At 33.4% G+C, this 57,671-nt stretch carries 52 protein-coding genes (2 of these 52 cut by a window edge); 20 read left to right on the forward strand and 32 right to left on the reverse strand.

Features of this window, described 5'->3' with window-relative positions; genetic code table 11:
- From EZS29_RS03880 to flgM, 9 genes are all read right to left on the reverse strand, one after another.
- Nucleotides 1–944, reverse strand: the 5' portion of a protein-coding gene (locus tag EZS29_RS03880; RefSeq protein WP_130606762.1) for a chemotaxis protein CheA. It extends 781 nt beyond the left edge of the window; 944 of the gene's 1,725 nt are visible here — the first part of the coding sequence; it begins with the start codon at nt 942–944; the stop codon falls past the left edge of the window.
- Between the two features lie 35 nt (nt 945–979).
- The gene (locus EZS29_RS03885; protein ID WP_130606764.1) at nt 980–1,357 is read right to left on the reverse strand and encodes a methyl-accepting chemotaxis protein; all 378 of its coding nucleotides are present in this window, start codon (nt 1,355–1,357) and stop codon (nt 980–982) included.
- 14 nt (nt 1,358–1,371) lie between these two features.
- On the reverse strand, nt 1,372–2,106 hold the full coding sequence (locus EZS29_RS03890) for an oxygen-binding di-iron domain-containing protein (RefSeq protein WP_130606766.1): 735 nt from the start codon (nt 2,104–2,106) through the stop codon (nt 1,372–1,374).
- A gap of 15 nt (nt 2,107–2,121) precedes the next feature.
- Nucleotides 2,122–2,754: a hypothetical protein gene (locus tag EZS29_RS03895; protein ID WP_130606768.1), complete on the reverse strand. Its 633-nt coding sequence runs from the start codon at nt 2,752–2,754 to the stop codon at nt 2,122–2,124.
- Between the two features lie 97 nt (nt 2,755–2,851).
- Nucleotides 2,852–3,463 (reverse strand): NADPH-dependent FMN reductase, encoded by a 612-nt coding sequence (locus EZS29_RS03900; RefSeq protein WP_130606770.1) that lies wholly within the window; start codon nt 3,461–3,463, stop codon nt 2,852–2,854.
- 93 nt (nt 3,464–3,556) lie between these two features.
- Nucleotides 3,557–4,465 (reverse strand): flagellar hook-associated protein FlgL, encoded by a 909-nt coding sequence (gene flgL, locus EZS29_RS03905; protein WP_130606772.1) that lies wholly within the window; start codon nt 4,463–4,465, stop codon nt 3,557–3,559.
- Between the two features lie 24 nt (nt 4,466–4,489).
- Entirely contained in the window at nt 4,490–5,917 is a 1,428-nt protein-coding gene (flgK, locus tag EZS29_RS03910) for a flagellar hook-associated protein FlgK (RefSeq protein WP_130606774.1), read from the reverse strand.
- Nucleotide 5,918: 1 nt separating this feature from the next.
- Nucleotides 5,919–6,497, reverse strand: coding sequence for a hypothetical protein (locus tag EZS29_RS03915; protein WP_130606776.1), 579 nt, complete (start codon nt 6,495–6,497; stop codon nt 5,919–5,921).
- Nucleotides 6,498–6,527: 30 nt separating this feature from the next.
- Entirely contained in the window at nt 6,528–6,896 is a 369-nt protein-coding gene (gene flgM, locus EZS29_RS03920; RefSeq protein WP_130606778.1) for a flagellar biosynthesis anti-sigma factor FlgM, read from the reverse strand.
- 435 nt (nt 6,897–7,331) lie between these two features.
- On the opposite strand from flgM, the gene EZS29_RS03925 reads away from it, so the two are divergent.
- Together EZS29_RS03925 and EZS29_RS03930 are read left to right on the forward strand one after the other, a co-directional pair.
- The gene (locus tag EZS29_RS03925) at nt 7,332–9,074 is read left to right on the forward strand and encodes an AMP-binding protein (RefSeq protein WP_130606780.1); all 1,743 of its coding nucleotides are present in this window, start codon (nt 7,332–7,334) and stop codon (nt 9,072–9,074) included.
- Between the two features lie 7 nt (nt 9,075–9,081).
- The gene (locus tag EZS29_RS03930; RefSeq protein WP_130606782.1) at nt 9,082–10,053 is read left to right on the forward strand and encodes an SGNH/GDSL hydrolase family protein; all 972 of its coding nucleotides are present in this window, start codon (nt 9,082–9,084) and stop codon (nt 10,051–10,053) included.
- On the opposite strand, the gene EZS29_RS03935 is transcribed toward EZS29_RS03930, so the two are convergent.
- Genes EZS29_RS03935 through fni form a run of 6 tightly spaced genes read right to left on the reverse strand, consistent with a single transcriptional unit; the run spans nt 10,046 to nt 16,794 of the window.
- A complete protein-coding gene (locus EZS29_RS03935; RefSeq protein WP_130606784.1) occupies nt 10,046–11,131 on the reverse strand; it encodes a tyrosine-type recombinase/integrase in 1,086 nt (361 codons plus the stop codon). The genes EZS29_RS03930 and EZS29_RS03935 overlap by 8 nt on opposite strands.
- The gene (gene mvk, locus EZS29_RS03940) at nt 11,109–12,116 is read right to left on the reverse strand and encodes a mevalonate kinase (protein WP_130606786.1); all 1,008 of its coding nucleotides are present in this window, start codon (nt 12,114–12,116) and stop codon (nt 11,109–11,111) included. Before mvk ends, EZS29_RS03935 begins: the two co-directional genes overlap by 23 nt.
- Nucleotides 12,117–12,143: 27 nt before the next feature.
- Complete coding sequence (mvaD, locus tag EZS29_RS03945) at nt 12,144–13,349, reverse strand: diphosphomevalonate decarboxylase (protein ID WP_130606788.1); 1,206 nt, start codon at nt 13,347–13,349, stop codon at nt 12,144–12,146.
- Entirely contained in the window at nt 13,346–14,350 is a 1,005-nt protein-coding gene (locus EZS29_RS03950) for a hypothetical protein (protein WP_130606790.1), read from the reverse strand. The genes mvaD and EZS29_RS03950 overlap by 4 nt, the downstream gene beginning before the upstream one ends.
- Before the next feature lie 14 nt (nt 14,351–14,364).
- Nucleotides 14,365–15,675, reverse strand: coding sequence for a hydroxymethylglutaryl-CoA reductase, degradative (locus EZS29_RS03955; RefSeq protein WP_130606792.1), 1,311 nt, complete (start codon nt 15,673–15,675; stop codon nt 14,365–14,367).
- A 15-nt stretch (nt 15,676–15,690) separates the two neighbouring features.
- The gene (gene fni / locus EZS29_RS03960) at nt 15,691–16,794 is read right to left on the reverse strand and encodes a type 2 isopentenyl-diphosphate Delta-isomerase (protein WP_172603760.1); all 1,104 of its coding nucleotides are present in this window, start codon (nt 16,792–16,794) and stop codon (nt 15,691–15,693) included.
- Nucleotides 16,795–17,022: 228 nt separating this feature from the next.
- Here fni and EZS29_RS03965 point away from each other — a divergent pair, with 228 nt between their 5' ends.
- From EZS29_RS03965 to EZS29_RS03995, 8 genes are all read left to right on the forward strand, one after another.
- A complete protein-coding gene (locus tag EZS29_RS03965; RefSeq protein ID WP_130606796.1) occupies nt 17,023–17,640 on the forward strand; it encodes a hypothetical protein in 618 nt (205 codons plus the stop codon).
- 2 nt (nt 17,641–17,642) lie between these two features.
- Nucleotides 17,643–18,287 (forward strand): hypothetical protein, encoded by a 645-nt coding sequence (locus EZS29_RS03970; RefSeq protein WP_130606798.1) that lies wholly within the window; start codon nt 17,643–17,645, stop codon nt 18,285–18,287.
- A 432-nt stretch (nt 18,288–18,719) separates the two neighbouring features.
- Complete coding sequence (locus EZS29_RS15850; RefSeq protein WP_172603761.1) at nt 18,720–18,875, forward strand: HAD family hydrolase; 156 nt, start codon at nt 18,720–18,722, stop codon at nt 18,873–18,875.
- A 488-nt stretch (nt 18,876–19,363) separates the two neighbouring features.
- A complete protein-coding gene (locus tag EZS29_RS03975; RefSeq protein ID WP_130606800.1) occupies nt 19,364–19,798 on the forward strand; it encodes a hypothetical protein in 435 nt (144 codons plus the stop codon).
- 140 nt (nt 19,799–19,938) lie between these two features.
- Nucleotides 19,939–20,586 carry a hypothetical protein gene (locus EZS29_RS03980; protein WP_130606802.1) on the forward strand — a complete coding sequence of 216 codons (648 nt, stop codon included), beginning with the start codon at nt 19,939–19,941 and terminating at the stop codon, nt 20,584–20,586.
- Nucleotides 20,587–20,727: 141 nt separating this feature from the next.
- Entirely contained in the window at nt 20,728–21,366 is a 639-nt protein-coding gene (locus EZS29_RS03985; protein WP_130606804.1) for a hypothetical protein, read from the forward strand.
- 381 nt (nt 21,367–21,747) lie between these two features.
- Nucleotides 21,748–21,984 carry a hypothetical protein gene (locus EZS29_RS03990; RefSeq protein WP_130606806.1) on the forward strand — a complete coding sequence of 79 codons (237 nt, stop codon included), beginning with the start codon at nt 21,748–21,750 and terminating at the stop codon, nt 21,982–21,984.
- A 408-nt stretch (nt 21,985–22,392) separates the two neighbouring features.
- The gene (locus tag EZS29_RS03995) at nt 22,393–23,001 is read left to right on the forward strand and encodes a hypothetical protein (protein WP_130606808.1); all 609 of its coding nucleotides are present in this window, start codon (nt 22,393–22,395) and stop codon (nt 22,999–23,001) included.
- Nucleotides 23,002–23,036: 35 nt separating this feature from the next.
- On the opposite strand, the gene EZS29_RS04000 is transcribed toward EZS29_RS03995, so the two are convergent.
- Nucleotides 23,037–23,294 carry a hypothetical protein gene (locus tag EZS29_RS04000; RefSeq protein WP_130606810.1) on the reverse strand — a complete coding sequence of 86 codons (258 nt, stop codon included), beginning with the start codon at nt 23,292–23,294 and terminating at the stop codon, nt 23,037–23,039.
- A 173-nt stretch (nt 23,295–23,467) separates the two neighbouring features.
- On the opposite strand from EZS29_RS04000, the gene EZS29_RS04005 reads away from it, so the two are divergent.
- Nucleotides 23,468–24,166 (forward strand): LbetaH domain-containing protein, encoded by a 699-nt coding sequence (locus tag EZS29_RS04005; protein ID WP_130606812.1) that lies wholly within the window; start codon nt 23,468–23,470, stop codon nt 24,164–24,166.
- On the opposite strand, the gene EZS29_RS04010 is transcribed toward EZS29_RS04005, so the two are convergent.
- Genes EZS29_RS04010 through ptsP form a run of 3 tightly spaced genes read right to left on the reverse strand, consistent with a single transcriptional unit; the run spans nt 24,167 to nt 29,399 of the window.
- Nucleotides 24,167–25,900, reverse strand: a complete 1,734-nt coding sequence (locus EZS29_RS04010) for a PTS fructose transporter subunit IIC (RefSeq protein ID WP_130606814.1) — start codon at nt 25,898–25,900, stop codon at nt 24,167–24,169.
- Between the two features lie 23 nt (nt 25,901–25,923).
- Nucleotides 25,924–26,877: a 1-phosphofructokinase gene (pfkB, locus tag EZS29_RS04015; protein WP_130606816.1), complete on the reverse strand. Its 954-nt coding sequence runs from the start codon at nt 26,875–26,877 to the stop codon at nt 25,924–25,926.
- The gene (ptsP, locus tag EZS29_RS04020; RefSeq protein ID WP_130606818.1) at nt 26,874–29,399 is read right to left on the reverse strand and encodes a phosphoenolpyruvate--protein phosphotransferase; all 2,526 of its coding nucleotides are present in this window, start codon (nt 29,397–29,399) and stop codon (nt 26,874–26,876) included. Before ptsP ends, pfkB begins: the two co-directional genes overlap by 4 nt.
- Before the next feature lie 517 nt (nt 29,400–29,916).
- Here ptsP and EZS29_RS04025 point away from each other — a divergent pair.
- Nucleotides 29,917–31,605, forward strand: coding sequence for a hypothetical protein (locus EZS29_RS04025; RefSeq protein ID WP_130606820.1), 1,689 nt, complete (start codon nt 29,917–29,919; stop codon nt 31,603–31,605).
- A 72-nt stretch (nt 31,606–31,677) separates the two neighbouring features.
- On the opposite strand, the gene rpmF is transcribed toward EZS29_RS04025, so the two are convergent.
- Together rpmF and EZS29_RS04035 are read right to left on the reverse strand one after the other, a co-directional pair.
- Nucleotides 31,678–31,884: a 50S ribosomal protein L32 gene (gene rpmF, locus EZS29_RS04030; protein ID WP_130606822.1), complete on the reverse strand. Its 207-nt coding sequence runs from the start codon at nt 31,882–31,884 to the stop codon at nt 31,678–31,680.
- Between the two features lie 163 nt (nt 31,885–32,047).
- On the reverse strand, nt 32,048–36,364 hold the full coding sequence (locus EZS29_RS04035) for a protein kinase family protein (protein WP_130606824.1): 4,317 nt from the start codon (nt 36,362–36,364) through the stop codon (nt 32,048–32,050).
- 154 nt (nt 36,365–36,518) lie between these two features.
- Between EZS29_RS04035 and alr the strand changes: the two genes are divergently transcribed.
- The 6 genes from alr to EZS29_RS04065 are packed head-to-tail and all read left to right on the forward strand — an operon-like array spanning nt 36,519 to nt 42,197.
- Nucleotides 36,519–37,730: an alanine racemase gene (gene alr / locus EZS29_RS04040; protein WP_130606826.1), complete on the forward strand. Its 1,212-nt coding sequence runs from the start codon at nt 36,519–36,521 to the stop codon at nt 37,728–37,730.
- Nucleotides 37,730–38,902 (forward strand): tRNA preQ1(34) S-adenosylmethionine ribosyltransferase-isomerase QueA, encoded by a 1,173-nt coding sequence (gene queA / locus EZS29_RS04045; protein ID WP_130606828.1) that lies wholly within the window; start codon nt 37,730–37,732, stop codon nt 38,900–38,902. The genes alr and queA overlap by 1 nt, the downstream gene beginning before the upstream one ends.
- A gap of 2 nt (nt 38,903–38,904) precedes the next feature.
- A complete protein-coding gene (gene tgt, locus EZS29_RS04050; RefSeq protein WP_130606831.1) occupies nt 38,905–40,179 on the forward strand; it encodes a tRNA guanosine(34) transglycosylase Tgt in 1,275 nt (424 codons plus the stop codon).
- A 2-nt stretch (nt 40,180–40,181) separates the two neighbouring features.
- Complete coding sequence (locus EZS29_RS04055) at nt 40,182–40,487, forward strand: hypothetical protein (RefSeq protein WP_130606833.1); 306 nt, start codon at nt 40,182–40,184, stop codon at nt 40,485–40,487.
- Between the two features lie 50 nt (nt 40,488–40,537).
- Entirely contained in the window at nt 40,538–41,179 is a 642-nt protein-coding gene (locus tag EZS29_RS04060) for a hypothetical protein (protein ID WP_130606836.1), read from the forward strand.
- A 43-nt stretch (nt 41,180–41,222) separates the two neighbouring features.
- A complete protein-coding gene (locus tag EZS29_RS04065; RefSeq protein WP_130606838.1) occupies nt 41,223–42,197 on the forward strand; it encodes an LPP20 family lipoprotein in 975 nt (324 codons plus the stop codon).
- A gap of 1 nt (nt 42,198) precedes the next feature.
- Here EZS29_RS04065 and EZS29_RS04070 read toward each other — a convergent pair whose 3' ends face one another.
- The gene (locus EZS29_RS04070) at nt 42,199–44,439 is read right to left on the reverse strand and encodes a heavy metal translocating P-type ATPase (protein WP_172603762.1); all 2,241 of its coding nucleotides are present in this window, start codon (nt 44,437–44,439) and stop codon (nt 42,199–42,201) included.
- A gap of 96 nt (nt 44,440–44,535) precedes the next feature.
- Here EZS29_RS04070 and EZS29_RS04075 point away from each other — a divergent pair, with 96 nt between their 5' ends.
- Complete coding sequence (locus tag EZS29_RS04075; protein WP_130606842.1) at nt 44,536–44,844, forward strand: metal/formaldehyde-sensitive transcriptional repressor; 309 nt, start codon at nt 44,536–44,538, stop codon at nt 44,842–44,844.
- 117 nt (nt 44,845–44,961) lie between these two features.
- On the forward strand, nt 44,962–45,495 hold the full coding sequence (locus tag EZS29_RS04080) for a gamma carbonic anhydrase family protein (RefSeq protein WP_130606844.1): 534 nt from the start codon (nt 44,962–44,964) through the stop codon (nt 45,493–45,495).
- Between the two features lie 22 nt (nt 45,496–45,517).
- Here the strand turns inward: EZS29_RS04080 and EZS29_RS04085 are convergent, their stop codons facing one another.
- The 10 genes from EZS29_RS04085 to EZS29_RS04130 form a co-directional block, all read right to left on the reverse strand.
- Complete coding sequence (locus EZS29_RS04085) at nt 45,518–47,206, reverse strand: hypothetical protein (protein ID WP_130606846.1); 1,689 nt, start codon at nt 47,204–47,206, stop codon at nt 45,518–45,520.
- Nucleotides 47,207–47,395: 189 nt separating this feature from the next.
- Complete coding sequence (locus tag EZS29_RS04090; protein ID WP_130606848.1) at nt 47,396–48,439, reverse strand: rod shape-determining protein; 1,044 nt, start codon at nt 48,437–48,439, stop codon at nt 47,396–47,398.
- A gap of 205 nt (nt 48,440–48,644) precedes the next feature.
- Nucleotides 48,645–51,326 (reverse strand): 1-acyl-sn-glycerol-3-phosphate acyltransferase, encoded by a 2,682-nt coding sequence (locus EZS29_RS04095; RefSeq protein ID WP_130606850.1) that lies wholly within the window; start codon nt 51,324–51,326, stop codon nt 48,645–48,647.
- A 20-nt stretch (nt 51,327–51,346) separates the two neighbouring features.
- Nucleotides 51,347–52,264 (reverse strand): pantoate--beta-alanine ligase, encoded by a 918-nt coding sequence (gene panC, locus EZS29_RS04100; RefSeq protein WP_130606852.1) that lies wholly within the window; start codon nt 52,262–52,264, stop codon nt 51,347–51,349.
- 5 nt (nt 52,265–52,269) lie between these two features.
- Nucleotides 52,270–52,977 carry an ABC transporter ATP-binding protein gene (locus tag EZS29_RS04105; protein WP_130606854.1) on the reverse strand — a complete coding sequence of 236 codons (708 nt, stop codon included), beginning with the start codon at nt 52,975–52,977 and terminating at the stop codon, nt 52,270–52,272.
- On the reverse strand, nt 52,964–53,773 hold the full coding sequence (locus EZS29_RS04110; protein WP_130606856.1) for an ABC transporter ATP-binding protein: 810 nt from the start codon (nt 53,771–53,773) through the stop codon (nt 52,964–52,966). Before EZS29_RS04110 ends, EZS29_RS04105 begins: the two co-directional genes overlap by 14 nt.
- Complete coding sequence (locus tag EZS29_RS04115) at nt 53,766–54,725, reverse strand: branched-chain amino acid ABC transporter permease (RefSeq protein WP_130606858.1); 960 nt, start codon at nt 54,723–54,725, stop codon at nt 53,766–53,768. Before EZS29_RS04115 ends, EZS29_RS04110 begins: the two co-directional genes overlap by 8 nt.
- 5 nt (nt 54,726–54,730) lie before the next feature.
- Nucleotides 54,731–55,606, reverse strand: a complete 876-nt coding sequence (locus EZS29_RS04120; RefSeq protein ID WP_130606860.1) for a branched-chain amino acid ABC transporter permease — start codon at nt 55,604–55,606, stop codon at nt 54,731–54,733.
- A gap of 42 nt (nt 55,607–55,648) precedes the next feature.
- Nucleotides 55,649–56,821 (reverse strand): ABC transporter substrate-binding protein, encoded by a 1,173-nt coding sequence (locus EZS29_RS04125; RefSeq protein ID WP_130606862.1) that lies wholly within the window; start codon nt 56,819–56,821, stop codon nt 55,649–55,651.
- A 373-nt stretch (nt 56,822–57,194) separates the two neighbouring features.
- On the reverse strand, nt 57,195–57,671 hold the 3' portion of the coding sequence (locus EZS29_RS04130; RefSeq protein WP_130606864.1) for an ABC transporter substrate-binding protein. It continues 687 nt past the right edge of the window; 477 of the gene's 1,164 nt are visible here — the last part of the coding sequence; its start codon lies beyond the right edge, outside the window — the gene reads right to left on this strand; the stop codon is at nt 57,195–57,197.

The following is a 57,671-nucleotide window of genomic DNA, read 5'->3' on the forward strand; positions in this document are numbered from 1 at the left end:
AGCCTTATAATTGCTTTGGGTGGTTTTTCTAAGGATTTACGTTCTAAGATTGTTTCAATACCGTGATCCATCGCATTTCTTGTCAAGTGAATAAGGGGTTCAGCTAAGGAATCAAGTATTTTCTTATCAATCTCGATATCTTCTCCATCGATTTGTACGACAATATCTTTATCATTATGCTCATCTAAATAGCTTCTAACTGCTTTTTCCATTCGCCTTAACAGTGACTTAATCGGCATCATACGCATTGACAAAGCAATCTGTTCAAGCTCGCCAATGCATTTGCGTAGAGAGTTATCTAAAAAATCCCAATTTTGAAAAAAGGAATCATTCTCAATTTTTTTCAAATAGTGTAAGTCTACAAGATATTTCATTTGATTTCTGATTAAAAATATTTCTGATATGATATCAAAATTTTGTTGAACTTTTTCAGCAGTGACTCTTATGATTTCATTTGATGAATTTGTTGATTTATTTTCGAATTTTTCTTTTGCGATTTTCTCTTTAGAAAAATCATTACTTTTCTCAGTATTTAAATTTTCTTGTATATTGAGATGGGGAACTTCTTCTTGAGAAAAAATATGAAAAGTTTCATTTGAAGTGCTAACTATTGCATTATTTTTTTCAAGATTATTATTTATTATTTCATTTTCTAGGTAATCAGTGTACTTAAAAATATTATCAAGTATTTTTTTAGGTATTTCCTCTTCTTTTGTTTTATAAACAAGGAGATTGCTTTCAAGTTCATGGGTGATTGATTTGATTTCAAAAAAATTGAGTGTACCGGAATTACCTTTAATAGTATGAATAGCTCTTAATATATCTTGAAATCTTTCTTGTTTATTTGATGATTCTTGAAAATTTTCAAGTTTTTTTCGTATTCTTTCAATTATATCAGTTGATTCTTCTATATAAGTTTGAAGCAATTCATCTTTAAAATCCATTCCAAATCCTTATTTGGTTTGAATGTTTTTCAAACTCAACTTGCACTTGATTGTTCAGATATTTCTTTAATGATTTCTTTGGTGCTGTTAAAAAAGGACTTTAACTCTTCAAATCCATCTTTAAAAGAATCAACCGCACTTTCAATATCCGAAATAGACTCCTGAGTTTTTTCAGCTAATCTTGCAACTTCATCTGCTACGACCGCAAAGCCTTTACCTGTTTGCCCAGCACGAACTGCTTCAATGGAAGCATTTAATGATAAAAGATCAGTTTTAGTAGATATATCTCTTATCATAAAAATTATTTTTTCTATTTTTTCGAGTGAAATAGATAATTCATTGACATTGTTTGCTGAAGCACTAAAGCTTGTTGAGATTTTATCCATTTTGGCTTTTAATAATTCATAATTCATTCTATTTACCTCATTTATTTTGCAATTCCTACTTCGAGTCCCTCAATCCAATCTAAAAAATTTTTTACATTTTCACCCATAAATACTGAGCCATGTTGCGGACAAAGTATTTTTGGATTTAATTTGCGGACGCGATTTACCCACTTATTTTTTGCTTTATTAGATGGCATCCAGCGTTGATGAAATTTTTCCATATATTTTATATGTTCTTTAAAATCCTCAACAATAATTGGGTAATTGACTGGTACCAAAGCTGCTCCCATATCGCCGGTAAAGAGAATTTTTGCAGTAGGATCGTAAAAGTGAAAGTTACCTGAAGAATGGCAATAGTGAGCAGGTATAAATTCGTATTTATTGCTACCTAATTCAATAGTAGCACCCTCATCTGCTAAATGTTCAAAGTTTTTAAAATATTCACAACCAAAGTGTGAAATAAATCCTGACCACAACCAAGAAAGATATATTTTTGCATCTGGTGTTATACCTAGCCATAATGGTAAGGATGACATAATATCTGGATCTTGATGACTGCATAAATAAGCTTTGATATTTTTTATATCTACGGTTTCAGATACTGAAGTTAAAACAGATGGGAAGATTTCAATTCCACCTGGATCAAGTAAAATTGACTCATTTCCAGAACTCACAAGATACTCATTTGTATCAATTACATGACTATTTTTTTCTGGATCTCGCCCAAACATAATCCACTTACTATTATTTTCATCATGTAATACCGTTCTTAGCATTGCTACTCCGCCATACTAAAGTGATTTAATAAGTCTACATATTTTCTTTAAAATGAAAAATAATTTTTCGATACAATAAATACAATTTTCAAATGAGTTATTTAAATTATCTGATAATGCTGATATTGCAGTTTTTTGATTACCATCTAAATGAATGGATTCAATAATTAAACTATTATATGCTCCAAATAGCTTATATTGAACCTGTAAAATACATTTTAAAATTGCTTTAGCAGGATAAATGTGATTGGAGATTTTTTTAATATCACTCTTCCAGTTTAATTCAATGGCTTTAGATTTCTTCTGTAAATAGTTTAAATTCGATTTATTTTTTATAATGCTAATAGCACTAGATAATTTATAATCAAGGGAGTTAGATGACAAAACTTTTAAGGTAAAATTAAAAATTGAATTAATTTCAAATCTACTTTTTTCGATAAAGTTTTTCATTTTTTTTGAAGAATATGCGATTTGGTTTGAAATTTCGGTATAGATCCTAATAGACTTTCCAGTTTGTGCTGCAGTAACTGCAGCATTCATTGCAATTTCATTTAAATTTTCAGCTTCTTTATCAAGTTGATTGAATTCTTGTCTGAGCTCTCCGAGAATATTAAATAATTTTTTTAGCTGCTCTTGATTATTATTCATTGTTTTCATCCATAAATTTATAAATCCATTGATATTATAAATTTATGGAAATATTCTGGAGTGAATATTGATTCCTATCAGTCAAAAAAATGTATTTTTACATACCATTTGGATAGTTTTTTAAATCTATCACTCCACTCTCTCGCACATGTTTTAACGCTACAGAATATGCTAAAAATAATTTTGTTGTGTGCTCAATTCTTTTCCTTAAGACAGTTTCTGCTGGATTTTCTGCTTCCGAATTGTTTAAGACATTTTGACAATCGCGTACGATCAGGTGTTCAGGAATATAGCATATTCTTGAATTCTTAGATGTATTCATCCGCAGTTCTGCTATGGGATAGCTTCCCCCCATACCAGCAGAAACGGAGACTATCAAACCCGCTTTGTGACCAATTTCATGTGCTGAGCAAAGTAATAGGAAATTTTTAACTCCAGAAGGCGACATTCCGTGCCATTCAGGTGTTACGATAACAATCCCATCTGCCTCTGTTAACTTATTTGAAATCGGTTGCCAAATTCCCTTCCATTTTTCATCACTCCCACTTAGATATTGATCATCTAAGAGAGGTATGGGATTATTTGCAAGCGATATAATATCGACCTGTAAAACTTTGTGTTGATTGATAAAAACAGACTGTAAATATTTAGACACTTTTTCAGATTGTGATTTTTCACGATGGCTACCCGATAAAATTATAATTTTCATTTTTTACTCGCATAAAATGGAGATGTAATTATCTCAGAAGATTAAAGTTATAATATCTTGCTTATGAGATAAAGAATAATTTTTTTAAAAAATTTATTTTAAAAATTCAAGCAACGATGGTGTGAGCATTTTTGAACTAGCTTGTAAAGTAAAGTTCACTGCACTTTCCACTCTTTTTAAATCAAGTGCCGATTTCACCATATCAGCACCTTCGATGTTATTTGTATCATTGTGCAATTGTGACTCTCCTCGATCGAGTCGTTCTCCAACATCTTCTAAAGCAACTCTTCTAGCTCCTAAGGAGGCTGTAGTTGTTATGACTGAATTCATCACACTATCAAGGTCGACCATAGATTGGTGGAGTTTTTCTCTGTCCCAATAGAACAAGGATTCATACATATTTTGCAAAATATTTACTAAAGGGGGGCGTTTTCCTTCAAGTTCTGCAGGTACATCAAAGACATCTCTCCCATTTACATTGATAGGGCGAAAACTATCCTCATCCACTTGCACAAAAATAAATCCATCATCTCCAAGATAATGTCCATCTGGCGAAATTGGGGGTTGAGTTGTTTGAAATCCTCCAAAAACATATTTATCGCTATAAGAAGTGTTACCTAAAATAATAACATGATTTAATATTTGCTTTATTTCTGCAGCAACTGCTTTACGGGATGGATCATCGTAAGTGCTGTTCGATTGTTGAATGGCGAGTTCTTTGGCACGAATAAGTGAATTGTATATAGAAGAAAGAGCATCTTCCGTTTTTGATAAATATCCTCTACCAAAGTCCAAAGTTTTTCTAAATTGATCTAGATTTGTAATTCTACTTCTATTTCTTAAAACACGAATTGTTCCAACAGGATCATCGCTTATTCTTTTTAATTTTCTTCCAGATGCAGCTGTTTCATTTACATCATCGGCAATAGCTTTTACATTCCCAATTCTGTCATTTGTCACACCATACCGATACATTTCTGAAATTCTAGGTTGAAGTGCCATAACACCTCCTCAAAAAATTATCTGTTACCTCTTTAGATCAAGCACAGTCTTAAACATTTCATCTGCAGTCGTTATGACTCGTGAACTAGCTGTAAATAAATGTTGGTACTTTAATAAATTGGCAGCTTCATCATCTAAGGAAACACCAGAAACACTTTCTCGTTGCGACTTGAGTCGATCATAAACAATTTGCGATGACGTAGCTTCTTCTTTTGTGCGCAAAGCAGCAATACCTATTTTACTGATCATTTTGTCATATATGCCTGTAATTGTTGTAGTATTGTTATCAAAAAGCGGTTCATAAAATAACTTAATGAGTTGATTTGCGACAACGTTGTCTCCAGGCGTGTCTGCCGACATTGCAATTCCAACTGCGTTGGGATTAAAAACTATACCTAGATCCACTTCGAGATCTTGAGCGGGTTCTCCAGGGCCACTCAAACCAGCAAAAAAATCTCTCCCATTTAAATTATGCATATCATTTATGCCAAATCCTTTTCGATGGACTTCGTTAAAATTATCAGCAAAACCTTTAGCAAGTTCATTGAGGTCGTCTCTTACGCGTTGAGCATAGCGATCACGAATATCTAGCAAAGCTCCCATTTTTCCTTTTGAAATATAATCTGTCATTTCAAAGAATCGTTCTTTTTCAAATTCAGAAATTAAAATAGCTGGCATATGGGTTGGTGTATATACATCTTCAATTTTAAAGCGTGAAGCTAAATTTCCTTCAACAAGTAAACACTCAGCGGGGCCACGGACAGTTATTTGATCATTTTTATCATGATAAGCGTTGATATCAACAATGCTGCCAATTTCTTTTATAAGTTTATCTCGGCGATCCTCTAAGTCATTTACATCTGTTAAGTTACCAGCGCCCATTTCTCTTATCTGGCCATTGAGCTTGGCAACTTCAGCAATTTTTTGATTCACCACAGAAATCGTTTGTTTTAATTCTTCGTTTGCATCAGTTTGAACCTGCACAATATTTGCGTGCGCGGCATTAAATGCTTGCGCAAGAGATTTTCCATTTTCAATCATATTGATTCTGACAGAGGGTTCTTCTGGGAAATTTGCAAGTTCTCGGATTGAACTCATAAAACTCACAAAGCGATCGCGAACGGTTGAGGTCAAATCAGGGTTAAAAAAACTTTCAATTTTCTTTAAACCTTCAGCGAGGACTTCTGTTTTACTTTGAATTTGTACTTCTCTGCGTAATTGTCCTTCAATAAATTTATCATGTGCGCGTTGAATAGATTGGATTCGAGCACCATCACCAAAGACGTGGAGTCCGTATTCAATAGGCCATTTTGTTTCTAGGTTAACAAGCTGTCTACTGTATCCAGGAGTTTGAGCATTGGAAATATTATGCCCTGTTACATCAACTCCTGTGCGTGAGTTTTGTAAGGATTCACTGCCTAAATTAAGGATGTGGTTTAGTGTTGCTACCATATTATGCTTTCACACGCACAGATGAGAAATTATTACTTTGATGTTTGAGTGATTGTGCTTTGCCTAATGAATCATAGTTCATACCAACTTCAGCCTCTGATTGAAACAGACTCAATGAAAGAGATACATTTCTCTGCAATTTTTTTAAAACAACCTGATTGCGATATATTCTTGGATAAATAACTTCGAATTGATTTTCAAATTCTTCTTTAATTTTAAAAAATTGTATTTCAAGATCTCTTAGTTTCTCATAAGTTTCTGGACTGATAAGCGATTGAATATTTTTTGTGTAAGTTGAAAATGCCTGTGCAAAAAGATTCAGAGATAAATTGTGACCTCTACTGTCAAAAGCAATCATATAACATATTTTTTTTAATGTTATAACACGTTTTTCTTCGAGCGATTGAGAAATTCTCGAGTTTTGATCTTTTATTATTATAATTTTTTCTAATTCAGCTAAATCGTATTTACTGATAGCTGATTCTTCTTCATCTAAAATAGGTACAATTTCGCTAAATATTAATATTTGCTTTTTTAATATATCGTTAAATTGAGCTATCAAAGATAATAGTTCTTCCATTTTTATGTCACTTTATTAATTTGAGTGAAATTATCCTAAAATTATGCTGGGATCTTTTGCTATTTCATCACGAATAGCTTCCCTTAAAATTCCATCAGCAATTTTTCCTGAATCAGGTTTGTACTCACCTTTATTAATCTGCTCTTTGAATTGAGCTACTTTATCTTCCCGAACATCCGGAGTATCTTCTGCAATTTTCTTAGCCATGCTCAATTCTTTAGCGCGTGGGGAAATTTGCACATTTGCTGCATCTTTAACACTTGGAGCATCTTTCACCTTTGCATAGATTGCTTGTGCAGAACTTTTAGGCGCTGCTTTTTCAGCTTTGGCTGCTTCTGGAGCAGCAACTGCATTGGGGTTTGTGATCACTCCGGATCCTTTAACTGTATTCACACTCATGACGCTCTCCTTTTTTCAGTGGTTTGCTTTGAGTTTAGCTGCATTTTTAAAAACTTTAGCTGCAAGTTTGACTTTTTGTGTCAAATTCTTTTTGTCTCTAGGGAAGGATGTGCACTGTGAATAAAAAATGCATTCACTCTTAAGAATAACATAAAATGAGAACAACAATTATTCTGTGAATATGAAATTAAAATATTATTTACTTACTCAAAAATAGATTTTATCCATGTTCACTTTTTTTAATTTCTCAATAATAAAGATTGTTCGATAAAGTAATTGACAAAAAGATAAAGTTGAAAAATAACATGTAAGATAATTTACTTCATTAAAGATGTTATGACATGCTACATGTTTGAAACAATTTCGTATGATTGAATTTGACGTTTCTTCATGTTTCGCTACAATTCGAGTTAAGTGCATTAGAGGAGAACTGTGATGTCGGGTAGTAATTTTGAGTGTGTAGATCGTCCTTGGCAAAATCATTATGGGCAAGGGACAAATTGTGAATTAGAAAATTTTGAATATAATAATTTAGCAGAAATGGTTGCAAAAAACTCAGATCGTTGGAAAGACAGAACTGCTTATCATATGATTCTCCCCAATGGCATGGATAAAATGATAACTTTTGCAGAGACAGAAGCACTTTCAAATTATTTTGCAGTTTATTTAAGAGAGGAATTGAAATTAAAAGTAGGAGATAGAGTTGCTATCCAATTGCCAAATTGCCTTGCCTATCCAATTGTTGTGTTTGGGTGTTATAAAGCTGGTCTAGCAATAGTAAATGCAAATCCTCTTTACACAGCGCATGAAATGCAGCATCAGTTTTTAGACAGTGGGGCAAAAGTTCTTGTCATAATTGATATGTTTTCAGATAAACTCAAACAAGTTATTCCAAATACAAAAATTGAGAAAGTTGTATTAGTGAGTGTTGCAGATCTTTTCTCACTGCATAAAAAGATATTGATAAAATCAGTATTAAAATATGTTAGAAAACAAATTCCTACCTGTGAAGTTCATTCTGTTCCTTTTGAAGAAACTCTTAAAACTGGCAAGAGAATTTTAAATGAAAATAATATAGATGTTATTAATTATTGGATAACTGTTACTTTAGATGATATTTGCGCTTTGCAGTATACGGGAGGAACAACTGGGATCAGTAAAGGGGCTATGTTAACTCATAGAAATATTATTGCAAATATGTATCAGATAATAGAAATGGGGAAATCAAAAATAACAAATGGTCAAGAAGTATTACTGACAGTTCTACCTCTCTATCATATATTTGCTTTTACTGTTAATTTAATCACATTTTTTAAAGTGGGTGGTATCAGTGTTTTAATTCCCAATCCACGTCCACTCACAAATATAAAAAAAGCATTCGAAAAAGCAGATATCACTTGGATTTCTGGTGTGAATACTCTTTTTAATGGTCTATTAAATGAAAAATGGTTCTCTGAAAACCCTCCTATTCATTTAAAAGCATCTATTGCTGGTGGGGCGGCATTGCACAAAGCAGTTTCGGAAAGATGGTTAAAAGTAACAAATACTTCAGTTGTCGAAGGTTATGGCTTAACCGAAACATCACCCGTTGTCTGTTTTAATCCTATCAATGGAGTGGTTAAATCAGATACAGTAGGTGTGCCTGTACCGAGTACAGATATTCTTTTAATCAATGAAGAAGGTAAATCTGTGCCGATCGGTGAAGAGGGAGAAATTGCTGTCAAAGGTCCTCAGGTCATGCTCGGATATTGGCAACGGCCTGAAGAAACATCGAAAGTATTGAAAGATGGCTGGATGTTGACTGGCGATATTGCTGTTATGGATCAAGATGGGTATATTAAAATTGTTGATCGTAAAAAAGATATGATTCTCGTAAGTGGTTTTAACGTATATCCAAATGAAGTAGAAGACTGTATCGCAAAATTACCGGGTGTGGGTGAAGTCGCTGTTATCGGTATACCAAATGAACGCACGAGTGAAGCCGTAAAAGCTTTTATCGTAAAAAAAGATTCAGATTTATCTGAAAAACAAGTTATTGAGCACTGCAAAAAGTTTATCACAGCTTATAAAGTTCCTAAATTTGTTGAATTTAGAATAGAGCTGCCCAAATCTCCTATAGGTAAGATATTACGTAAGAATCTGCGCGCGGAAGAATTGAGTAAACCTCATAATGAGTGAGTGATATATGCTTAAAAAAGGAATTGCTTTTGTCGTGATGACTTTTTTGTATTCCATTTCATTTGCCCAAGAAAGCAAAAATGAAATTAAAAATGTCATAATATTTGGTGACAGTCTTTCGGATAATGGCAATTACTTTCAAGCATCAGCCACTTCTTCTAACCGTATGCCGTTGCCCCCTTATTATAAAGGTCGCGCTACGAATGGGTTTGTATGGTCAGAATATTTTGCAAATTCAATACAGGCAAAACTAATAAACTTTGCGTATTTAGGTGCAATGACCTCAGGAATAAATGCACGTTATCCATTTGCTATCCCACTTTTGACGCAAGTCGAAAATTTTATTCCGAAATTAAAAAGTGGAGAACTAAAACCTGCAAACACTCTATTTGTCGTTTGGGCGGGGTCAAATAATATTTTTACATTGGATTTCAATAAACCCGTTGATTCTTTAATGTCACTTTGGAATTTATCATTTGATATCGCCAATTCAATTCTCCTGCTTAAAGAGAATGGCGCATTAAACATTCTTGTTGCGAACCTGCCAGATTTAGGTAAAATTGCCTTAAATAATGAAGTTGAAGTCTACAGAAAATTAAGTTTTATGCTATCCTATATTTCTCGTGCAGAGAACTTAGCCGTTAAAACGCGTGTCCGAATAATGAATGAAACTAAGAAAAATAAAGATTTTAAACTTTTGTATTTCGATGCTAAAGAATTATTAGAAAAAATTAGGGTAAATCCAAATCAATATAACATTAAAAATTCGGAAAAAGCATGTTATTTAGGCGTGCCGAGCACTCCGGCAAATCCAAATGTTGCTTGTCAAAATCCACGCGATTATTTGTTTTGGGATTTGGTTCATCCTACAACTCGGGTGCATTGCATAGCTGCCTATGAGATCCAAATGTTATTGGCAAAAGAAGCTCTTGTAAAAATGCCAGATGAAAATGATTTAAAAAAATGCACATCTATTTAGGGATAAAATTTGGTATATCGATTTTAGTCGCAGCAGATTCCTGCAATTCATCGGCTTTTTTTATATAAATAGCTGTTGTTGATATACTGTTGTGATTGAGTATTTTTTGAATATTTGCGATGGGCACTCCTTTTTTATGTAAAACTGTAGCGAGGGTCGCTCGGCAACTGTGAGGACTGACCTTTTTTTCAATTCCAATTTTTTGGGCAATAGAATTTATCATATAATAAATAGCAGTTTGACTCAATTTAGTTTCTTTTTTCACCCCTTGAGTTCTAATAAATAAAAAATCATTTTCTTTTGCATAGGCACGTATATCTTTGATATAATTTTGAATAATTTCTGATATTTTTTCATGAAGAAATACGAAGTGATCTTTGTTCCCTTTTGTTTTTAAATGAACTCGGCTGAATTCATTGTTAAATTCAAGGTCACCCATTTTAATTTCGCAAAGTTCATTCACTCGCATACCGATTGCAAACAGAGTACTGATGACAGCATATTTTAAATAAGCTGCTTTATATTGCCTTATCTTCGATATTTTATCGGGTAATATTTTTTGTAGCTCATCTCTTAATTGTACAATTATTTTTTTTGATTCCTCTTCAGTAAAAGCATTTGTTTTACTTTCATCTTTTATTTTAGGTAAATTTATGAACCTCATTGGATTTTCTGTTATTAAATTTCGTTTAATATTAAATTCAAAGAATGAAGAGATTGTGACAAGCTTTCTTCGAATACTTTTTTGCGATAATTTCTTTTGTGTATTTAAATATTCATGCCACAGGATAAGTAAATTCTCTGAAATATCATTCAGATTTTCACATTTGTAATTTAAGTATTCTGTAAATGAAATAAAATTTTTTAAATCATTTAAGTAACTTTTTTGGGTGTGTGGACTGTGAAAACTCATTATAAAATGTAAAATTGCATCTTGAATATTTTGCGTTAAAGGTGTTTGTGCCCAAAGGCTCAAAGCATTTTTTGTATTAATGTGCAATTCATGTTGTAATGATTCTTTTGCAACAGAACTAATAGGGACAATGGATAATGAATTATCTTGGCGATCTTTCGTCATTTTGAGGGACTCGCGTGATAAAAAGAGAATCTTTCTCAAAGCAAGAGTATAAATTTTCCGGATAATTTTCAAATAAACCCAGAACCATTCCACCGCCGCCCGCACCCGTCAATTTCGCTGCGATAGCACCGACAGATTTGAATTTTTTAATAATATTTTCAATCTTTTCAGTCGAGACACCCATTTCGCATAAATATTCTTGAGCTAAATTTAAACAATCAGCTAATTGATTTAGCTTTCCTGTATTTAATGCAACTATTGATTTTTCTGCTAATGAGCCGAGTTGATTGAGTGCATTCTCTGTTTGGACAGGTTGGGAATTGAGTTTTTCAGCAACATTTTTGACCATATTTGCAGTTTCCCCTCGTTCTTTTGTGTCGACGAGGGCAAGCCAAAATTCTTTTTTATTATGAATATATTTAGGCAATTCACCCTTTGTGAATTCAATCATGCCATTGCTTGCAACTGTCGAAGCATCGAGACCACTTGCTTTGCCAAAATGAAATAGACAATCTATTTCATTTGCATATTGAATTTGTTGTTGAAAACTCATCTCTAATTTTGTTTTATTTGTTAAGTTAAATATTTGATTCGCAATTTTTAACAAACAAGTGCTTATTGCTGCACTTCCTCCCATCCCTCCACCAAGCGGAATGTCAGACTCTATGAGTATTTTCTGTGGTGAATGTAATTGGAGTGAATCAGTCACACCACAGAGCATAAGAGCTTTGGCAAAAGCTTTATTCAGGAGTTTTGTAACTCTCTCTTCAGGTATAAATGCATTCCCTCTTACATTTGTATACCATGCATTGTCCCACTCTGTGACTTCAAGTGATTTTTCGGGGCTGTATAAAGTGATATTGAGCTTTACGTCGGGCAGAGCGAGAGCTATGGCTTTGTGACCATACACAACAGAATGCTCTCCAATTAGAATTGCTTTCCCAGATGCAGTTGCAGTCAAATCGATTTGAGTTAAAAAAATCATAAGTATCCCTAAAACAAAAAAATAAAATCAATTTAAACTGCTTTTAAGAAGTTCTTTATCTATAATATTATAATATTCATTTTTACCAATGAGAAGTCCTCCTCGATATGCATTTTTGAATATTTTAATATCTCTATCCAATAATTCTTGTAATTTAACATGATATTCTGTCAAAATTTGTTTTGCATCTTTATAATATAATATATGTAAATTTGGCCCAGCATCTAATGTCCAAAACGCCAAAACTTCATTTGAGTCACGCATTTGAATAAACAGGGCAAGAGCTTTGCTGACATCTTCATCAAGGTAACAAGCGGATGGATTTCCTGTTTGCATAACTGCATGCATCGCAAAAGCATCTTCTTCGCTGATTTGTTGAACAAGGTCAAAATCAAACTCTTTTAAAGCCTTGGTCATCATTGCGATTTTTTTAGAAACTCCAGCTACTCTCACATTGTGTAACGGGGAAGTCGAAGCCGATTTATGGCCATCCGAACTTGAAGTCTTTTTTTCGTTTGCATTTAGGACAAAAACACAGTGTTCAAGCTGTTTCCATTTGGGATGAAAAGTCAATTCGCTAGTTTTTGTAAAACTTTCTTTGCAGCTATCCTCCAACTCCCATTTAATGAAAGAATCTTCAGAACTTTGGATGACGCTGCGCGTTGCCGATCCGCTTCCTAAGCGCGCCCATTCCGTAAGCCAAGTATGCAATTCTATTGCTGACAGATGTTTTTTCAGTTGGAGAAGATCGGCTATGGCACCAACGAGAGCTGCATAACCCGATGCACTTGAAGCTATTCCGCATGCTGTGGGAAAATTATTGTAACTTTCAATTTTTAACGTGATTTCGTCAGCAAAATTATAAAAAATTGATTGAATGAGAATATCCATTTTTTCAGGAATAGGAAATTCAATATCTTTGCTATTTAAATATAATTTATTTCTAATTGGAATTGTTTTTTCATATGTTTCAGGGAGGAATCGCCCTTGTGTCGTTACTTTAGTAAAGGAGCGAAATCCACCTAAGGTATAGCTTAAACTTGAATTGTCAGGAATTTGCTTTCTACTTAGATTTTTGCCCCAATATTTTATTAATGCTATATTACTTGGTGCAGATGAATAACCTTCATCACCATTTTGAATTTCAAATTTTCCTTCCTCTTTTAATTGACACAATTTTTCTTGTATTAATTTAAGATTGGTGGGAATATCTGTAATAATATTTTTTTTCATTTGGCTTGTCCATTTGTATTAAATGCAAAAGGGATGTCGGAGTCCGGTATTGCAAATTCCTTTATGAATTTATGTCTATCATACAAAACCCAGAGGCAATCACCATGACCAGCACCCATTGTTTTATAGGGGATTTGTAAATCATTTAATTTATCGAGAAGTTTATTTAAATTCAAAATGTTTTTAGGGATGAGTTCTTGTTTTTGTGCAATTTTGAGAGACTGTTTCATAAGAGAAATTGTATGCAAAAGTGAAGAATCCTCTATGAATTTATCTGCAAGTAATGCATGTTGGGCAGCAAACTCTTTCTTTTTTTCTTGAGAATGAAAACATTTTAATATATTTGAGGTATCAGAGTACACGCTTGTCTTTATAAAAAAACCATAATTTTCAATTCTGTCGGAAAGAGTGATGTTTTTAATTATTGGTATCGAACTCTCGTGACGATTTTGAAAAAGCCAAAGTTGAGTTTTAACAGTCGGAATATCTTCTTGGCTTGCTGCGAGTTGAACTGCAACATCATAGCAGCTGCCAGAACCTTGTATGCGATTTAAGGATTCTCTAACAGAACTCCAAAATTGTTCATTATCTAGGAATTCTATATCGTTAAATAATAGTTGCCAAAGCCCTTTGGAAATTCCTGCAATGAGCGCAGACGAACTGCCAAAACCAAGGTCAGGATTAAATGAATTTTTAATTTCAATGTACAAATTTTTATTTTTTAAATGCTGATTCCAAGGGTGAAGTAGATTCTTAAAAAAACAAAGATCACGATTGTCACTGGAATTTAAGTTGTCAGTTAAATTAAATTCAAGGGGATTTTCTTTAAAAAATAAACTTTTTACAATGACTTTTCCAGAAGACTGAGTTGGCTGTAACTGAATATCTATGTGAAATGAGTGTTGATAGAAGGTCAGAGCAATTGCTTTTCCCAAATACAATACGCCGTATTCGCCAAAAAGCATGGCTTTTGCTGGGACATAAAAACTTATTTTAGACATTTCTGACGTTTTCTTTACTTTTGGGCGTTATCTGTTTCAACCACAGATATGCTTGGGAAATGGTCGTATTTTCTCATCATTTCTAGATTTTTTTCATGTAATGCCATATGCCCTTTCTGAATGCCTTCGCACCCGAGTGCACGGATAGCAGATAAATTTTGTGCTAAACCAACGCTTGCAATGATAGCAGATAATTTTGCAGATGAGGGTGAACCCATTAATTTGAGGCATGCAGCCGCCGAAGGATGCAATGTGGTCACACCACCTACTGTACCCACTGCGATCGGAACGGCAATTTCACCTTGTAATCTATTGTTTTCATTTATAAACCACTTCGTAAGAGGTTTATAAACACCTGATAACGAAGCATATGCATGGCAACCCGCCTCCACAGCACGCCAATCATTTCCTGTTGCGATGACAATTGGGTCGATTCCATTCATAACACCTTTGTTATGCGTGGCTGCACGAAAGGGATCGAGATCAGCAAATTCCCAAACCGAGCAAATGCGTCTGGCTGCTTCTTCTCCTGAATATCCATCTCTTTCAAGGGCACTAAAATCAATTTCACATTTTACTTTTGTTATTCTGTGGGTGGTTAAATTTGTGAGAATTTTAGGTCCAACAGCACAGGGAATAACTTCAGGTAACAATCGTCCCACTTCTTCCGCTATCGAATTTACGATATTCGCTCCCATAGCTTCGCATGTATCAACGTTCACATGCACCACATAATAGCCAGGTTTAGAAAGTGCTCTCAGTTCAACGCTTTTGACTCCTCCGCCCCGAGAAATGAGACGAGGATGGCATATTTGTGCGGCTTCAATGATTCTGTCTTGAACAGATGTGTCGAAAAGACTGAAAATATTTTCCGATGGCGAGGCAAAAAATTGAACTTGGCATGTGGCTATGGTTTCAGTGGGCTCAGAAATAAAGCCACCTCCAGTGCGAGCGAGTTTAGCACCATAGCTTGCAGCAGCAACAACACTTGATTCTTCAACAGCCATTGGAATAAATACTTCTTCCCCATCAATGAGAAAGTTCGTCGCAATTCCAAGTGGCAATGTGTATCCACCAATACAATTTTCAATAAACTTCTCTGCTTGTTCAATATTGAGTGCTCCAGAATTATTTAAATAATGAGCTTCATCTGAACTTATGATATTGCGCGAAACCATTGCTTGTGCTCGCGACTTGGAATTCATTTGGGCAAAATTTGGGATCCGGCTCGAAGAAGGCATGCCTTGAAGAATAATAGGCTTAGCATTGACATCCGTTTGCTTATTTGTGGTTCTTGCTACGATTTGTTGTGCGTCTTTTACCATTGTTGTTACCTTTTCTTATGGAACTTCCTGAACTATGCGAGAATTTAACTGAGTTAAATTATGAGCTCCCGCACAAAACATAGTTATAGAAAGAGACTTTCTAAAAAAATTAAGCTCTCTTTCTACCGATTCCAAAGGAGTTTCGCCAGTAAGAGGAGATACTGCTGCCTTAAATAAAGGCAGACCAACACCAACCATTGAGGCTCCTAGTGCAACCGCTTTTGCAACCTGCAGACCATTGCGTATGCCCCCTGTTGCAATCAATGGGACATTGTATTTAAGATCGCTTTTCAGTCTAGAGCAACAAAGCAGTGAATCATCGGTCGAGAGACCCCAGTTTTTAAATAAATCGCCAAGTCTCTGTCCTTCTTTGTCCGATCTCAGTCCTTCAATTGCGCTCCAACTTGTTCCACCTTTGCCTCCGACATCAACAGCTGCAACACCAGCGGAAACAAGTTTCTGGTATGTTTCAGAAGAAATGCCAGAACCAACTTCTTTAATAATAACAGGTACATGAAGGTTTCTGGCGATTTTTTCTATCTTTGCAAGCAATTGTGAAAAATTTCGCTCACCCTCGGGTTGGATACATTCTTGCAAAGCATTGAGATGAATCGCAAATGCCCCAAGTTCAAGATCATCAACTAATCTTTTAATGTCTTCAAGAGTTATGCCATAATTTAGACTGACCGCCCCTATATTGCCAATAACAAAGAGATTTGGAGCTATTTTTCGCACATCAAAAAGCTTTTTAAATTTAGAATTTTTAATCAGCATTTTTTGGGAGCCTAAACCCATCGGTATATTAAATTTTTCAGCTGCTAAGGCAATGGCCTCATTGATCTCTTGTCCTTTTTCCACTCCACCCGTCATGCCAGTCACGAGGAGTGGCATTGCAAATGATTGATTAAGAAATTTTTGTGTTAAATCGAGATCATTAAAGTTTATTTCAGGCAACGCTTCTGGAATGAAATGAAACTGAGAGAAAGGCTCACCATCCGACTCAATCTTTTCCGTTTTACAAATGCGGATATGATCGTTTTTCCGGCTCATCATGAGTTCGGGCGTGTCTTCAATATTAGAAAGTAATTTTGAGTGCTTATGGTTTTTTATATGCGGCAAAGTAAAATGCTCCATAATATAGGGGAGAAAGCCACAGCTGGTAAACAAATTTACCTTTCAATGACTTAACATACAATTAGCTACAATCAAGAATAAACAATAGCAAAAAAGACTTTAAAATTTTGTACAGGATGTCGATATATTTACAGAGAGTTAAAATTGACTAATGGGTCAGTTTATTTTATGATTTATTAAAATATTCGTAAAATTAGGGCATTGGAGGCATTAATGGCTCCCAAATCACTTGAAAATTCAATTTGGATGAATGAAAGCAATGCGGTGCAGTTCTTTCATGAAAAAGTCGTAGAAGCTCAAGAAAGACAAAAGCTTAGATTAACTGAAAATGTTGAATTTTATATTGTAAATTTACTGTGTGAACATGTCCGGATCAATGAAAGTGAAGACAGTGAAAATTGTCTTGTACTTATACTAAAAAAAGCTCTCGAAAGTTCTCATGTTGAAAAGGTCGCATTATATAAAAAACTTGCTGACACAGCCCTTTATTTTTCAGGATTTTTCCAAGAGTATTTCAATCGAAAAAGTTTTGACATTAAATATTATGTGAATATGGGTGAATCGGCTTACGGTGAATTGTCTCATCTTCTCAAAGGTAAAAATACCTATCAAGAAACTATGTCACAAATTTATCAAGAAATGAGTAAAAGTTTTACTAAGGCTGTTGAGATACTACTTGATATATCCGAGCAGACCACCCACCAAGATCATATCAGATCGACCTTAAGTATTTACGATGCGTGGCTCAACACAGCCAGTGCAAAACTGGAAAAAGAATTAATAGCCCGCGGCGTTCATCCTATTAAGATCAATTCCCGGAAAGTTCAATAACTATGTCTTCTGTAAAGTTAAATAAAAAAATTGCGCAAGGTTGTAAAGTATCATTAAATATTTTGGCACGCTATTATGCCTTAAAAAGTGAAGAAAATATAGAAGAATTTGTATTATATCCTTCAGAAGATATCGATGCGTGCAGCGGGCAAATTCTTTTTGAAGAAAATATAGAGAATGACGAATTTTTTATAGGCATTCAATTTGGTCATAAAATATATCAGGAATTTGAAAATGAAAAAATAATTTCACTGAACTCTTTAGCAGTTGTTGCAGAAGAAACAAGCCACTTTAAATTAATTACTGACTCTGTTTTAGCAAAATCAAATGTGAGTAAATTAGAAATTGAGACATTGGGTGAAATCGATCGCTTTTTATGTTTAATGCATTGGAATTATGAAAATAATCTACATAAAATCGAAAGAAACTGGCAGAATTTGCATCAAATCTGTGATGAGGTTTTTCAGGGCAAAAGATTTAAAGAAAATAAAAATCCTTTATACGTAGATGCAGAAGCTCTTGCCTTTAAGCATTTACGCCAAGCCTTTGCTAAGGAATGGGATTCCACTCATTTTAATTTTGCAATTCCAGATAAGCAAGCCTGCCAGTATTTAACAGATTTTAGAAAAATGATTTTAAGAGCATAATCCTTTTGCAGAAAAAATTTGAATATTTTAATTTTTGATTGACAAGCGTTTATAAAAATATGTTTTTAAAAAGTTAAATAAATGGAATTGAATTCTAGTTTAAGGGGATTTTTTTGTAAATATTATTTATAAAAGTATTTACCAATTAAATTTCTTATAAGTAAGCACAGATTCTTATATAAAGGAAAGGTCTAAATTATGATAAGATTAGACTGCCAATATACTTCTGATTTTGAAAAAAATTCGTTACAAAGATAACGAGTGCATCATGAAAACGCAAAGATCGATCAAGTGCTCGTGATTTACCCCGATGCGTTTGGCTTGGGTCCGTATTTAAATGAAAATTAAAATAGAAAAGGTCTTAATCATGCTCTATTCTTTAGCGTATTAACAGAATCAATCTAAAATATTAGCAAAAGGATATAATACATAATGATTAAAAATATAATATTCGACTTCGGTGGTGTGTTACTCGAATGGGATCCTGATAACTTATATTTATCTTATTTCAAGAGCAACGAAGCCACAGAAGCTTTTTACCAAGAACCTATTTTGTTTTGGAAAACTGCATCGCTTCTCGAGACCTAGGAATAAATGCTATCCAATTTACAAACACAGTAAGTTTAAAAGCTTCCCTAAAAAATCTTGGGGTGTAAGAATCGAATGATTCATTGTTGAAAATCAAAGATGATTAACTTAGTTTCAATTTTAAAAAGATTAGATTTTACATGATTAAAATTAAAATATATAAAATCTTTCTTTTGTCTTTTATAGCTATATCGTAAGAAAAGTTAATACTAAAAAAATCCAATTAAATATTGATAATTTTCAAGTTAAAAAGATGTTTTTTAACTGTTAATAAAAGTATTTATTATAATCATATCTACTTAATATCAATTGTATTATTTTTATTATTGTTTAAAAAAAATATTTTCATTAAGATAACCAATGTGATTTAATTGTAAAACACAAATGATTAAAATTCTGATATTACTTGATTATTTTGTGCATAAGGTGTAAATAAGGAATAGAAAAACTTGGGTTTTTTATAATCAAAATATAGAGGATATTATATCATGAAAAATGCTTTAGCGCTTTTATCAAGTGTTTTAATGTTTAGTTTTAATTCAAATGCTCAAGCAATGGATACTGAAATAAATTTCATTTTCGGTACAGCTTTTTTAGCGCAGATTTGTCATGTGGATTTTAGCACTCCAACGACTGCCAGGAAAAATTGCTCTTCACTTCTAGGTGCTGGCGGGTCTTATACTATAAAGAACAAAAATATAAATGAAACTTTTTGCATATCAGTAATGAGCTGGCCAATTCTTATCCCTGTGCTATCTGAGTATTATTTTAAAATTGATAAAAATGAAGATGCTAAAATTGAGATGTGGGGAGCTTCCTTTAATCCTCAGTTCCAATTTTCTGATTCCATTTCTCTCATTGAAAGTAAAGCGATTTCAGCACCAAGTAATTACTGTACACATATTCCAAGTATAATTTATTAAATTATTAATTTGTGTATAAAAACTTGTATTTCTTAACTCTATTTTGTTATAATATTGAGAAATAATCTATTGCTTGCTTTTTAAGATAGATATCGATATTTAGATCTCTGGCGCTATAGTTATTCTTCGCAGAGGTTTAAATGTCTCTTAAATTCTTAATTTATTTATTATATACAATAACTTCGTTGTCAATTTATGCGCAAAATGAATCGGCTTCTCCGAAACATATTGATCTCATCGGCAGCGTAGGGTTTAGCTTTTTAAATAACTTTAGCGAGTCGATTGAAAATGTTCAATCGACAAATGGCTCACAGAGCAGAGTAGGCAGTGAATTCAATATTTCGGGTTTGTACACTTTTCCTGAAATAGGTGTTGTCAGTCCTATTTTAGGAGCAGGGCTCCATATTGTGCACACTTCCAAAAAGATAAACGAAATTAATTTTAATGGAAGATATATCATATACTGGGTAAGTTTTGAGACAAATGTAGGCTTGAAAATTAATATTGCACCTGAATTTATGTTGTATACTTTAGCAAATTTTGGATTTGCAGGTGCCACTCGCATTGAAAATGATGCAAATAAATATGATAGCGATGCTAAAGTTAAAAATCATTATTACTTTGGGGCCACTGCCATAGCGCTAATTCCTTTAACAGACTCCGTAGGTATGGGCGGATCTTTCTCGATGAATAAGCATCAATTGAATATTTTAAATATAAATAATTCCTATGCTCCTGCTTCTATCAACCGGTTCACTGCCGCACTTGTCCTCATCTACAGTTTATAATTATTTAAACATTTTTTAATTAAATTAATGATTTATTTGGACAAAAAAATTTAGAAAAATAAATTTTAAGAACATCTTGAAATTTATTGCCATAACCTCTAATCAATGAGTCTGTTTTTTGTTATAATTATGAGGGATAGAATGTTTTTAAAGTCCTTATTATGTCTGATTTCTTCAACTGTTTCATTCTCAATTTATGCACAAAATGAAAATGAAGGTGCTAAAAAAATTGATCTTTTTACATCTTTTGGCGTTTTATATACGAATGATATCAAGTTTACAAATGGGTCATCTGATTTTGGACTCGAATTGAGTCTATCTGGACTCTATTCTTTCCCGAGTTTAAAAAGCGTGACGCCTGTTATTGGTGGTGGCTTGCACAGTTCAGTTTTTACTAAAAAATTATCGCAAGATGCTATATCGATAATCCTACCGCACGATTCAGAATTGAATGTATCTTGGGCAAGTTTAGAAGCAAATGCAGGGGTTAAACTCAACCCTATTGCAAAACTAAATCTATTTACTCTTGTGAATTTAGGTTATGCACCTTTGACTAAAACTACATTTGGCAATTCAAATTTTGAAATTGGCAGTACTTCTAAAAATCATAGCTATTATGGTGCAACAGTAATTGGAACGGTTCCTTTAACAGAGGCAATGAGCATAGGCGGTTCCTTTACTTATAATAGACATAATATGTCTAGTAAAAAAATCATAGGAAAAACTATATCTTTTATTAATCAATATACGACTGCTCTTGTTCTTCAGTTCAGCATATAATTTTCTATTTCTTCTTAAGTTTGCAATCTTAATTTTTCTTTTCTTATTATGAACTTCGCAAGCTGTTTATCTGGAAAAAAACATTTTAAAATTAAGTATTAATATTTAAAAAATAATATTACATTCTTCTTTTTTTACTTAATATTAGATAAATAAATGATTATAGAAATAAAAATAAATATTTAATTTTATTTTTATTTCTATAAATTATAATACTTTTTACAGATTTTGTTATTTTAAAAATGAAGTATAAGATGTATTTAAAAGCGGCTATGTTTTTATAACACCGATTATAGGTGGTGGTAAGCACAATCTATATGTTACGAATACACTAGTTGATTATAAACTAAATTTTTATTAGGCGTGTTTAGAAGCGAATGTATGTATGAAAATAATCCTTTTGAGAACTTTCAATTCTTTACTTTGGCGAATCTTGGTTATGCTAGAATAAGCATGGCTGTAAGTGAAGGTGAAAATAAAAATATAAATAATCATTATTATAATGAAAAAACAGTGATTGCTTCATATTGCATATTGGCATCAGTGTTGACTGGAATATTATTTTCTATAAATAGACGTTTTATAAAAATAACAGATAATAATTCTTTATTTTCATAGAATCAATTTTCCACTGCCTTTATTCTGAAGTGCAGTTTGTTTTAAATCAAATTAATTATTATAAAAAAATAGTTTCTTGGTTTCATATACTTTATTTTAATAAAATAATCGATTTCTTCTTCATATTTAGATATATTTAAATTATCTTGTGCAAAATTTTCTTTTCTTCATAAGAATTAAGTTAAAGATTGTTTGTCTGGCCAACTATAATTTTCCACAGAGTCAGCTTACAATTACTTCACAAATCCACTTGTCTTTCAGTATAACTTCTAAAAAAAATAATTAAATTATTGAAATTATACATATAAAAATATTAATTAGATTTATAAGCGCAATTTGCTTGATTTTTGCTTCCATAAAATATAAATCTTAATTCGGTTTTTTGTTAATTTAAAAATGAGGTATTAAATGTATTTAAAGTCCCTTGTAAGTGTGCTTTCTTCAGCGGTTTCTTTCTCGGTTTTTGCACAAGCAGAAAATAAAAAAATTGATCTTTTTGCTTCTGCTGGGTATTCATTTACAAATAATTTAAAAGCGAAGATTGATAATTCTGGTACTCAAAAGCTTGATTCATCCGCTAATTTTGGAGGCGAATTAAGTCTTTCTGCTCTTTACTCTTTACCGAGTTTAGGACTTGTGACACCCGTTATCGGTGGCGGTTTGCATAGCGCATATATTACTAATAAAATTAAAGAAGATAAATTAAAAATGTTTTGGGCGAGTGCTGAAGCAAATGCAGGACTTAAATTCAACCCTGTTGCAAGCCTTCAAGTCTTTACATTGGCGAACTTAGGTTATGCGGGTATTAGTAAAATTTCAAGTGATACTGACAATTCAAGATTGAAAAATCATTATTATTATGGAGCAACTGTGATCGGCACAGTTCCTTTAACAGACGCAGTGAGCATCGGTGGTTCTGTATCTTATAATAGACACTCTGCGAAATTTAAAGATGCTGATGTTTCATTGTCATATAATCAATTTACCACTGCCCTTGTTCTTCAATACAGCATATAATAATTTAAATGAATTATTATAAAAAAAGGATATTATTAAATTAATATCCTTTTTTTTGCGATAAAATTTTCTATTTCTTCTTCTGAGTAATATATATTTAAATTTTGTTTTGCTTGATTTTCTTTTCTCCATAAGAACCATGCTAAGGACTGTTCTTCTAACCACGTATAATTTTCCCTAGAGGGAAGTGGAATTTGTGATTCACAAAAAACTTTAGCTTCTTCATAAGATGCATTTGGGTTGGCATCTAACCATTTTCTAAAATTAATTTTAAACTCATTTTTATCAAACATTTTAATTCACGCCTTTAAGCTGAATATATGAAAATACTTGCTTATAAATCAAGCATTGTAATTTTTTCGGAAAAAATTTAATCTTCTTGAGTGTGATTTGCAGTCTTTTGTGCAAAAATACATTTAAGCAGTAAATCTGCTCGCACGTAAAGACCCCAAAAAAAGGATAGGCTATGAATCGAGTCACAATCGAGTCAAAATTTGTCAGCAATGAAGCACTCTTTGAGCTCAAACGTGCCCACGAGCTTAAAATAGCAAAAGATCTGAATCGTTTTTTACTTGAAGTCGAATTTCCTTGGAAAGCGTTGGGCAAAACTCTTACTCATTTTGTTGAAGGTATAGTGCAAAAAATACCTTTAGAAGAGAGAATTCAAGGTCATGTGAGTCCGCAGGCCTATATTGAAAATCGTGATTCTGTCGTGATCTGTGAAGGAGCTGTTGTTGAACCTGGGGCATATATCTCTGGCCCTACTTTTATTGGACCAAAGGTTGTGGTGCGCCACGGAGCTTATATCCGGGGTTCTGTTTACATTGCTGAGGGCGCCATTGTTGGTCATTCCTCCGAATGCAAGGGTTCAATTCTCTTACCAAATGCAAAAGCAGCTCATTTCAACTACGTTGGAGATTCCATTTTAGGTTATGATTGTAATCTCGGAGCAGGCACAAAACTCGCAAATTTAAAAATAAATCATAGCAATATCATTCTTCGCCTTGATAATAAAAAAGTTGATTCTGGCTTAAAAAAATTCGGAGCCATCCTTGGCAATCGTGCTCAAACAGGGTGTAATTCTGTGACAAACCCAGGAACTATTATGTTACCCGAGGTGGTTTTGTTACCAAATCAAACAGCCTTAGGAATATTAAAAAGATAATTATTTCAGTATTGGCTTTTTTATAATTCCCATTAATATTGCAGTTATCAATGTTCCAACTGTCAGTGCAATCATAAATCCACTTATATGAACGACAGCATTTGGAATGGGCAGCACAAATATTCCGCCGTGTGGGACTTTTATTTCGATTTTAAAAAACATGGCGAGGGCACCTGCAATGGCGGAACCAATCACAAAAACGGGAATGACTCTCAATGGATCCTTGGCTGCATAGGGAATAGCTCCTTCTGTTATAAACGAAATCCCTAAGAGTGCTGTAGAGTTTCCAGCTTCTCTTTCTTCCTTATTGAATTTTGTTTTAAAAAGTTTAGTTGCTAAAGCGACACCTAAGGGTGGAACCATTCCTGCTATCATTGCTGCACCCATAGGTGTGTAAATTTGGCTTGAAATCAAACTGGTTGAAAAAGCATATGCAGCTTTATTTAGCGGACCGCCCATATCGAACGCCATCATTCCCCCGATGATAAGACCAAGAATAATTGCGCTTCCATCTTGTAAATTATTCAGGCTCGTTGTTAAATAGTGCATAAGACCTGCGACAGGTTTACCAACGACATAAAGCATAAACAAACCAATAATAAGAGAAGAAAGAACTGGTAGAATAATAACGGGTTTTAAACCCTCTAAATTTTTATTGAGTTTAATTTTCTGATTTAAAAATTCTGTTACGTAACCTGCAAAATATCCAGAAATAATTCCTCCAAGGAAGCCTGCATCTAAACTCACTGCGAGCATGCCACCGATCATGCCAGGGGCAATTCCGGGCCTATTGGCAATAGAATAAGCGATATAGCCAGAAAGAGCTGGCACCATGAGAGGAAAGGCTCCTTTGGCTCCAATTTGGAATAAAGCCCAAGCAAGAGTGTCTTTGTAAGAATCATCCGATGCATAGATACCCCCTAAGGCAAATGCCAAGGCAATCATCAGACCACCTGCTGTGACAAAAGGGAGCATATAGGAAACACCTGTCATCAGGTGTTTATAATTTTGTTTAAATGAAGAATTTTTGTCAGAAGATTGATTGGCTTCAGGGTCAGAATTATTTAGATTTTCTGAAAATAATTTTGCTTCTTTTATCGCAGTTTGAATAAGTATAACCCCATTTTTAATTGCTTGTTTCGTACTGGTTTGGAATATTTTTTTGTTTTGAAAACGACTGAGATCAACTTTCGTATCTGCAGCTATTATAACAAGATCTGCGGAATTAATATCAGCATCATTTAAAGTATTTTGTTTTCCAACAGATCCTTGAGTTTCAACTTTAATATTAAATTTTAATTCAGCTGCAGCCTGAATAAGTCCTTCTGCTGCCATAAATGTATGGGCAATTCCGGTCGGACATGAAGTCACAGCAACAATATTAAAAACATTATTTACTATTTCGCTATTTTGCTTTTTCTTATTTTTAATTATGAGATGAATTGCATTTAATAATTCTTGTTCAGTATTATTAAGTATTTTTTCGAAGGTCGTTTTATAAATAGGCAAGCCGATAAATCTATTTTCTTCGATCTCCTCACCTACTTGAATAATAATATCCGTATTTTCCAGATTCGGTTCTGTAACAAAAGATTTTTGCATAATCTTATGCGAATGAATTTCTGAATCAACCTTATATTTATGCTTTAAAGCTTCTTGGGTTATAAGATCGTTAGCTAAAAATGGTTGAATACTATATTCCTGACTCGTTATTATAACCTTTATTCTTGCCATGAGTTATTTCCTTTATGAATAGATCACTTTAATAATGTTACTTTTACTTTTTCTACATATTTTTTAACTTCGTTTATATTTGGAAGATGCGGTCCGATATGTCCAAGTTTTGCAACTGAAAAAGCAACTGCGAGTTTAGCGATTTGTTCGAATTGAAGATTTCCATGGAATCCCGCTATGAGTCCTGCAACAAGAGCATCGCCTGCACCCACGGAACTGATCGTTTTAATAGGTGGCAATGCTGCATGCATCGCATATTTTTTGTTGATAAATAAAGAGCCGTTTTCTCCAAGGGATACAACAACATTTTCAATACCTTTTTCTTGTAGGGATAAAGCAAATTGCAATATATCATCTTGTGTGAGCAAAGTTTTTTGTGCAAGTTGCGACAATTCATGTTGATTTGGCTTGATGCAGTTAGGCAAATATTTTTCTTTAACTGAGAGAGATTCTTTGAGCGGTTTTCCACTTGTGTCTAGTAAAACCCAAGCTCCTAATTTTTTTATAATTTTTATAATTTGCGCATAGCTGTCGGCTGCTAACCCTTCTGGGACACTTCCAGCTAAAACGACAATAGATTTTTCATTGACAATATTTTTTAAATATTTGAGGAGTTCTTGAAAATGATCGTTAGTCATTTTAAGTCCAGCTAAATTAATATCTGTCGTTTCTCCTTTTAAAATATCAGAAAGCTTAATGTTAACCCTTGTTTCTCCTTCTAAGCGAATGAAGGAATCTATAATATGTTTAGATTGAAAAAGAATTTCGAAAGGATTTATATTTGCTTTACCTAAAAAACCTGTTGCGTTCGCAGAGAGTCCCCAGTCAGCGAGGCAACTGGCAACATTAATTCCTTTTCCGCCAGGACTTTTATGCACATTTTGCGCAATGTTTACTTTTCCTAGTGTTATACCATTCAAAATAATTGTTTGATCAATGGCAGGATTTAAGGTAACAGTGACAATATTTTGTTTCATAAAAATTCCTTCTCTAGAGCACGAACTTCTTCTGCGCTTTCACAATTTAATGCTTGATGCGCTAAAGTTGAAAATTTGTAAAAATTATTTCTTCTGATAAAAGATTTTACCGCATTTATTTCATTTGGATTCATAGACACTTCGTCGACCCCAAGACCCATTAGTAAAGCTGCACCAAGAGGTTCACCCGCCAGTCCTCCACACACACCAACCCACTTATTATGTTTTTTAGCTGCTGTTACCGTTAAATGAATCAGTTGTAAAATAGCTGGATGATAGGAATCTGCCTGAGCGGATAGGAGTGGATGCTCACGGTCAATTGCGAGAGTATATTGTGTGAGATCATTTGTACCTATTGAAAAAAAATCAACATATTTTGCAATTTTATCGGCAATGAGTGCAATAGATGGAACTTCAACCATTATACCAAGTGGAACATAGGGGGCATCTAATTCTTTTCTTATATTTTCAGAGTATTCTTTTAAAAATAAAATCTCTTCTTTCGTTGTAATCATTGGAAACATAATCGATAGACCATCTGTTTTTTTTGCTGCGTTGTAGAGAGCCTTTAATTGTGTATTGAGGAGTTCTTTTCTTTTTATAAGTAAACGGGAGCCACGAACTCCAAGAAAGGGATTTTTTTCTATCTCTAAATTGAGATAATTGACTTTTTTATCACCACCTATATCGAGTGTGCGTATAATAATTGGAAGGCCATTTAGTTTTTCTAACATCGATAAATAAGAATTAAGTTGTTCTTCTTCAGTAGGAAGAGAAGTGCGTTCAAGAAATAAAAACTCTGTACGCATGAGGCCGATACTTTCCGCGCCCATTGCAAGAGCTCTCGTTATTGCGCTGGGGTCATTTATATTAGCTGCAATTTCAATAGTATGATTGTCTTGCGTGGTTGCGGGTAACTTTAATAATTCATTTGCTTCTAATTTATCTTTTAAATTCTTTTCATCAATCCACTTCTGTGCAGAATTAATATCTTGATCCGATAAATTAAAATATATATTACCTGTGTATCCATCCAAGATGACAGTTTGTCCATTGTGAGCAGAAATAAGTACGTCGTGAGCCCCTGCGACGGCTGCAATACCTAAAGATCTTGAAAGGATAGAAGAATGTGAAGAGGAACCGCCATGAGCTGTAATAATACCAATTACTTTTGAGTGATCCAGCTCAATGGTTTCTGATGGAGTCAATTCCGCTGCAACTATTATACTTTTGTTTTTGAGTTCTTTCTGTTTGGACTGGCTATTTAAAGATGGATTTAAGTATTTCAATACACGCGCTCTCACATCAATTAAATCAGCAGCACGAGAAGCAATAATTTCGTTCGAAGATCTATTCAATTTATCAACTATTGTTTGAACGGCATTGTGCCAAGCCCATTCAATTCCATGACCATCCAAGAGATTACGACTGATTTTAATAAGAAGTTCTTTATCTTGTAAAAAATCAGCTTGGGCTTTAAAAATTTTTGCCTCACTTTCACCAATACACTTTTTTGTGTTTAAGTAGAGGTGATCCAAATCATTCTGTGTAAGTTTAAAAGCTTGATCGAGTTTATAACTGGCATCTAAATAAGAGTTGAAGCTATCAGGAATAGATAAATTTTTATGAGTTAATAAATGGATGTTGCCAATCACTAAGCCAGGACTGACTGGTATTCCTTTTATTTTAATATGATTGTCAATCGGTGTCCAGATATTATGAATTAAAAATAATTTTTTATTTTCAACTTCTTTTTTCGCAGCAATACATTCTTCTAAAGAAATAAACTCTATTGTTTTTTTTAGGGCAATAAGAGCTTCTTCTTCGTCATTACCTTTTGCTGAAATTGTAAATTTATCATTTTTTCTCAAGCCTAAATTTAAAAGATCCACTAGATTTTTGCAGTCTGCAATATTGTTAATAAAACGAATTTGGATATCTGAATGAAATTTTCGTGCAGTCTCTAACCATAAAGATGCAGGTCTTGCATGGAGGCCGTTCGGGTAATCAAGAGACAATTCATAGGAGGATGCAAAATCAGCATTTTTAATATTTATTTCTTTTATATTAATATTGAATTCATTTGTTAATTCAAATATTTTAAGAAAGTCATGCGGGTTATTTGTATGAATTAAATGATTCAATTTTTCTTTATTGCGTAATAATCCTGTTATTTTTTTAAGAATTTCAATATGCTCATCTGATTTTGCTGAAATTGCAAAAATAAGTTGGGCTTTTTCACCTGAGATCCACTCCACTCCATTGGGTATTTGGGCAATAGATATACCGGCAGCATGTATTAAATTTCTATCAGCAGACATTCCATGCGGAATAGCAACCCCATTGCCAAGATAGGTATTGGATATTTTTTCTCGCTCAAGTAAACTTGCCACATATTTTTCATCTATATAATTTTCATCTACTAAAGTCTTTGCAGCAGAGATGATCGCCTCATTTTTAGTGGAAAAATGCATATTTAATTTTATGAGATTTAAATCAATCAAATTTTTACATGTATTCAAAGCATCTCCTTAAGAGTGAAGAATTAAAAAATTAAGTTATATTTTTATTTTATTAAACTGCAAATCTATTGAGCTGAGCTATTATTTTGAGAATGAGTGATAATTTTAACAATTAAGCTTAGGCTCTCACCTCTACAAAGCGAAACATAACCTAAAAAAATTATTTTTTCATTGCTTTTGCATAAAACATTTAAAATTTTTGCTAAAAATGAAAGCATTAAATTTGTGGATTTTGCTTATCTTTATTTCATAATAGTGCTTAAAAGTGCTTAATTTTTGTCAAAATTTTACGCATAATATTATGGCATAATAAATTTATTTTTTTGGTAAGTTTATTGAGCCCTACTGGGTACAATAAATAATTATAATCATTTACTATAAAATATAAACGATACTAGTTCATATGCATTTAAAATAAATTGGCCGACCACTTGTTTTTTTGGAAAGAACTCATATTATGTTAAAAATTGAACTTTTTTAAATGCAGCAGTTTTGCCATAACCTATAGAGGTGCATGATGACTCATATTACGCGAATATTGCCAATTGTATCTGTGCTTTCTGCAATTTTTGTTTCATGCTCCAACAAAGAAGTTATATCTCCTGAAAATGCTTCGTTAAAAAATAATTTAACCGATATGCGCAGTTCAATTTTAAATAGTGATGGATCATCTGCAAAACTTTTGCAGGGCTTTAATAAAATGGGTTTTCAATTTTCAGAAAACTGTCTTGACGGTGGCGATTTTGTTCAACCAAAATCAATTGAAAAATCTATTGTTGATTTTTCGGATAACTTAAAAGAGAATGACTTTAGAAAAGTTTTGAATATCGGAGTGTCAGCAACTGTTCCTGTTAAAGGTGTTGATATTTCTCCAGAAGTTAAATTTGCTCGAGAAGCTTCTTCATCCAAATTAAGTCGAACAACGACTTATTCTGTTTATGTGAGATTTGGTGAAAATAAAATTGCTCCAAAAGTTGGGAATGCATATGTCTTAAAAGAAGGTCTAAGTGAAAATTTCAATGCCAATGGGAAATTACGTAACCACTATAATTTTATTAAAAAGTGTGGAGATGAAGTTATCACTTCACAACGACTCTCAGCAAAAATATTGTTGACGATGAAACTTAATTTTGAATCAAATAAAGTTTTAAATGATTTTCAAGCTAAAGTTGGCGCTTCTGTGAAGGATATCTTAACAAACAAAGACAAAATTGCTATTAATACAAATTTAAAATATTTGAATGAAGATACTAAAAGGCAAATATATTTAAATATTTATGGTTTTCAATTGGGTGGAGATCCAAAAAAGTTAGCATCCGTTTTAACATCAAAAGTAACTTGTCGTTTGGATAAAGTAGAGGAATGTCAACCTTTGTTTGATCGCTTAAATCAATATGCTTCGGAAGACTTTGTTCAACAATTAAATCCTGCAGACGTGAACACTTGGGCAATAGAAAATTCTTCAACTGTTTCTTATGAGGAACTTAATATTGTTGATCAATCGGGTAAATCTTTAAATTTAACCTTAACGGAAGATCCTGCTGAATTGTTTAAGTTAACGAAACTAAAAAGTGAGGTAAGTCATGCAATTTCTAAGCAAATTGATAACTTCACTTTAGCAAATTCATTGTTAAATATATCTTACTTAGCGGATAATGAAAGAGACGGGTTAGAAAATATTTCACATCTATCTCACACAAATATTGAAATGCTTCAAGGATTTTCAAGTCAATGCTTTATTAATATAGCAGATTGCTTAAATAACTCATCTTTAAAAATAAATTCACTCGTTTCGCAGTACGATGAATCGTTATTAGAAGCAAATATGGGAGAATTGATAGCCAAAATCCGCTCGCAAAACTCTCCGCTCCCAGGGCAAAAAGAGCGTTCTTCTGAAGATTTTATAAATATGAGTGCAGTCATTGAAAAAGGAAAATATTCGAGCTTTTACTTCAAGTTAAAGAGTATTGAGAACAATACAATTCGAAATTCGGGTGCTCGATTCGATTTAAAGTGCAATAAACCTTGGTATAAAGGATTTGATCCCGTTCTATTTGCTTCGATTCATCCAAACTATGAAGTTCTTTCCGATACGGTAGCTATGAATTATAATGATAATTGCGGAGGTAAAGAGTCCGTTTACGTAGCAAACCCTAAAAATATTACTGAAACTGATTTTATAGTAGAAATTTGGGGTAGGGAGTAATTTTATCCAATTAATTTAGGTGAAAAAAAAGGCTCTCAATGATTGAGAGCCTTTTTTGTGTAAAGCTTGGAATTAGCGAAGAACTGCTAATAAGTCAGCTTTAAGAATATTTTTTGCAATAAAGCGACCCTTGTAAAACCCACAGGATTCGCAAACAGAGTGTGGAAGTCTTGGGGCAGCGCAATTTGAGCACTTAGAAAAGTTAATAGGAGTTAAAGCGTCGTGAGCACGGCGCATATTACGGCGTGAACGGGAAACTTTCATCTTTGGAGTTGGCATACTAAAATCCTCTTAGTGCAAATTGATACCGTAAGGTATTGAATTTGCTGCACACATTGTAGGCAGAAATTAACGAATGTGATATCTAGAGAGAATTTTCCCCATCACATCACGCAACAAAACGTCACATGTACATAATAGAGTCAAAGAACTCTGTCAATAGCTATCCAACACGCTTGAGCGGATCGATTTTATTTTCCGCAGAAACATTAAGATCCTCATTTTTTTCAGATTCTTCATGTAATTGCTCATCTTCTATTTCCATAGAGTTCTTCAAATGGATTCTCTTTGCAGAGGCTTTTAGGGCAGCCCCTAAGGTAGACTCGATCAGATCTGTCTCTCTTGGTACAGATTTTCTAATAAATTCAGATATATGCTTAAGTTCGGACTCTGGTAATTCGGCAGACTGGACGTTGTGTTGAAAGTTATGCAGAAACTCGAGAATATAGTTAATTGCCACGCCTTGCTCGGGATAGGCTCGCATTTTGCTGGAAGTCTCATACTGATAACTAGGTTCTGTATTTTCATGGAGAGGGGTAACTTTCTTTTCATCTTTGTCTAACAGCATGATCTCATTAGATATAACGCTTAAATCCGTGCGCGCTTTGCTCGCAAGACGATGTGCAGACCAATGGAAACCTGCTCGAAATAAATTTTGTGATAAAAAGTGTAATCTTTCAGTATCTTGTGTGCTTGATTTGTCAATTTTAATATTATCTTTAATTGCCCTATCTTCTCCCCAAAACTTTGAAATTGTTTCTTTTTTTCTAAATAATGAGCGCGTGATTGAAATAAGAAAGTTTTTTCTTTTTTTGATTTTTAAACTTGGACTTTGCGATCCGCGCATGACGGCTGTGTATTCTAAAATTTTGAGGGCAAATGATTCAGGTGCATATTCCATATGCACGGATGTATTAAACCATTGCCTAATTTGTTTTTCTTTAGCTTCTTGAGTGACCATCGAAGCGCTTTGAGCATGTCCCCCTTCAAATAAATAATGGGTATAGAGAAGGAGTTGGTCTGTTTTTTCGGCTAATATATTTCCTATGAACATTTCATCGCCAGGAACTTTTTTAAGTGTCGGATGGACTTGCTTTAAAAAAAGAATTGTATAGCCAATATCCCAATCCATGAGTTCAAAATCTTGTAATTTTCGAATGTATTTTGGAATATGAACTTGGTGATTTAATATTTGATCGATAGATAATTTTTCAAATTCAACCAATAAATGTAATTTATGGGCGCATTGTCTTAAGGAAAATGGCAATTCGCCTGAAGAAGAGTTGATTCGATCCAAATTTCTTTTGCTTTCGTTTAAATCACCTTCATAAAAAAATGCACACCAAGCGCGCATAATAAGCACTTCATATAAAGCAATGTCGTTGCCAATGCGGCCGGCAAGATCCGTGATTGTTTCAAGAATAAATGATCTTATTTTTGTTGTAATGTTTCTTTCTGCACAAAGAATTAGCGAAAATAAAAGATGGATTGTATTTTCTCCATCATTATTTTCAATTGTAAATTGCAATGCTCTGACCACTTGTGGAAACAGAATATTATTATCAATCCAACCAATGCATGAACGTAGCAATTGAGAAATAACAATACCACGAATTGGCTTAGAGCGAGGGGAGAAAGGCAGTCTATCCGATTTTGATTCAGAACTTTTATCATCTCGTATAAAAGTTTTAAATAATAGCTTTAAATTTTTTGACTCTTCTGCGTCATAAAATGCTTGTGGGTCAATTAGTTTTTTTTGAATTTTAAATAATTCAAACTCAATTGCAGAACGATAAGTAAAATTCAAACTATGAGGAATATCAGAAAATAAATCTGCTTTTTCTGTTTGATGAATTATTTTTAAAAATTGTTCTGTTCTTTTTTCTTTACTTTTGAACTGTGATGGAAAGAAATTTTTCATAGAAAGAATTGCTTTTCTTTTTGGATTCATTAAATTCCAACTGACAGCATGATAATATTTTTCTGCTTGTTCTATATTTCCTAGGGATTTTGACAAATCCGCTATATGCTCTCTTATTTTTGGCACTAGCACAGAAGCATCGTCCGGCCGATCTTTTTCAACGGACTCTCCAAGCATTTGCAGTTTAGATATGACAAATTCTGCAGAATTAATATCAAATAGTTCATCAGATGCAACAAGGAGTGAAGAATAAGCGCCATAAGCGCTTTTCGTTAAATCACTTTTAGAGAGATATTCAGATATGTGTATTATATCAAATAGTGTTGTTTTATCTTGAATATTATTACATAAGTATTCTGATAAAATATAATAGATATCAGATTTTGTTTTTTGACTTAATAAAAGAGATAAGCTTAACCATATATATTGGTGTTCCCAATAGTAACAAAGTAACTGACCCGTTAAAGCATCTCTATTTTCAGAAACTAAACCAATTTTAATAGCAGTTTTCAATGCATCATAGGCTAAGTGGAGAGGCTCTTTTTTCTTTTCAAATTCCTCTTCCTCTTCTTCAGTCATTGCTTTTACTTCTTCGACTACTTTTTCTTCTTTTATAAGATCTTCTGGTTCAGGTGCATCGGTAACTGTGTCAATTTTACCAAAGTGGTAACTCTCAGAGAATATATCATGAATCATAATGACTTTATTACTTAAAAGTTCTATTATATCTGTATTAATTTGCAGATCAACCATTGACCATGTGGCAAGAAATCGAGCTTGTTGACTCGTTAAATTATTGAGTTTTGTTACCCAAAAAGAACGAGTTCTATCATCTTTTAAAGTGCTGAAAGAAGGATCTTGATGTTTTAACAAATTTAAATTTTTCTTATTTTCATCATCATTTATATCTTCTTCAGATCTCACTCCTATGACCCATTTAATATTTTTTGTTTGCTTTTTTAAGAGTCGAAGTAAAACGGCGAGTGATGAATTATCTGCTCGATTTATATCGTCAATTATAATCATACTAAGTTTAGATGAGCTTAAAACTTTATCAAAAATTTTATCAATATTGTTGTGTAAGCATTCATGTCTAACTTGTATGAGTAAATTTTTCATGCTCTTATTTGGATTGGTTTTGTTGTCACTGTATTTAATTAACGACGGCAATACATAAAATACTGAGTCAACTTCACTGCCAAGATTATAAAATAAGGTTCGTAATTCTTGTAAAAAAAGTGGATTATGAAACAAAGTATTATTTAATAAACAATTACAAAATTCGTCTAGACTAGAAAATGGTACATTGATTGGGCTAAACTTAACTCCATAATAAATGGCATTTTTATGAGTGACATTCATACTTGAGTTTAAATTTCGCATAAATGAATATTTATTTGCCGTTTTATTGCGCGCATCAATCCAAAAGCGGTTGCTGTGGTTTTTTGTTTTATCAAAACAAAACTCAGTGAGAATTTCGGGTACATCGAATTTTTTAAGAAAGATATTTTTATAAGACTCTTCATCGAATTCGGGTATAATTTCGTTAAAAAAACTGGTTAAATTTTGATGTTCTGAGGATTCGCCTAGCCTATTAGCTAACAGCATGATTTCATATGCCATTTCTCTAGCGCCAATGTTTCTTTTTTCAGGCACAGGATCGGTTGCGCGGGTTAAGATACTTTTTAAACGTTTCATGACATCTGTGACGGGATGACGAGTTGTCCATTTATAGCATTTTTTCCCTAATATAAAAACGTTAGGATCATTGATAATATACATTGGCCATAGGGCATTTAATGCGGATTGTTTTTCAATTGAAATAATACCTAAGTCATATGCCATAATTGCGGCCAAACTGAAAACTTCAGAGTTTTCTTGATAACAACCGTCTAGAATTCCTCTGGCTTCGGGTGGGAGCCAGTAGTTTCTACTTATAATATCATTTGCTTGTGAGAATTTATCTTCGAAGTTATGGGATTGGTAAGGAAGAAAGTGAGCATAACCTCCATCAAGAAACGCGACTTGGGGTACCTCCTCTTTTTTATCAAAAAATTCAGAATCATAGGTTTGTTTTAAGTCAACAGCGCTGCGATCTTTTATCAAAATATTTTGCGGTTTAATATTTCCGTGTAAGACTCCTTTCGCATGGTAGTAAGAAAGGTTTTCAAAAATTCGCACCCAAAGCCTTAAGCGATTGCGAAAACGAATGATTTCCTCTGGTTTTAATGGAGCTTCTTTTGCCAAATTTTCAGCAAGCGTCATTCCTTCGATCCACAAAGAATAAATCTCGATTTCATTTGTTTTTAAATAAAATTCCATATTTTCACCGTATTCGATGAAAAAAGTTTTTTTAATTATTTCAAGATTTTCTTGTATTTTTAGCTTAATAAGACGGGATTTCCCAAGGTTTAGGACTCGAATGGTTTTTTTACGGAGTTCATCGGCTCTTTGCATGCGCGAGATCACTGTGCTGGTTTTCGCTGAAAGTGTTCCTACTTTATCAACGCCCGCATCATCTCGTTGAGATATTTGTGCAATGAGTTTTTCGTTTTCCATGCTACCCCGTAAATCATTCTCACTTTTTTCCAAATGATGTATCGGCGTAAAGTTTTTGTTCCATAGGCGTGTTACAAAAAAATAAAAATCATTATAATTGTACTTAAACTCAATGTCATAAATTGAGTGAGTTGTCTGTTTTGGAGGTAAATATATGGGTGATCTGGCGTTTATAAGTGAATTTCCTGAGCAAGCTTCGTGGCTTGAAATTCATCAAGCAGCTTTTGTTCACAATATTGCCGTTTACCGGAATGCCGTCGATTCCAACGTTTTATTGGGTTGTGTTTTAAAAGGAAATGCTTACGGGCACGGGTTCATTCAGTGCCTTGAAATAATACATGGTTATATAGATATTATCTTCGTTATCAATCCTATCGATGCATTTAAAGTTCGCAAATATGAAAAAGAAAATGAATTGTCTCAAAAAAGAATTGTCGTGCTTGGGGCCATAAGTGCAGATGAAGTCGTACGTTGCGCTCGGAAGGTCATCGAAGTTGTCATCGGAGATGAAAACTGGCTGCAAATCCTTCATACTTTAAAACGTTCAGAAAAAGACACAGGCAATGCTTTTCGCCCCTTGAAAGCGCATATCCATATTGACACAGGGCTCGGGCGCGAAGGATTTACGACAGATAAAATTGCTGAAAAGATTGGATTTTTAACAAAGTGCACAGATCTTATTCATATCCAAGGTGTGATGTCGCATTTTTCTAATACAGAAGATGTAACGGAACAAGCGTATGCATATGAGCAGTTAACTGCATTTGATAAAGCTTTTGCACAAATAGAAAAAAAATTGGCTTTGCCTTATCCGCTTGAACGGCACATCGCTCAGAGTGCTGCCTCTTTTGTTTTACCGAAATCACGCTATGAAATAATGCGTGTTGGGATAGCGTTGTATGGCCTCTGGCCTTCTATTGAAACCAAACTGTCAGCTCGAGTGGTTTTGCAGGAGTTACCTAAGCTCATACCCGTTCTTACATGGAAGTGTATGAGCCAAAGTATAAAACAAATCAGTGAAGGTTCATTTATCGGTTATGGCTGTACATATAGAGCGGATAGAAATCTACGTGTCGCACTTTTGCCTGTGGGTTATTACGATGGATATCCACGTCTTTTATCCAACAAAGGCTATGTGCTTGTGAATGAGACTCGTTGTCGGATATTGGGGCGTGTGATGATGAATCATATAATAGTTGACGTGACCGAAGCGACAAGCGATGAAACATCTGTGGTAGCGACACTGATTGGTTCGAATGGAAAAGAGTCTATTTCTGCAGAAAATTTAGCGGATTGGTCTCAAACTATCAATTATGAAATTGTGACGCGCATTGGCTCTCATCTTAAACGTATGGTTGTGGACTAGTGAAAACAAGTTTTTTTAATTATGAATTGCCAGAAGAATTAATTGCTCAGATTCCTTTACAGAATAGAGAAAACAGTCGTTTATTGGTTGCTCGCTCTTTAAATAAATCTATTGTTGATAGCGACTTTATTCATATTGCAGATGAAATAAATAAGGTATTTAATTTAAAAAGTAAAAACTTAAAAGCCTTATTAATAGCAAATGATTCGAGAGTTTATCCGGCTCGAGTCAGAATTCGGCGAAAGACAGGAGCTAGAGGTGAGGTTTTTTTACTTGAAAGGGGAAATAAAGATTTCTATCGCTGTTTACTGAGACCGAAAAGTAAAATCAAACAGGGAGAAATTCTTTATGCTGATCAAGATGAACTTAAGCCGTTATTTAAAGTAACGAGTTTATCGCCTCCTCTTGTAGAGATAATAAATTCTTTGCCGCTGGATACTTTATTAGAACAGTACGGAGAAATGCCTTTGCCTCCTTATATTCAGCGAGGAAAAGTAGATAATAAAAATTTAAAAGAAATTGATAAAGAGCGCTATCAAAATGTATACTCGAATAAAATGGAAATCGGGAGCTCAGCAGCGCCAACTGCTGGTTTGCATTTTACTCCAGAAATAATTAAAAAATGCTCTGAAAATAATATTGAATTTGCATCAGTTACTTTACATGTTGGTTTGGGAACTTTTCAACCTGTGCAAGCAGAAAATGTGCAACAACACAACATGCATGAAGAACATTATATCGTTTCTAAAGATGTTGCTGAAAAAATTACTTTGTATTTAGAAAATGATTGGCCCATTATTTTCGTAGGAACAACGGCATTAAGGGCTGTAGAAAGTTTTTACCGTGCAGCATTGTCAGAATCTAATAGGCATAGCATTATTCAAAAAGCGAAAGAAAAAAATTTAAATAATCATATATATAACTATGTTGATAAATGGCTTGCGACACGTATTTTTATACATCCTACATATGAAAATGAAATCATTTCCCCATGTGTAGGCAATGCAATTATAACAAATTTTCATCAACCAGAAAGCACATTAGCTATGTTGATTTCAGCTCTTATGGGATACCATTTCTGGAATGAAATTTATTCTCATGCTATTAATAAAAAATATCGTTTTTTTAGTTATGGAGACTCGAGTCTTCTTGTCTTTGGAGAAAATTTTTAAAAATGTTAGCAAATAGAAACTTAATTGAATTTTCGTTACTTAAATCAATTGAACTCGACGAAACGTTTAAATCTGGCGCTTATGATACCGTAGATTTAAAAGCGCAAGACTTAGAAAATGAATTTTCTGTTGCTGTGGAAAAAGGAGCTGCACAAGAAGAAGAAAAAAGTCTTGTGCAAAAAGTGGGACCTCGTATTACAAAATTAAAATTTGGCAATATCGAACTTGAGACACCTATTTTTATGCCAGTTGGCACTGTCGGTAGCGTAAAATCACTTTCTCCAGAAGATGTTTATTCAATTGGCTATAGGCTTATTTTAGGAAATACTTATCATCTAAACCTAAGACCTGGCATGGAACTTATGCGAGAATTTGGGGGATTGCACGAGTTTATGCGTTGGCCAGGTGCTATTCTCACCGACAGTGGTGGATTCCAAGTGATGAGCTTAGCTAAAATACGTAAGCTCAATGAAGATGGAGCTACTTTTGCAAATCATATCAATGGGGCAAAAATCACTTTAACACCAGAAAATGTAGTTCATATTCAAGAGGATATTGATTCTGATATTCAAATGGTCTTAGACGAATGCACATCCTATCCCGCAACGCATGCAGAAGCCAAAGCAAGTATGGAGCGATCTATGCGCTGGGCACAACGGGCTCGAACAGCAAGAAAAAAACAGAACAGAGCTCAATTTGGTATCGTGCAAGGGGGGATGTATGCAGATCTTAGAGTCAAAAGTATTAAAGAGTTAAAGAAAAATGACTTTGAGGGATACGCAATTGGAGGCCTTTCAGTCGGTGAATCTAAACGGGAAATGAGAAGACTTCTTTCTGCAACGATCCCATTCATGCCGCACGAGAAACCTCGTTACCTTATGGGCGTTGGGGCTCCCGATGATATTATTGATTCTGTCTTGCTTGGGATCGATATGTTTGACTGTGTTATGCCAACTCGAAATGCGCGGAATGGAAGTGTATTTGTCCGTTCTAAATCTGCTGCAAATGGGAAAATTCAAATTAAAAATGCAGCTCACAAAACGAATAAGGGACCATTGGATACAGAATGCAGTTGTTATACGTGCAAAAATTATTCTCGCGCTTATCTTCGTCATCTTTTTGTTGCTGAAGAGCTTTTAGTTTTTCGTCTCCTGTCGATCCATAATCTACAATTCCTTTATGATTTAACCGAAGAGATGAGAGAAGCTATCCGTCAAGGCAAAATATTCGCAGAACTTCCTCATATAAGAAAGAAGTATGCACCTGGGAGTGTTTAAGCATGGGAGAATTAAAACAGACATCGTTTGATCTTTCAAATAATGAAAAAGCTTTGTCTGTCCCAATTGGTGCGCATGAAGCACAAAATTTTATGAATGATGTAATACGAAATACTTATTCTAGGAAAAAAGATTCACTTCATAAAATTGAAATAAAAAAAAGGTGGTTTTGGCTTGGTTTTATAGGCGGTATTTTTATTTCATGTTTAGGTATTTTTTTTGTTTTTACAACGGTCTATTTTATTCAATATTCTATTTTTGAAAAGCCAAACTTAATTTATAATAAAGCTATTTGCGAAATAAAATAAACAATGTTAAATTCCTATTTTCTTAGATAACCATTGAAGGGAAAAATTTTATGAGAATTAAAATTAATAAACGTTCGCTCAATATTGCTATAAGTTGTACGTCTGCATTCATATTTATTGCAAGCTGTACTTCATCGAAATATGTTAAACCCGAAGTCATAGCAAACTCAACAAAGACCTTAAAAACACCTGATTGGGTGCTTAACTCTGAAATTGTATTAGAAGAGGGAGGTAACTTTGTATTTATTCATAAAATGTCATTAAGCGGTACATCTAGACCCGATGCCTGTATTTCAATGGCACGCACACAAGCTGTGGGAGAAATGATGAAGTATATTAAAAACTCTGTCACATCTTCAGGACAAGTGGAAGAGTTAAATGCTTCTTCTGATCCCTCTATGTCCTCATTAACTGCATTTTTATCGCAAGGTAATATTTCAGGGGCAAAGGTAACAACGACTTATTGGGAACAAACCATGGAAGCTGATGATACTGGAGTCAGACCCATAAAAAAATTAATGTGTGCAGTGCAAGTATCTATTGATAAGTCAACACTTGAAAGACAAATGAGAGAAGCAATCAATGGAGCTCCAGGTGGAAATCCTGAAATTCGCCAAAAACTTTTAGATGCCCAAAAGAATTTTATAGATGGTGTGGGTAAGAAAGAATCAAGTGATAAATCATCTAATTAAATATAATTATAATTAATTTTTATTTTATTTAAAAAGGTTTTTTATGCTATTATCAAATAAAATATTACTATTTTCTTGCTTGGCTTTTTCTACACTTGCGTATGCTCAAACTGACTCTTGCTCTACTCTTGCTGACATGCAATCAAAAAATAATGAATCCATTTTTGTAGGATTTGGCGCTGCAGCAACACAGAAAGAAGCGGATCAAAATGCACAAATTGATTTAGCAAGAAATATTAGACAAAAAGTGACGGCGTCCTCAACTGTTAATGAAACAAATACAGAAGCGACATTAAATGCAACTTCAAAATCTGTTGTTTCAGAAGTTTTAATAGGGGCAAAAGTTATTAAGAGATGTCCTAATTCGGATAGTTTTTCTTCTGTAGTGACTCTTGATCGCAATATGTTTGTATCTTCATTAACAGAAAAAATTTCTACCAATTTAAAAAAAGCTGTTAATTTAAAGAAATCACTTGAAAATTCGAAATCAGAAGAAGTCTCAGCTAAACTTATAGATGATGCGAAAAAATTCTTAAATGAATATCAAGCAAATTCTGAAAGTGATTTAGAGCTCTGTAAAATTTATAAAGGCTGTAAAGATTTAAAAATTGATACAGCCTTCCACGATCTTGCTGAAGTTGTAGCAAAAGATGGAGATAAAGATCAATATACTTTCTTTTCAAGTAATGATGATATTACAAATGGTTTGAGAGAAGAATTAATTTCATTAATAGAAGCCGATAATATAAAAGTAATGGATGGAAATGTTATCGAAAAATCCAATGATCTAAAACCTCACGAAGTAAAACGTAAAATTATAGGAAATTGTAAGGTTAAAGCGGGCACAAAGATACCAGGCACAGATGATCGCGTGGTTGAAACACGGTGTACAGTAGAAGCATATATTGGTAAACAAAAGAAATTTAGAAAAGTATATAGCTGTAAAGCTGTAGGTGACAATGATTTTTCAAATGAAGATGCAGTTAATTCTTGTTCAGGTAGATTGCAGTTAGAATAAATTATTGATTTTTGATTCCTTTGTAACGTAACAGGCGTATTGCATTTAATGTAACGATTACTGTGGCGCCAGTATCTGCTAAGATGGCCATCCAGATCTGTGTTCCACCTACAATAGTTAAAAATAAAAAAATAGCTTTTAAACCAATAGAAATAGAAATATTTTGCTTAATATTATTCATTGTTTTGCGGGATAGTTCAATTGTTTCTACGATGGATTTAATACTATTGCGGGCAATGATGATTTGCGCTGTGTCCACAGCAACATCTGTTCCTTTACCCATTGCTATGCCAATATCAGCAGCGGCAATCGCAGGAGCATCGTTAATACCATCACCAACCATGGCAATTTTTTCAGTTTTTGCAATCGATTGAATATGTGAAAGTTTATCTTTAGGTAATAATTCCGCAGAGATTTCTGCGTCGAGCCCAGCTGCTATCGCGTTTGCAGAAATAGCATGATCTCCTGTAAGAATTATACTTTTTACCCCCATTTTTTTTAATTTTGCGAGTGAAGATTTGGCATCGGGTTTCAACTCATCAGTTAGAGAGATAAATCCAATTGCATTTTTTTCTTGAATAACTGTAGCAACTGTTTTGCCTTCAGATTGGCTCTTTTGGATCAGTAAAATCTGTTCATGAGATAATAAAGCATTTTCTTTAGCATAGGTTGGAGAACAGATTAAAATCTCTTTGTCATATACCAAGGCGGAAGCACCAATGCCGGGAAGAGTTTTTCCATTTGTTGCTTCGAGAGTTTTTATATTTTTATCCTGTGCATAAGCTAAAATTGCTTTTGCCAAGGGATGAGTTGACTTTTCTTCTACTGTGGCAGCGATCTGTAAAATGTAATTTTCATCATGAATAAAACTGTGCACTGTTTGGACTTTAAGAAAGCCATTGGTCAACGTGCCTGTTTTATCGAAAGCGACTGTTGTTACTTTACCAATGAGCTCAAGTGCTCCTGCATTTTTTATCAATATTCCAAGCTTACTTGCAGCTGTTATACCGGATGAAATTGCTGAGGGGGTTGAAATTACCAAAGCACACGGGCAGCCAATTAAAAGTATAGTTAATCCACGGTAAATCCATTCAATCCATGGGTAAGAAAAAATAAGGGGTGGTATCACAGCAACTAATACACCAATTAAGAGAATAAGAGGTGTATAAACCCTGCTGAACTTTTCAATGCTGCGCATACTTCGAGATTTTGAACCTTGGGCTTCTTCCACCATTTTAATCATCCGTTGTATGGTATTGTCTCCACCCTGTCGTGTTGCTTGAATTATTAAATAGCCATCCGTGCTGATAGACCCAGCAACCACGCTATCTTTAACTTTCTTATTGGTAGGAAGTGACTCACCCGTTAATAAGGATTCATCGATAAAGCTTGAACCTGAGTGAATAAGACCATCTATTGGAATTCTGCTACCAGGTTTTACTTCAATCAAATCTCCAGGAATTATTTCGTGAATTTGTATATTTTTTTTCTCACCATTATTATCTATGCGCAAAGCATCTGCTGGTAACAAGGAAGCAAGGGCTTGGATACCTGAGCGTGCTCGACGAGCAGTATACCCTTCTATGGTTTCACCAATCATAAATAGAATTATGACTGCGGCAGCTTCTTCTGCAGCTCCGATTGCAATTGCACCAACTGCTGAAATTGTCATCAAAGTTTCTACACTAAATAAATACCCAACTTTTGCCATGACAAATGCTTTTCTGGCAACGGGGAAGAGACCTAGCAGTGTTAATATAATATATGCTGTCATCCCATATTTTTCAGAAAAGGATTCAATTAGGATTGAAAATACAAATCCGATGCATAGAATTACAATTGGAAACCAAATATTATTTTGTAAAATCTTAAAACGAGAGAATAAAGTATTATTTTTGGGAGTAAAAGGATGGGAAAATTTTTGATTATTATGTGTGTGTTCAATTATATCTAAAGAATTTTCCTCTTTATTTGTATTATGACAACAGGTTTTATTTTCCTCTTTTTTAATTTCGAGCGACTCACTTTTAATTAATTGGAAACCTATAGATTGAATTCCTTTTTCTAATTTTAGATTTGCATTTGAGCCTTCGTTTATATGCACAATTAATAGAGCATTCGTAAAATCCACTTCTGCTTTTTGTACGCCTTTTATTTTATTACAAAATATTTCAATTTTATTTGCACAACCTGCACAATCCATGCCTTTAATCAAATAAGAGAAAATTTTAATGTTAATCATTGTATTTTGTCCCATCGTTTATTTTGAAGAAACATTCCATAATTTTGCTTTTAAAAATATTTCTTGTTAGATTATTATAGGGTAGGGGGGTATACAATGTCAATGGGAAAGCAAAACTCAAAAGGACAAAAGCATATAATTACTAATAAAAACAAGCTATTAGGAAGGGTAAGGAAAATTAAAGGTCAGCTTGAGGGAGTAGAAAAATCCTTAGGTGAAGACGCAGACTGTAAAAAAATTTTACATATTTTAGCATCTGTTCGAGGAGCATTGGGAGGATTGATGGCTGAAGTCATGGAGAGTCATATTTTAGAACATATAGGAGAAGAGAAAAGAGAGCCTTCAGTCAATGAAATATTGATGGCTCAAGAACTTGTCGATTCGATTAAAGTATTTATGAAATAATGTATAATAAGCAAAGCAATTTTTTTTAGGAAATTAACTGTAAATTTTATTTACACAGGAATTTTATTATGTTAAGTATAATTATCTTTTAATTAATTCTCTATATTGGAACACAAAATGAATTATACTGTCTATAATAATTTACCTGATATAAAAAATGCGTATTTCATAGCACCAAATGCGGATATTATTGGCAACGTCCAAATCGGTAGGGCTTCGAGCGTCTGGTTTGGTGCAGTGATTCGTGGAGATTCCGAGATGATCCTCATTGGAGAGGAGACGAATATACAAGACCTTTGTGTTTTACATGCAGATGGTGGAATCAATGTCAGCATTGGAAATCGAGTTACCATAGGACATAAATGTATGATCCATGGTTGCACTATAGGTGATAACTCTTTAATTGGCATTGGCGCAATCATATTGAACAATGCAAAAATTGGTAAAAATTGTATGGTAGGTGCGGGGAGTTTGGTGCTTGAAAATACGATTATCCCAGATAATTCGTTGGTTGTTGGCTCACCTGCAAAGGTCAAACGACTTTTAACGGAAGAGGAAATAAATAAAATTACTCAGAATGCCATAAATTATAAAAATAAAAGCTTACAATACAACAAAATGGAACAGCCCCGCTTAAATGTTGTGAATTAGATATTTTAATTTTATAATATCCCTAAAAGTTCTTTGAGATTTTTTTTTCATTATTTATATATTGCAATGATTGTGATTTAAAATTTATATTTAATTCCTTAATTATTTCATACTTTCCGGAATACAAAAAATCAGTTATCTCATTTATTGAGACATATGCTTTAGGTTTTATTGATAGGTTAAATCCATGTCTTTTTTGTATGAAATTTTCAAATGCTTCTAAATTGTGAGCAAGATAGTATTGAGGGAGGGTCTCTTTAGACTTTGATTTTAATATTTCCACAAGTGTTGGAACATTTATCTGCATTTCTTTAGCAATATTTTTAATTATATTGTCAAATACTACTTTTCCGGTGACTGAACATTTAATTTCATCAATGATTGAATCGAGTAAAGATGATTCGGCTTCAAATTGACTTTTACAGTTGAGATTGAAGGTATTATCTATTTTTGTTGAAAAGTTATAAGTGATTGTGTTTTCTGATTCATATTTTTCTTCATTTAAGCGGTATAAAAGGTTAATATCAACAAGATATTTTTCCTTGCTTTTTTTAAATGTTTCTTTAAATAAGTCAGAATTTTTCACTAAATGTTTTAACGGTATAGGGATTTTTTCGAGATTTATATCAGCTTTTTTGAGATTAAAATTGTTACGTAAGAAATTTATAAAAGTAGTAAAAATTGCATTATTTTCTTCTTTCGAATCTTTATTGAGGTTCAATTTGGATAATTCACTAATATTATTTGCAATTCTCGAGTCTAAATTTAAATAGTCCGGGATGTTTATGGCAAAATAAACTTTTGCTTTTTTATTAAAAATAATTTCTGTTTCAAAATCATATGAACCATTATTATTATATGTAGAAATTGAATTAGCTTCGACTGATTTTAAAAAATAATTTACCAGTTCTGTATATCTTTTATGAATTTTAAAGTTGAACTTTTTTTCTAATTCCTGCAATGTTTTTTTAGACTTGACTCCAAAATGCTCTTCTCTTGTTGGGAGTAAGTATGAATTTATTTTTTTTATGTCAATTAAATTATAAGTTTTTGCGATATAATTAATTTCGAATATGTTTTCTTTTGTAACTGAGTTGACCTCAATTTGATTAGAATGAATATCTTTTGGATAAATATTTTTGCTATCTTGAATTAAGTTTAAAAGTTGCGCACGTTCAGTAATAATCGTAGTAGTATCATTTTCGCCAAAATGTTTTGTCTTATGGACTTGTACCCAGTGTTTAAATTCAACGTTTTTGGGATAAAAAATTCCATCTTTTTTTGCAATATCTGTCGCTATAATATTTTCAATTGAAACATATCGATTTGCTTTTTTGTCTTTCAATTTAACATCAAAAAGTTCAATGCGTTTTGGTAATTCAGAATTGAGGGTTGCTGGGAAGGAAAAAAGTTTCCCTTCTTTCCTTTTTTCGGTAAGGGAAAAGTCATTGTAATGATATATAATTTCTCTTATTTCGAAATCTGCATTGAGCGAATCTATGCAATTATTTGTGTCATATAAAATATCTGAAAAATCATTTTTAAAACGATTCTCTGTTGAGATACCTTCTGGCTGAGAAGAGTTTAACAATTTTTCACTTTGAGGTTTTTGAATTTCAGCCTTCTGTGCAGTAGAGCAAGCACTACTACAAATACTGAACGCACTTATGCCTGTTATGTTAATGAGTGATTTGACTTTAGAAAATTTCATATCAGTTCCAATCAATTCAGTATTTTAGAATATAAAAATAACTTTTTTAATATATAATAAATTTAAAAAAAGTAAATACTTTATATAATATTTTGTTTATTTATTGTATTTTAATAAGTTAAAATTTTGCTAGATAAACAATCAAATAATGCTTAAAAGAATTTGTAGGTATGCAATTCATAACTTATATCAAAAATCTTTCAGGGCTTTTAAGGCGGGAAAAAGATGCTGAATTTCAGAAATTTTTAAATTACCAAAAACAACTCCATTTAATGGTTCACTCGACTCTATGACAGGAATATTGAGTTTAAATTGAAGATATTCACTTAAGCCATCAATTAATGTTCCGCCTCCCGTAAGAAGAATTCCTGTGTGGTAGAGATCACCAACAAGTTCGGGAGGAGAATTTTCAAGTGTCTCTTCAACTAAATTTAGTATTTGATTTGCAAATATTAAAAGTATTTTTGCAATTTCTAAATAATCGAATTCTAAAGTAGATGGAAGTTTTGTTCGTAAAGAAAATCCAGGAATTTTTGTTTTGTGAGATTTTTTTAAATTTTGAATGCTTGTTTGTTGTTTAAGAATTTCTGCTGTGCTTTTTGAAATGAGAAAGTCGTAATGATTTCTAAAATACTGAATAATTTCTTGACTACAGCTTTCTCCGCCTTTGCGAATGGATTTAAAATTGACCGTTTCGCCCATTGAAATAAGCACGGATTCAGTGATTCCACAGCCAACATCGACAACTAATTTTCCTTCTGGATTCCAAACATCAAGTCCAGCGCCAACCGCAGCGGCAAGCGGTTCTTCGACAAGTAAAATTTCTCCACTTCCGACAGCTCTGGCAACCTCAAAAAAAGCGCTTTTTTCAATCTTAGTCGAGTCACTTGGAACGGATATAATAATTCCTCTACGTTGAATAAAAGTATCTTTAATAAAGCTTTTTCCGCCTCTAAGTAACTCTTTTACAAGGGTTTGTGCTAAAGATATATCATGAACCATGCCATCTGCCAAAGGGGTTTTTACTTCAATGAAAGAGGGAGCTTTCCCTTGCATATGTAAAGCTTGTTTCCCAACTGCAATTTGTTTTTCCCCATTCCTTTTATCATAGGCAATTATACTGGGCTCATTTATTAAAGTTCCTAAGCCTTTTTTATATATGAGCGTATTAGCAGTTCCAAGATCAATAAATGTGTCATATATTATTTTCTTGGATATAAAAAAATTGAACATTTTAAATTTCCCAGTTCTTTTAACTTAAGATAACTCATATTATAGCAAAGAATACAATTTGTATTTTCAAAAGTTGATCATATGACATTATTCCAAAAACTCAATCGTTTTCGGAATAATTATCATGAGGGGGTGACTCTGGTAATTTTAAAAAATAATTTAAAAAGTTCTAGATAATAAAATTAAATTAATTATCAATTCAAATTTAAGGTACAAAATCACTCCACAAAGTTACATCTAGAAAGTCTGAAAATGCATTCAATGAAGTCGCATCTAAAGAGAATTTGATATTTTTATGAGGGATAAAAACCCCTGCTTTAAAATAGGATTCAAAAGTTCTTTGGGCAAAAACTTTGGAAAATATTGGGGGTTGTATAGCAATAGTTCTTAAAAATGCTGCAGAATGAGTTGTGATTGTTTTTTGAATCAATTCATCGCGAGTAAAAGAGCCTTTTTCTTTTACGAGTTCAATTGCAGTTGCTAACTGGATCCCATACAATTCTATCTCTGGTTTAACAATTCGGGATAAAAATTGTAAAGAATCTAAAATAGAATTTTCTTTTGAAAGAATGATCAAATCATTTTCAATTTTTATAAACTGCAATTTGACAAAAATATCTAAGCAAGATTGAGTTATTAACTGACTTGAAGTTTTACTATCCCAATAAAGATCATCTTGCCAAATTCGGCGAATTGACGACATTTTTCCTTCAAGTTGGTTAACAGGATAATGACTTTTCTCGCTAAGAAGAATATCTGCAATTATACCAAATGGTGCAAGAATATGAAATATAGTACCTCTATACCACCATAAATTCATTTCTTTTTCATCATTTCTTGTAAACTCAAATTCATTATTGTTATTTTTAATTTTTTTCATCAATGACCAGCGTTCGCCTGCATTGAATATTTGATTGGCTAAATTGATTATTGAGTTTGAAATATTATCAGATAAAATAATTTCTGTATTTGAAATCAATGAACTCTCTGAGTCATTATTTTGATAATGACTCATAAGATATGAAAGAGAATTATCAGCATTTGAGCTAGTTGAGATTTTCCAATTCAATGGCTTAGCTAAAGAATTAATTAAGTAATGCATTAATATAACTTGAAATTGCAGACTTTTGTATTGAATACATTTTTCTTGCGAAGTGAGAAGGCATGCAGCTAAAAGAGAAGTGTCGGAAGCAGTCGCAGCTCCATTTATTTTTTGATTCACCCTTTTTGATAAATACTTTACAAAACCTTGAACCTGTGGATCTCTTGCGTCAAAGTTTTCAGGTAAATATGTTAAGTTTTCTGGCAGTGCTTTTGCAGGATCAATATGAAATTCAGAATTGGATTCTTTCTTTATCTTTTCGATGTATTCTCTCCAAATATCACCGATGCGCAAAGGATCTCCAAAAGAAACATCGACGCTGCCATAATTAGAAAATACTTTGCGCACTCCATTTAAAAATTGTAAAGCATTTTCTTTTTGTTTCTTTGCACCTTTTAATTCCTTTGCATATGTATCGTCTTCCATCACTTTATCGTAACCAAAATAGACGGGAACAATATAAGTATTTTCTGCTTTACGCGTAAGTATACTTTGGACACATATACTCAGCATACCCACTTTTGGTTGAAGCAATTTGCCAATTCGACTTCTTCCTCCTTCATGAAAAAATTCGACAGGAAAACTATTTTGCAAAAGAAAATTTACGTATTCAGTAAATGTATGAGCATAAATGCGGTTGCCTGCAAAACTTCTCCTGATAAAAAATGCTCCTCCCTTTCTCAGAATTGATCCAATCGGCCAAAAATTTAGATTAATTCCAGCTGCAATATGTGGAATAACAAAACCTTTTTTAAATAAAACATAAGAAAGTAACAGATAATCAAAGTGGCTTCGGTGGCTTGGCATCCAAAGAATTTGTCCGTCTTTTGCAACACGTTCAATGTGCTCGAAATTACGCACGCGAACACCTTCAAATATTTTAGTCCAGATAAAATCAAATACTTTTTCGAGTGCACGTATTGTTACGTAATTATAATTTGCACCAATTTCGCGAATATATCGAACAATTTGTTGTTCCGTTTTTAATGGATTGTCTGAGGATTGAATGAAATTTTTTGTGGATTGGCTATTTAAAATCCATTGACTGATTTTTTCATTATCATACAAGACAGGGCCAAAAGCTGCAGCTCTTTCTTTTGCAAATTCAATATTAAAAAGGCGCCGCATCTTTCGCGCGTTTTCATATTCTGTTTCAATATTTTCAGTGTTTTCTTGAGTGGCAATTGCAGTTGTACTATCAGTTTTATTTGACTCAATATTTTGCAGTTCTATGAGAGGTGAATGAAATATTTTTCCGAAAGAAATATTCACTTCACCACGATGAAGCGCAAGCATAAATAATTTTTGCAAACCATTCCCTGTTCCATCATCAGGGAATAATGAACGTAAGAAAAAACTTTTTTCATGTCTTTCAGGTGCTCGACTCCAAAAAATACTGACAGGAATAAATATAAGTTTTTCACTTTTAGCTCTTGGATCATTGCGAATAAGACGAACAAAATCACTTAAAAAACTATCGCGGGACGAGTTGGAAAATATAAGTGAACTTGTTTTAATGGCCATGAGTGCAGATGAGCGAAAGCGTTTTGGTTTTGCTTCTAACGCCACTTTTTTTAGGGCAAATTCATTGAGTGCTTTATTCAATACAAGTGTGTCTATAATCGACATTCTTGGGAGGACGTAAACAACAGATTTGTTATTAAGACTTTCTTGTATGCTCTCTTTTGTAATTGATTTTGGGTAAATGCGTATTCGCATAAATGAAGCGAGCGGTGAAATGAGCCAAGCCCAGCGTCTAAAATGAATGCCTAACATGGAATACATATAAATTTATCTCCAATATACTAACCTAATGCCCTCTTGATAAGCTCATTAAGAGCATCAATTTGGGAAGAATCGTTGCCGAGAACGATATTGTCAATAAGGCGAGTCTTGGATCCATCTATTTCAATAAATTGGGCGATAGCTAGGACGCTTTCTGCGCTAAGGGTGTCTTCGCATTTTTGAGTTATATCAGAGATCAGGCGGAATTCTAGGTACTGGGGAATGAGCTTTTCATTTTTTAATTCTGTAAGGCACAATTCGTCTAGTTTGTTGACAGATCTTTCTCCTGCAAGAAAAGCTTTTGCTACAAGCGCTAGAGCTTTCGGGATAGCTACTGCTTTTCTTCGTCCTTCTGGACTTAAATAGCGATTGCGACTGCTTAAGGCGAGTCCATCTTTTTCCCTGACAGTGGGACAAGTAAGGATTTGAGTACGAAAGAGTAAATCAGCAGTCATTTTTTTTATGACTTGCACCTGTTGAAAATCTTTTTGCCCTAAATAGAGTTTATTTGCTTGGGTTAAATTAATTAAAACAGCAAGTACTGTAGATACACCATCGAAATGTCCAGGTCTAAATGCTCCACATAAGACTTCAGTCAAACCAGTTACTTTAACCTCGGTTTTAAAATTCAGTGAATACATTTCTTCTGCTGTTGGGGCAAAAAGCACTGTAGCTTTACATTTATTGCAAAGTTCTGAATCACTTTGAAAAGTTCTTGGATAGTTTGCCAAATCTTCATGAATAGAGAATTGTTTAGGATTAACGAAGATAGAGACGATGGTGCAATCATTTTCACTCACAGATTGGCGAATAAGGCTTGCGTGTCCATCATGAAGAGCGCCCATAGTTGGAACAAAACCAATTGATTTTCTCTTTTCTTTTTGTTCATCAACGTATTGTATGAGCTCTTTTTTGCGAGTGATTATAATAAGTGACATGAAAACTATCCTCCTAGATAAGCTCGTTGAACGTCATCATCATATAAGAGGGATTGAGCATCACCTTTTTTAATCACTGATCCAAGCTCTAAAACATAAGCTCTGTGGGAAATTTTCAATGCTAAACGGGCATTTTGTTCTGCAAGTAGGATAGTCATACCTTCGCGATTGAGTTCTGAAATAATTTTAAATATTTGTTGAACAATAAGTGGAGCTATTCCAAGGCTAGGTTCATCTAAAAGAAGTAATTTAGGTTTAGCCATCAATGCACGAGCAATGGCCAACATTTGCTGTTCACCGCCAGAGAGGAGAATGGATTTTTGTGTCATGCGCTCACCTAAGCGAGGAAACCAAGCGACCATTCTTTCAATATCATTCTGCATTTCTTGAGCCGTTCTTTTTGTGCAAAAAGCGCCCATCAGAAGATTTTCTTTTACTGTCATATCTGGAAAGACCATTCGACCTTCTGGTGATTGACTCACGCCCAGTTTTACAATTTCATGTGACTCTAAGTTTGAAATATTATTTTTATTAAAAAATATTTTACCACTTTTACTTTTAACAAGACCAGATAATGTTCTTAAAAAAGTTGTTTTTCCTGCTCCATTGCTTCCAACTAAGGAAACAATTTCATTTTGAAAAATTTCAAAATTAATATTTTTTAAAGCTTGAATAGCTCCGTAATTTACAGATAAATTCTCAACGAGCAACATTTAAAGTATCCTTAATAGTAAAATCATCTTCGACATCAGAGCCAAGATATGCTTCAATCACGTCATGGTTTGTTTGAATAATATCAGGAGTTCCTTCAGCTATGACGCTGCCATAGTTCAGAACGGTTATATTTTCGCATAAATTCATAACAAATTTCATATCATGTTCTATAAGTAAAACAGATATTTTTTGCTCAGATATTTTTTGCACGAGCTCTTGCAACGCAATTTTTTCTGTTGGATTCATACCTGCTGCAGGTTCATCTAGTAAAAGCAAATGTGGGTCAGTCATGAGTGATCTTGCAATTTCTAATTTTCGTTGCATTCCGTATGGTAGAGAAATTGCAGGAAAATCTTTAAATTTTTCGAGTCCACAAAATTGAAGGAGTTTATTTGCTTTATTTAATATTTCTTTTTCTTGCTTCAAGGCTTTTGGTAACAAAAATAAAGATGAAAGAAATGTTCCTTCTCTTTTTATGCAAGCTCCAGCTATTATATTTTCTAAGACATTCATATTTGCAAATAAACGAATATTTTGGAAAGTACGAGCAACCTTTTGATGAGCAATAATGTGTGTAGGAGTTCCGACAAGCTCCATATTATTTACTTTAACAGAGCCAGAAAATGGTTTATAAACTCCTGTTATAATATTAAATACAGTGGTTTTACCTGCTCCATTTGGTCCAATAACTCCTGAAATACCGCCTTCTCTCACATTGATATGAAAATCGTTTAAAGCGACAAGTCCGCCAAATTTTACTGTTACGTTTGAAATTGAAAGGATATTATTAGTCATTTGTCTTTCTCATTTTGTTTATTCTCTCAAATAAAGAAGCAACACCTTTTGGATTGAGAAGCATTATAAAAACAACAAGAACAGAAAAAATAAGTGTTCTATTCGATAAAATAGAGTCAATTATTGGGATGAGTGATGGTAACAAAAGTCCTTTATCAGACATTATCAATAAATATGGATTAATAAGTTGAGGAATAAAACGTAATATCTCAGGGATTATTACAATAATAAATGCACCAAAAATGCTTCCAAATACACTATACATTCCACCAATAACAACTGCTAAAACAAGAACAACGCTATTGTAAAATCCTGCTTCATCGGGGCTGATAAATTGGAGAGTATGAGCATAGAATACACCTGCAAGACCTGCTAGTGAGCTCCCTAATAGAAATGAAATTAATTTTGTTTTGTAAATATTAATTCCTAAGCTTCTTGCTGATATTTCATCATCACGTGTTGCTCGAACAGCATAGCCTAAATTTGTTTTATAAAACCTTTTTATAAATAAAAAGGTAAGTAGCATAATAGAAAAAATGAGGAGAGGAGAACCTAATTTAGGGATGTCTTTAAAACCTCTCGTTCCACCAACGAAATCTAGATTTTTAAAGAAGGTAGCTACAATTTCTCCCACACCTAAAGTTGCCATAGCTAAATAATCACCGCGTAACTTTAAGCACGGGATAGCCACAATTAAACCCGTAAACGCGGCTGCAATCATACCAACAAGGCATGCGCATATTAATAATAGCGTCGAGTCATGTATTCCTAATAAAGGAGCAAGGAATACAGTGAACATTGCGGATGTGTAACCACCGACAGTGTAAAATGCGGCATGACCTAAGGAAAGTAAACCTGTTCCACCTAAGATCAATTGTAAACTCATCGCTTGAATAGCAAGAATTGAAAACATTATAAAAGGCAATTGACTGTAATTTAAAAAATCTATCATAGATATTAAACTTTAACTAGCTGTGTTCGCCCTAATATCCCTTGTGGTCTTATTAGAAGAACGAGAATTAAAATGACGAAAGCAAAGCCATCTTTATAAGTAGAGAGCCCATAGCTCACCAGCATGCTTTCTGAAATACCAAGAACAAGTCCACCTAAAACAGCGCCTCGAATTTCTCCAATACCCCCTAAAACAGCAGCAGCAAATGCTTTCAAACCTGCATTGACACCCATGAGGGGAAAGATTTGATTCGTTGCCATCCCTTGTATTGTTCCTGCAACTACGGCAAGAATAGCGCCGATAAAAAACGTTAAGCTGACAGTTCGATTGAATGGTACACCGCATAAGCGAGATGCATCGGCATGCATTGCCAGAGCGCGGATACCAGTTCCAGCTTTTGTTTTAAATAAAAATAATTCAAGTAAAAATGCTAATAATAAAGTTAAAGAAAAAATTCCAATATCTCTAATTCGGACAAATAGCTCCCCAAAAGTTATAATATTACCAGGAATATTAATTGGAAAACTGAGTGAGTTTGGAGAAAAAAGGACTTGAATAATGTTTTGTAAAAATAAACTTATTGCTACCGCAGTGATAAGAGGAGCTAATCGGCTGTGTTTTCGCAAGGGCTTATATGCGACTCTTTCAATGACAACAGCAATTGTACCAACACTTAAAAGAGAAAATAAAATTGCAACCCAGAGAGGTGCTCCGAGGGTGAGAAAAAGCATGACAAAATAAGCGCCAAGCATAAATAACTCACCATGCGCAAAGTTAACAAATTGGAGAACGCCAAAAACCATTGAATAACCAATTGCGATAAGTGCGTAAAGACTTCCAATTGCGATACCATCGATGATTGCTTGTGTAAAATCTAGCATGTTACTTCTGTTACCTTAAAAAAGTCAGTTTTAGTGAGATGACTATTGTGGATTTATGCTTGTTATAAATTTATATCCATTTGGAATATATTCAAGTATAACTGCCGGTTTTATCGGATTATGGTTTTGATCCATTGTAATGGTTCCCGTAATTCCTTTAAAGTTTTTTAATTTACCTAAAGCATTGTTTATTTCTTCAGAACTAATTGTTTCTGATTTTTTAGTTTTAGTAGCTTTTATTTCAGTAATTACGTTATGAATAATTTTATAAGAATCATAACCTAATGCAGCATGCGCACTTGGCATTGCTTTGTATTCCGCCTGATAAGCGTCAACAAATGCTTTGACATGTGTATTAACACTGCTGGCGGGATCTTTACTATCTGGTGAATAAAAATGGGTAGATATAATTCCACCATTGACAGCATCTTTGGCAATTGATCTTAAGTCAGGAGTGTACCATCCATCTCCACCAAGTTTTATTGATTTTATACCTAGATCTTGAGCTTCCCGTAAGATAACTCCAACCTGTTGATGAAATCCAGGGATATAAAGAATATCAGGCTTACTTCTGCGTACATCACCAAGTTGCGATGTAAAACTGGTGTCTTTTTGTGAATATTTTAAAACTTTTATAATTTTTCCACCTTCTTTTTCAAAAGTAGATTTAAAATTATTGCTCAAGCCTTTGCTGTAATCCGAATCCGAATCTTCAAGAATAATAGCATTTTTCGCATTTAAATGATCTTTGGCATATTTTGCCATAACGACACCTTGGAAACTGTCGATAAAACAAGTTCTATAAATATATTTTTTTCCTAAAGTGACGGAGTCATTTGTCGCAGCAGGAGAGAGCATAGGGATTTTAGCTTTTTCAGAAATGGAAGCTGCGGCAATCGCATTGGAGCTTATTACTTCTGCAATTACGACATTCACACGATCTGAAGTGATTAGCTTATTCATTCCTTTAGCAGCTTCTATAGGTGTGCTTTGTGTATCCTCTACAACTATTTTTAAATCGACATTTGAGGCAGACAGTTCCTGTCTAGCAAGATCAATTCCATTTTTTGCTTCTTTTCCATAAAAAGCTTGGGAACCCGTTAAAGGTAACAGAACTCCGACTTTTGCATCGGTAGCCAGAGCGTGCGTGTTTGTCGCAAAAGCTATAATAGATGTAAAAGTGTAAGTTATAATTTTTGAACTTTGTAATTTCATTTAACGATTCTCCTCTAAATTTTGCTTTTTATAAAAGCTTTTATTAAGCGAAATATTTAAATTAATAATTAATAAAAAGCGAATTAAAAATTATATTCATTTGATTATGATAATTCTTAAATGCTCCTTATTGATTATCAATTTTACATAAAATACCTCGACTTAATACACCAACTCCATATGGTATAGCTAAAATAAGTATCATTCATTTTGTTAAAGAGCAAATAAGCACAATATAAATAAATGCAAATTCGAACAGTCTCCATAACCAAAAAATTCTCGATTTTTGATTTAATAATAATCAAACAGTAAAATTTAATATTTAATATTTAATCATTTTTGCAAAAAGGAGAATTAATTTTAAGCAATGAACTCATTCGCTTTGATGTTTAGGAAGAAATGATGTAATAAATTTGAAACCATTTGGGACAAATTGTAGAATAACGGCAGGTTTTATTGCGTTGTTATTTTTGTCCATCGTAATATTCCCTGTAACTCCAGAAAAATCTTTTATTTTACTGAGAGCATTTCTTATATCTTCAGAAGCTTTTGTTTTTTCAGAATCAGCAATTTTTGCATTTTCAATTGCTGTATATAGGATTTTAATTGTATCGTAGCCTAAAGCAGAAAAAGCACTTGGCTGAGCTTTGTATTTTTCAGAATAGACTTTTATGAATTTTTGTAGGGATGGATTTTCACTATTATCTGGAGAGTAGTGGGTTGAGAAATAGGCGCCGTCTTCACGCCCTTCGGCAATTTTACGTAACTCAGGAGTGTTCCAGCCATCTGTACCAACGAGAGTTGATTTTATTTGTAGATCCTTAGCTTCACGAATAATAACTCCAACTTG

The sequence above is a fragment of the Fluviispira sanaruensis genome, from assembly GCF_004295685.1.
Lineage (GTDB): Bacteria > Bdellovibrionota_B > Oligoflexia > Silvanigrellales > Silvanigrellaceae > Silvanigrella > Silvanigrella sanaruensis.

Bases quoted from the DNA above. Each gene is read 5' to 3' on its own strand.
- EZS29_RS03885 (WP_130606764.1), bottom strand. From the start codon at position 1,357: ATGAATTATGAATTATTAAAAGCCAAAATGGATAAAATCTCAACAAGC.
- EZS29_RS03890 (WP_130606766.1), bottom strand. From the start codon at position 2,106: ATGCTAAGAACGGTATTACATGATGAAAATAATAGTAAGTGGATTATG.
- EZS29_RS03895 (WP_130606768.1), bottom strand. From the start codon at position 2,754: ATGAATAATAATCAAGAGCAGCTAAAAAAATTATTTAATATTCTCGGA.
- EZS29_RS03900 (WP_130606770.1), bottom strand. From the start codon at position 3,463: ATGAAAATTATAATTTTATCGGGTAGCCATCGTGAAAAATCACAATCT.
- flgL (WP_130606772.1), bottom strand. From the start codon at position 4,465: ATGGCACTTCAACCTAGAATTTCAGAAATGTATCGGTATGGTGTGACA.
- flgK (WP_130606774.1), bottom strand. From the start codon at position 5,917: ATGGTAGCAACACTAAACCACATCCTTAATTTAGGCAGTGAATCCTTA.
- EZS29_RS03915 (WP_130606776.1), bottom strand. From the start codon at position 6,497: ATGGAAGAACTATTATCTTTGATAGCTCAATTTAACGATATATTAAAA.
- flgM (WP_130606778.1), bottom strand. From the start codon at position 6,896: ATGAGTGTGAATACAGTTAAAGGATCCGGAGTGATCACAAACCCCAAT.
- EZS29_RS03925 (WP_130606780.1), top strand. From the start codon at position 7,332: ATGTCGGGTAGTAATTTTGAGTGTGTAGATCGTCCTTGGCAAAATCAT.
- EZS29_RS03930 (WP_130606782.1), top strand. From the start codon at position 9,082: ATGCTTAAAAAAGGAATTGCTTTTGTCGTGATGACTTTTTTGTATTCC.
- EZS29_RS03935 (WP_130606784.1), bottom strand. From the start codon at position 11,131: ATGACGAAAGATCGCCAAGATAATTCATTATCCATTGTCCCTATTAGT.
- mvk (WP_130606786.1), bottom strand. From the start codon at position 12,116: ATGATTTTTTTAACTCAAATCGATTTGACTGCAACTGCATCTGGGAAA.
- mvaD (WP_130606788.1), bottom strand. From the start codon at position 13,349: ATGAAAAAAAATATTATTACAGATATTCCCACCAATCTTAAATTAATA.
- EZS29_RS03950 (WP_130606790.1), bottom strand. From the start codon at position 14,350: ATGTCTAAAATAAGTTTTTATGTCCCAGCAAAAGCCATGCTTTTTGGC.
- EZS29_RS03955 (WP_130606792.1), bottom strand. From the start codon at position 15,675: ATGGTAAAAGACGCACAACAAATCGTAGCAAGAACCACAAATAAGCAA.
- EZS29_RS03965 (WP_130606796.1), top strand. From the start codon at position 17,023: ATGGCTCCCAAATCACTTGAAAATTCAATTTGGATGAATGAAAGCAAT.
- EZS29_RS03970 (WP_130606798.1), top strand. From the start codon at position 17,643: ATGTCTTCTGTAAAGTTAAATAAAAAAATTGCGCAAGGTTGTAAAGTA.
- EZS29_RS15850 (WP_172603761.1), top strand. From the start codon at position 18,720: ATGATTAAAAATATAATATTCGACTTCGGTGGTGTGTTACTCGAATGG.
- EZS29_RS03975 (WP_130606800.1), top strand. From the start codon at position 19,364: ATGAAAAATGCTTTAGCGCTTTTATCAAGTGTTTTAATGTTTAGTTTT.
- EZS29_RS03980 (WP_130606802.1), top strand. From the start codon at position 19,939: ATGTCTCTTAAATTCTTAATTTATTTATTATATACAATAACTTCGTTG.
- EZS29_RS03985 (WP_130606804.1), top strand. From the start codon at position 20,728: ATGTTTTTAAAGTCCTTATTATGTCTGATTTCTTCAACTGTTTCATTC.
- EZS29_RS03990 (WP_130606806.1), top strand. From the start codon at position 21,748: ATGTATGAAAATAATCCTTTTGAGAACTTTCAATTCTTTACTTTGGCG.
- EZS29_RS03995 (WP_130606808.1), top strand. From the start codon at position 22,393: ATGTATTTAAAGTCCCTTGTAAGTGTGCTTTCTTCAGCGGTTTCTTTC.
- EZS29_RS04000 (WP_130606810.1), bottom strand. From the start codon at position 23,294: ATGTTTGATAAAAATGAGTTTAAAATTAATTTTAGAAAATGGTTAGAT.
- EZS29_RS04005 (WP_130606812.1), top strand. From the start codon at position 23,468: ATGAATCGAGTCACAATCGAGTCAAAATTTGTCAGCAATGAAGCACTC.
- EZS29_RS04010 (WP_130606814.1), bottom strand. From the start codon at position 25,900: ATGGCAAGAATAAAGGTTATAATAACGAGTCAGGAATATAGTATTCAA.
- pfkB (WP_130606816.1), bottom strand. From the start codon at position 26,877: ATGAAACAAAATATTGTCACTGTTACCTTAAATCCTGCCATTGATCAA.
- EZS29_RS04025 (WP_130606820.1), top strand. From the start codon at position 29,917: ATGACTCATATTACGCGAATATTGCCAATTGTATCTGTGCTTTCTGCA.
- rpmF (WP_130606822.1), bottom strand. From the start codon at position 31,884: ATGCCAACTCCAAAGATGAAAGTTTCCCGTTCACGCCGTAATATGCGC.
- EZS29_RS04035 (WP_130606824.1), bottom strand. From the start codon at position 36,364: ATGGAAAACGAAAAACTCATTGCACAAATATCTCAACGAGATGATGCG.
- alr (WP_130606826.1), top strand. From the start codon at position 36,519: ATGGGTGATCTGGCGTTTATAAGTGAATTTCCTGAGCAAGCTTCGTGG.
- tgt (WP_130606831.1), top strand. From the start codon at position 38,905: ATGTTAGCAAATAGAAACTTAATTGAATTTTCGTTACTTAAATCAATT.
- EZS29_RS04055 (WP_130606833.1), top strand. From the start codon at position 40,182: ATGGGAGAATTAAAACAGACATCGTTTGATCTTTCAAATAATGAAAAA.
- EZS29_RS04060 (WP_130606836.1), top strand. From the start codon at position 40,538: ATGAGAATTAAAATTAATAAACGTTCGCTCAATATTGCTATAAGTTGT.
- EZS29_RS04065 (WP_130606838.1), top strand. From the start codon at position 41,223: ATGCTATTATCAAATAAAATATTACTATTTTCTTGCTTGGCTTTTTCT.
- EZS29_RS04070 (WP_172603762.1), bottom strand. From the start codon at position 44,439: ATGATTAACATTAAAATTTTCTCTTATTTGATTAAAGGCATGGATTGT.
- EZS29_RS04075 (WP_130606842.1), top strand. From the start codon at position 44,536: ATGTCAATGGGAAAGCAAAACTCAAAAGGACAAAAGCATATAATTACT.
- EZS29_RS04080 (WP_130606844.1), top strand. From the start codon at position 44,962: ATGAATTATACTGTCTATAATAATTTACCTGATATAAAAAATGCGTAT.
- EZS29_RS04085 (WP_130606846.1), bottom strand. From the start codon at position 47,206: ATGAAATTTTCTAAAGTCAAATCACTCATTAACATAACAGGCATAAGT.
- EZS29_RS04090 (WP_130606848.1), bottom strand. From the start codon at position 48,439: ATGTTCAATTTTTTTATATCCAAGAAAATAATATATGACACATTTATT.
- EZS29_RS04095 (WP_130606850.1), bottom strand. From the start codon at position 51,326: ATGTATTCCATGTTAGGCATTCATTTTAGACGCTGGGCTTGGCTCATT.
- panC (WP_130606852.1), bottom strand. From the start codon at position 52,264: ATGTCACTTATTATAATCACTCGCAAAAAAGAGCTCATACAATACGTT.
- EZS29_RS04105 (WP_130606854.1), bottom strand. From the start codon at position 52,977: ATGTTGCTCGTTGAGAATTTATCTGTAAATTACGGAGCTATTCAAGCT.
- EZS29_RS04110 (WP_130606856.1), bottom strand. From the start codon at position 53,773: ATGACTAATAATATCCTTTCAATTTCAAACGTAACAGTAAAATTTGGC.
- EZS29_RS04115 (WP_130606858.1), bottom strand. From the start codon at position 54,725: ATGATAGATTTTTTAAATTACAGTCAATTGCCTTTTATAATGTTTTCA.
- EZS29_RS04120 (WP_130606860.1), bottom strand. From the start codon at position 55,606: ATGCTAGATTTTACACAAGCAATCATCGATGGTATCGCAATTGGAAGT.
- EZS29_RS04125 (WP_130606862.1), bottom strand. From the start codon at position 56,821: ATGAAATTACAAAGTTCAAAAATTATAACTTACACTTTTACATCTATT.